This window comes from Metabacillus sp. GQ13 (assembly GCF_059758525.1).
In genome coordinates, this window is sequence record NZ_JCAXET010000024.1 from 1 (window position 1) to 57671 (window position 57671).

The 57671-nt window shown below is 35.0% G+C and carries 52 protein-coding genes, 11 tRNA genes and 1 pseudogene (1 of these 64 running past the window's edge); 54 read left to right on the top strand and 10 right to left on the bottom strand.

Going from position 1 to position 57671, the window contains the following annotated elements; translation table 11 throughout:
• The first annotated feature begins 54 nt into the window (after nt 1-54).
• From AC6CHR_RS22515 to AC6CHR_RS22605, 19 genes are all read left to right on the top strand, one after another.
• Nucleotides 55-127: transfer RNA gene (locus AC6CHR_RS22515), tRNA-Phe, on the top strand.
• Nucleotides 128-162: 35 nt separating this feature from the next.
• Nucleotides 163-235 (top strand) — tRNA-Thr (locus AC6CHR_RS22520).
• A 15-nt stretch (nt 236-250) separates the two neighbouring features.
• Nucleotides 251-334: transfer RNA gene (locus tag AC6CHR_RS22525), tRNA-Tyr, on the top strand.
• An 11-nt stretch (nt 335-345) separates the two neighbouring features.
• A tRNA-Trp gene (locus tag AC6CHR_RS22530) sits at nt 346-419 on the top strand.
• Between the two features lie 15 nt (nt 420-434).
• Nucleotides 435-510, top strand: a tRNA-His gene (locus AC6CHR_RS22535).
• A 27-nt stretch (nt 511-537) separates the two neighbouring features.
• A tRNA-Gln gene (locus tag AC6CHR_RS22540) sits at nt 538-612 on the top strand.
• 64 nt (nt 613-676) lie between these two features.
• Nucleotides 677-751: transfer RNA gene (locus AC6CHR_RS22545), tRNA-Gly, on the top strand.
• A gap of 10 nt (nt 752-761) precedes the next feature.
• Nucleotides 762-835, top strand: a tRNA-Cys gene (locus tag AC6CHR_RS22550).
• Nucleotides 836-850: 15 nt separating this feature from the next.
• Nucleotides 851-939 (top strand) — tRNA-Leu (locus tag AC6CHR_RS22555).
• A gap of 88 nt (nt 940-1027) precedes the next feature.
• Nucleotides 1028-1110 (top strand) — tRNA-Leu (locus AC6CHR_RS22560).
• Nucleotides 1111-1380: 270 nt separating this feature from the next.
• Entirely contained in the window at nt 1381-2604 is a 1224-nt protein-coding gene (locus tag AC6CHR_RS22565; protein ID WP_498251305.1) for an arginine deiminase, read from the top strand.
• 290 nt (nt 2605-2894) lie between these two features.
• Nucleotides 2895-3761 carry a carbohydrate ABC transporter permease gene (locus AC6CHR_RS22570; protein WP_498251359.1) on the top strand — a complete coding sequence of 289 codons (867 nt, stop codon included), beginning with the start codon at nt 2895-2897 and terminating at the stop codon, nt 3759-3761.
• Nucleotides 3761-4588, top strand: a complete 828-nt coding sequence (locus AC6CHR_RS22575) for a carbohydrate ABC transporter permease (protein ID WP_498251306.1) — start codon at nt 3761-3763, stop codon at nt 4586-4588. The genes AC6CHR_RS22570 and AC6CHR_RS22575 overlap by 1 nt, the downstream gene beginning before the upstream one ends.
• A 94-nt stretch (nt 4589-4682) precedes the next feature.
• Nucleotides 4683-5963 (top strand): ABC transporter substrate-binding protein, encoded by a 1281-nt coding sequence (locus tag AC6CHR_RS22580; RefSeq protein ID WP_498251307.1) that lies wholly within the window; start codon nt 4683-4685, stop codon nt 5961-5963.
• Between the two features lie 351 nt (nt 5964-6314).
• Nucleotides 6315-8138, top strand: coding sequence for a sensor histidine kinase (locus AC6CHR_RS22585; RefSeq protein WP_498251308.1), 1824 nt, complete (start codon nt 6315-6317; stop codon nt 8136-8138).
• Complete coding sequence (locus AC6CHR_RS22590; RefSeq protein ID WP_498251309.1) at nt 8119-9696, top strand: response regulator transcription factor; 1578 nt, start codon at nt 8119-8121, stop codon at nt 9694-9696. Before AC6CHR_RS22585 ends, AC6CHR_RS22590 begins: the two co-directional genes overlap by 20 nt.
• Nucleotides 9697-9927: 231 nt before the next feature.
• Entirely contained in the window at nt 9928-10176 is a 249-nt protein-coding gene (locus tag AC6CHR_RS22595) for a hypothetical protein (RefSeq protein WP_498251310.1), read from the top strand.
• Nucleotides 10177-10696: 520 nt separating this feature from the next.
• Nucleotides 10697-11254, top strand: coding sequence for a CBO0543 family protein (locus AC6CHR_RS22600; protein WP_498251311.1), 558 nt, complete (start codon nt 10697-10699; stop codon nt 11252-11254).
• A gap of 170 nt (nt 11255-11424) precedes the next feature.
• Nucleotides 11425-12123, top strand: coding sequence for a YetF domain-containing protein (locus AC6CHR_RS22605; protein WP_498251312.1), 699 nt, complete (start codon nt 11425-11427; stop codon nt 12121-12123).
• 299 nt (nt 12124-12422) lie between these two features.
• On the opposite strand, the gene AC6CHR_RS22610 is transcribed toward AC6CHR_RS22605, so the two are convergent.
• Entirely contained in the window at nt 12423-13313 is an 891-nt protein-coding gene (locus tag AC6CHR_RS22610; RefSeq protein ID WP_498251313.1) for a LysR family transcriptional regulator, read from the bottom strand.
• Between the two features lie 159 nt (nt 13314-13472).
• On the opposite strand from AC6CHR_RS22610, the gene thrC reads away from it, so the two are divergent.
• Entirely contained in the window at nt 13473-14738 is a 1266-nt protein-coding gene (gene thrC, locus AC6CHR_RS22615; RefSeq protein ID WP_498251314.1) for a threonine synthase, read from the top strand.
• 631 nt (nt 14739-15369) lie between these two features.
• Nucleotides 15370-15642 carry a hypothetical protein gene (locus AC6CHR_RS22620; protein ID WP_498251315.1) on the top strand — a complete coding sequence of 91 codons (273 nt, stop codon included), beginning with the start codon at nt 15370-15372 and terminating at the stop codon, nt 15640-15642.
• Nucleotides 15643-15701: 59 nt separating this feature from the next.
• On the opposite strand, the gene manA is transcribed toward AC6CHR_RS22620, so the two are convergent.
• Nucleotides 15702-16649, bottom strand: coding sequence for a mannose-6-phosphate isomerase, class I (gene manA / locus AC6CHR_RS22625; RefSeq protein WP_498251316.1), 948 nt, complete (start codon nt 16647-16649; stop codon nt 15702-15704).
• A 187-nt stretch (nt 16650-16836) separates the two neighbouring features.
• On the opposite strand from manA, the gene AC6CHR_RS22630 reads away from it, so the two are divergent.
• Nucleotides 16837-16910, top strand: a tRNA-Gly gene (locus AC6CHR_RS22630).
• A 100-nt stretch (nt 16911-17010) separates the two neighbouring features.
• Here the strand turns inward: AC6CHR_RS22630 and AC6CHR_RS22635 are convergent.
• The gene (locus AC6CHR_RS22635) at nt 17011-17673 is read right to left on the bottom strand and encodes a B3/B4 domain-containing protein (protein WP_498251317.1); all 663 of its coding nucleotides are present in this window, start codon (nt 17671-17673) and stop codon (nt 17011-17013) included.
• A 103-nt stretch (nt 17674-17776) separates the two neighbouring features.
• Between AC6CHR_RS22635 and queG the strand changes: the two genes are divergently transcribed.
• On the top strand, nt 17777-18913 hold the full coding sequence (queG, locus tag AC6CHR_RS22640) for a tRNA epoxyqueuosine(34) reductase QueG (protein WP_498251318.1): 1137 nt from the start codon (nt 17777-17779) through the stop codon (nt 18911-18913).
• A 351-nt stretch (nt 18914-19264) separates the two neighbouring features.
• A complete protein-coding gene (locus AC6CHR_RS22645; RefSeq protein WP_498251319.1) occupies nt 19265-19741 on the top strand; it encodes a CarD family transcriptional regulator in 477 nt (158 codons plus the stop codon).
• A 471-nt stretch (nt 19742-20212) separates the two neighbouring features.
• Here AC6CHR_RS22645 and mscL read toward each other — a convergent pair whose 3' ends face one another.
• Entirely contained in the window at nt 20213-20581 is a 369-nt protein-coding gene (gene mscL / locus AC6CHR_RS22650; RefSeq protein ID WP_498251320.1) for a large conductance mechanosensitive channel protein MscL, read from the bottom strand.
• A 204-nt stretch (nt 20582-20785) separates the two neighbouring features.
• On the opposite strand from mscL, the gene AC6CHR_RS22655 reads away from it, so the two are divergent.
• The 13 genes from AC6CHR_RS22655 (at nt 20786) to srtD (ending at nt 37995) form a co-directional block, all read left to right on the top strand.
• Nucleotides 20786-21676 (top strand): amidase domain-containing protein, encoded by an 891-nt coding sequence (locus AC6CHR_RS22655; RefSeq protein WP_498251321.1) that lies wholly within the window; start codon nt 20786-20788, stop codon nt 21674-21676.
• Nucleotides 21677-21800: 124 nt separating this feature from the next.
• Complete coding sequence (trmL, locus tag AC6CHR_RS22660) at nt 21801-22274, top strand: tRNA (uridine(34)/cytosine(34)/5-carboxymethylaminomethyluridine(34)-2'-O)-methyltransferase TrmL (protein ID WP_498251322.1); 474 nt, start codon at nt 21801-21803, stop codon at nt 22272-22274.
• 633 nt (nt 22275-22907) lie between these two features.
• Nucleotides 22908-24803 (top strand): PrkA family serine protein kinase, encoded by a 1896-nt coding sequence (locus tag AC6CHR_RS22665; RefSeq protein WP_498251323.1) that lies wholly within the window; start codon nt 22908-22910, stop codon nt 24801-24803.
• Between the two features lie 685 nt (nt 24804-25488).
• Nucleotides 25489-26664, top strand: coding sequence for a sporulation protein YhbH (gene yhbH, locus AC6CHR_RS22670; RefSeq protein ID WP_498251324.1), 1176 nt, complete (start codon nt 25489-25491; stop codon nt 26662-26664).
• Between the two features lie 322 nt (nt 26665-26986).
• On the top strand, nt 26987-28360 hold the full coding sequence (locus AC6CHR_RS22675; RefSeq protein ID WP_498251325.1) for a hemolysin family protein: 1374 nt from the start codon (nt 26987-26989) through the stop codon (nt 28358-28360).
• Between the two features lie 128 nt (nt 28361-28488).
• Entirely contained in the window at nt 28489-29481 is a 993-nt protein-coding gene (gene mgrA, locus AC6CHR_RS22680) for an L-glyceraldehyde 3-phosphate reductase (RefSeq protein ID WP_498251326.1), read from the top strand.
• 648 nt (nt 29482-30129) lie between these two features.
• The gene (locus AC6CHR_RS22685) at nt 30130-31080 is read left to right on the top strand and encodes an ABC transporter permease (RefSeq protein WP_498251327.1); all 951 of its coding nucleotides are present in this window, start codon (nt 30130-30132) and stop codon (nt 31078-31080) included.
• Nucleotides 31073-32014 carry an iron chelate uptake ABC transporter family permease subunit gene (locus AC6CHR_RS22690; RefSeq protein ID WP_498251328.1) on the top strand — a complete coding sequence of 314 codons (942 nt, stop codon included), beginning with the start codon at nt 31073-31075 and terminating at the stop codon, nt 32012-32014. The genes AC6CHR_RS22685 and AC6CHR_RS22690 overlap by 8 nt, the downstream gene beginning before the upstream one ends.
• Nucleotides 32008-32766 carry an iron ABC transporter ATP-binding protein gene (locus AC6CHR_RS22695; protein ID WP_498251329.1) on the top strand — a complete coding sequence of 253 codons (759 nt, stop codon included), beginning with the start codon at nt 32008-32010 and terminating at the stop codon, nt 32764-32766. The genes AC6CHR_RS22690 and AC6CHR_RS22695 overlap by 7 nt, the downstream gene beginning before the upstream one ends.
• A gap of 239 nt (nt 32767-33005) precedes the next feature.
• Nucleotides 33006-33980, top strand: a complete 975-nt coding sequence (locus AC6CHR_RS22700) for a siderophore ABC transporter substrate-binding protein (protein WP_498251330.1) — start codon at nt 33006-33008, stop codon at nt 33978-33980.
• A gap of 425 nt (nt 33981-34405) precedes the next feature.
• Nucleotides 34406-36481, top strand: coding sequence for an ATP-binding protein (locus AC6CHR_RS22705; protein ID WP_498251331.1), 2076 nt, complete (start codon nt 34406-34408; stop codon nt 36479-36481).
• 226 nt (nt 36482-36707) lie between these two features.
• Nucleotides 36708-37289 carry an NAD(P)H-dependent oxidoreductase gene (locus AC6CHR_RS22710; protein WP_498251332.1) on the top strand — a complete coding sequence of 194 codons (582 nt, stop codon included), beginning with the start codon at nt 36708-36710 and terminating at the stop codon, nt 37287-37289.
• A gap of 127 nt (nt 37290-37416) precedes the next feature.
• A complete protein-coding gene (gene srtD, locus AC6CHR_RS22715; protein WP_498251333.1) occupies nt 37417-37995 on the top strand; it encodes a class D sortase, LPxTATN-specific in 579 nt (192 codons plus the stop codon).
• 75 nt (nt 37996-38070) lie between these two features.
• Here srtD and AC6CHR_RS22720 read toward each other — a convergent pair whose 3' ends face one another.
• Nucleotides 38071-38970 carry an RluA family pseudouridine synthase gene (locus AC6CHR_RS22720; RefSeq protein ID WP_498251334.1) on the bottom strand — a complete coding sequence of 300 codons (900 nt, stop codon included), beginning with the start codon at nt 38968-38970 and terminating at the stop codon, nt 38071-38073.
• Between the two features lie 416 nt (nt 38971-39386).
• On the opposite strand from AC6CHR_RS22720, the gene AC6CHR_RS22725 reads away from it, so the two are divergent.
• Entirely contained in the window at nt 39387-39791 is a 405-nt protein-coding gene (locus AC6CHR_RS22725) for a DUF5365 family protein (protein WP_498251335.1), read from the top strand.
• Between the two features lie 105 nt (nt 39792-39896).
• Here AC6CHR_RS22725 and AC6CHR_RS22730 read toward each other — a convergent pair whose 3' ends face one another.
• A complete protein-coding gene (locus tag AC6CHR_RS22730) occupies nt 39897-40367 on the bottom strand; it encodes a thioredoxin family protein (protein WP_498251336.1) in 471 nt (156 codons plus the stop codon).
• A gap of 1 nt (nt 40368) precedes the next feature.
• Nucleotides 40369-40800 (bottom strand): disulfide oxidoreductase, encoded by a 432-nt coding sequence (locus tag AC6CHR_RS22735; protein WP_498251337.1) that lies wholly within the window; start codon nt 40798-40800, stop codon nt 40369-40371.
• Between the two features lie 274 nt (nt 40801-41074).
• On the opposite strand from AC6CHR_RS22735, the gene AC6CHR_RS22740 reads away from it, so the two are divergent.
• The 13 genes and pseudogenes from AC6CHR_RS22740 (at nt 41075) to AC6CHR_RS22800 (ending at nt 53284) form a co-directional block, all read left to right on the top strand.
• Nucleotides 41075-41500 carry a CBS domain-containing protein gene (locus AC6CHR_RS22740; protein WP_498251339.1) on the top strand — a complete coding sequence of 142 codons (426 nt, stop codon included), beginning with the start codon at nt 41075-41077 and terminating at the stop codon, nt 41498-41500.
• 293 nt (nt 41501-41793) lie between these two features.
• Nucleotides 41794-42453 (top strand): HAD family hydrolase, encoded by a 660-nt coding sequence (locus AC6CHR_RS22745; RefSeq protein ID WP_498251340.1) that lies wholly within the window; start codon nt 41794-41796, stop codon nt 42451-42453.
• Nucleotides 42454-42677: 224 nt separating this feature from the next.
• Entirely contained in the window at nt 42678-44222 is a 1545-nt protein-coding gene (locus AC6CHR_RS22750) for a GNAT family N-acetyltransferase (protein ID WP_498251341.1), read from the top strand.
• Between the two features lie 331 nt (nt 44223-44553).
• Nucleotides 44554-46299: a phospho-sugar mutase gene (locus tag AC6CHR_RS22755; protein WP_498251342.1), complete on the top strand. Its 1746-nt coding sequence runs from the start codon at nt 44554-44556 to the stop codon at nt 46297-46299.
• A 250-nt stretch (nt 46300-46549) separates the two neighbouring features.
• Nucleotides 46550-47152, top strand: a complete 603-nt coding sequence (locus AC6CHR_RS22760) for a hypothetical protein (RefSeq protein WP_498251343.1) — start codon at nt 46550-46552, stop codon at nt 47150-47152.
• Between the two features lie 219 nt (nt 47153-47371).
• Nucleotides 47372-47744 (top strand): annotated as a pseudogene (locus AC6CHR_RS22765) (YhfM domain-containing protein).
• Nucleotides 47745-47890: 146 nt separating this feature from the next.
• On the top strand, nt 47891-48898 hold the full coding sequence (locus tag AC6CHR_RS22770; RefSeq protein WP_498251344.1) for a helix-turn-helix domain-containing protein: 1008 nt from the start codon (nt 47891-47893) through the stop codon (nt 48896-48898).
• Between the two features lie 69 nt (nt 48899-48967).
• Nucleotides 48968-49762 (top strand): SDR family NAD(P)-dependent oxidoreductase, encoded by a 795-nt coding sequence (locus AC6CHR_RS22775; protein WP_498251345.1) that lies wholly within the window; start codon nt 48968-48970, stop codon nt 49760-49762.
• A gap of 246 nt (nt 49763-50008) precedes the next feature.
• Nucleotides 50009-50335, top strand: a complete 327-nt coding sequence (locus AC6CHR_RS22780; RefSeq protein ID WP_498251346.1) for an ArsR/SmtB family transcription factor — start codon at nt 50009-50011, stop codon at nt 50333-50335.
• Nucleotides 50336-50418: 83 nt separating this feature from the next.
• On the top strand, nt 50419-50928 hold the full coding sequence (locus AC6CHR_RS22785) for an SRPBCC domain-containing protein (RefSeq protein ID WP_498251347.1): 510 nt from the start codon (nt 50419-50421) through the stop codon (nt 50926-50928).
• Nucleotides 50925-51749, top strand: coding sequence for an alpha/beta fold hydrolase (locus AC6CHR_RS22790; protein ID WP_498251348.1), 825 nt, complete (start codon nt 50925-50927; stop codon nt 51747-51749). Before AC6CHR_RS22785 ends, AC6CHR_RS22790 begins: the two co-directional genes overlap by 4 nt.
• Nucleotides 51750-52353: 604 nt before the next feature.
• On the top strand, nt 52354-52563 hold the full coding sequence (locus AC6CHR_RS22795; protein ID WP_498251349.1) for a hypothetical protein: 210 nt from the start codon (nt 52354-52356) through the stop codon (nt 52561-52563).
• A gap of 139 nt (nt 52564-52702) precedes the next feature.
• Complete coding sequence (locus AC6CHR_RS22800) at nt 52703-53284, top strand: histidine phosphatase family protein (protein ID WP_498251350.1); 582 nt, start codon at nt 52703-52705, stop codon at nt 53282-53284.
• A gap of 152 nt (nt 53285-53436) precedes the next feature.
• Here AC6CHR_RS22800 and AC6CHR_RS22805 read toward each other — a convergent pair whose 3' ends face one another.
• The 3 genes from AC6CHR_RS22805 to AC6CHR_RS22815 are packed head-to-tail and all read right to left on the bottom strand — an operon-like array spanning nt 53437 to nt 55327.
• The gene (locus AC6CHR_RS22805) at nt 53437-54099 is read right to left on the bottom strand and encodes an ABC-2 transporter permease (protein WP_498251351.1); all 663 of its coding nucleotides are present in this window, start codon (nt 54097-54099) and stop codon (nt 53437-53439) included.
• Nucleotides 54083-54949, bottom strand: a complete 867-nt coding sequence (locus AC6CHR_RS22810) for an ABC transporter ATP-binding protein (protein WP_498251352.1) — start codon at nt 54947-54949, stop codon at nt 54083-54085. The genes AC6CHR_RS22805 and AC6CHR_RS22810 overlap by 17 nt, the downstream gene beginning before the upstream one ends.
• A 6-nt stretch (nt 54950-54955) precedes the next feature.
• Nucleotides 54956-55327: a GntR family transcriptional regulator gene (locus AC6CHR_RS22815; protein ID WP_498251353.1), complete on the bottom strand. Its 372-nt coding sequence runs from the start codon at nt 55325-55327 to the stop codon at nt 54956-54958.
• Nucleotides 55328-55539: 212 nt separating this feature from the next.
• Here AC6CHR_RS22815 and AC6CHR_RS22820 point away from each other — a divergent pair, with 212 nt between their 5' ends.
• The 3 genes in view from AC6CHR_RS22820 to AC6CHR_RS22830 are tightly spaced (at most 23 nt apart) and all read left to right on the top strand, a layout consistent with a single transcriptional unit that may run on beyond the window.
• On the top strand, nt 55540-56673 hold the full coding sequence (locus AC6CHR_RS22820; protein ID WP_498251354.1) for a GAF domain-containing sensor histidine kinase: 1134 nt from the start codon (nt 55540-55542) through the stop codon (nt 56671-56673).
• Nucleotides 56674-56675: 2 nt separating this feature from the next.
• Nucleotides 56676-57314, top strand: a complete 639-nt coding sequence (locus tag AC6CHR_RS22825; protein WP_498251355.1) for a response regulator — start codon at nt 56676-56678, stop codon at nt 57312-57314.
• Between the two features lie 23 nt (nt 57315-57337).
• A protein-coding gene (locus AC6CHR_RS22830) for an NADPH-dependent FMN reductase (protein WP_498251356.1) crosses the window boundary here: on the top strand, nt 57338-57671 show its 5' portion. 194 nt of this gene lie beyond the right edge of the window; only the first 334 of its 528 coding nucleotides appear in the window; the start codon lies at nt 57338-57340; its stop codon lies beyond the right edge, outside the window.

Consider the following 57671-nt stretch of genomic DNA (forward strand, 5'->3'; position numbering starts at 1 on the left):
CTACAAATTAATGAATTTTAATTTTCTTATGTGGAAGCCATAAAAAACTTATATGGCTCAGTAGCTCAGTTGGTAGAGCAATGGACTGAAAATCCATGTGTCGGCGGTTCGATTCCGTCCTGAGCCACTTTTTACTATGAAATGAATTTTGAATTTTAGTACGCCGGTGTAGCTCAACTGGTAGAGCAACTGACTTGTAATCAGTAGGTTGGGGGTTCAAGTCCTCTTGCCGGCACTGTTTCACATATATGGAGGGGTAGCGAAGTGGCTAAACGCGGCGGACTGTAAATCCGCTCCTTAGGGTTCGGCAGTTCGAATCTGCCCCCCTCCACCATTCAACTTTATAGGGGCATAGTTTAACGGTAGAATAGAGGTCTCCAAAACCTTTGATGTGGGTTCGATTCCTACTGCCCCTGCCAATTAAAAATATCGTGGCGGTTGTGGCGAAGTGGTTAACGCATCGGATTGTGGTTCCGACATTCGTGGGTTCGATTCCCATCAGTCGCCCCATTTATTTTTAAGGAAATATATTATTATTGGGCTATAGCCAAGCGGTAAGGCAACGGACTTTGACTCCGTCATGCGCCGGTTCGAATCCAGCTAGCCCAGCCATTTTTTTAAACATTACTGCATCTCTTGCATAACATATAAAGAGTTCAGGATATATAGATAGATCGCGGAAGTAGTTCAGTGGTAGAACATCACCTTGCCAAGGTGGGGGTCGCGGGTTCGAATCCCGTCTTCCGCTCCAGTTTTATGATGGCGGCATAGCCAAGTGGTAAGGCAGAGGTCTGCAAAACCTTTATCACCGGTTCAAATCCGGTTGCCGCCTCCATATAACTACATCCTTGCCGGGGTGGCGGAACTGGCAGACGCACAGGACTTAAAATCCTGCGGTAGGTGACTACCGTACCGGTTCGATTCCGGTTCTCGGCACCATTTATACAATGTTTTGTCAGCTTGGCAAACGGATACGACTCAAAAGTGTGGGTTCGTATTTTTTATTTCCATTTTTAAAATTTACTTTGCCTGAGTGGTGGAATGGCAGACACGGTGGACTCAAAATCCACTGCCTTCGCGGGCGTGCCGGTTCAAGTCCGGCCTCAGGTATCAAAGAAGACCTCGTACATGTAAATGTATGAGGTCTTTTTTCTATTTTTAGAAGCTATTTAAAAGAAGTTAGAAGAGTATCTAAGTGAAAAAAGTACGAAGCATAAGCTTATAACGTACATTAATACCATACACAAAACAACAATCCTTGCGAAAACATCCTTCATTTAACTAAATATAATTACAGATTTTTCTTATTAATAAGTGAACTAATTCCTCCTTTTCGTCAATAATAGTTATATTAGGTGAAGAAGGTGGTCGATCATATCAATGGTAGCGCTAAATATAACATCTGAAATTGGATTACTAAAAACTGTTGTCCTTAAAAGACCAGGGAAAGAGTTGGAAAATATCATACCGCAAAATGTCGAGCGATTATTGTTTGATAACATTCCCTATTTACATGGAGTACAAAAGGAACATGACATATTTGCAACCGTTTTAAGAGATCATGGGGTAGAGGTACTTTATTTGGATCAATTAATAGAAGAGACACTAAGTATAAAACATGTAAAAGAGTCTTTCATCAGTCAGTTTTTACTTGAGAGTAAAGCTCCTTTTGATGATAATATGATTGGTCAAAGAATTAATGAATATCTATTATCCTTATCTGTGCATGAGCTAGTGAAAAGTCTGATGTTTGGAATCCGTAAAGAGGAAATTATGAATGAGAAGAAATCACATCTACATGAATATATAGAAGATGCTTTTCCTTTTTACATACCGCCACAACCAAATCTATATTATATGCGTGATCCAGCTTTTGTAATAGGAAATGGTATCACATTACATAATATGAAAGATCAAAATAGACAGAGGGAATCAATGTTTTTTCAAGCTATTCTAAAATTCCATCCTCAATTTAGGAAACAAGAGATATCTGTTTGGCTGGATCGTGATTATCCGTTTTCACTTGAAGGTGGAGATATATTAATTTTAAATAAAGAGACGATTGCGATTGGTATTAGTGAAAGAACTTCAGCTAAAGCAATTGAACAACTTTCAGTTAATTTGTTTAAACAGCGAAGTGGATTTAAACGGATTATTGCAATTAGCGTACCAAAGTCAAGAACATATATGCACCTTGATACGATCTTTACAATGGTTGATCAAAATAAATTTTGCATTGACCCAATTTTATTAACTGAGAAGATTTACACTATGGAGGTGGTAACTGGTTCCACTGAAGTAAAGGTCGCAGAGGAAACTGACCTTGAATCAACGTTAAAAAGAGTTTTGAATATTGACGAAATAGTCTTTATCTATTGCGGTGGTGGTGATAAGATAGCTACCTTGCGAGAACAAGGGAATGATGCAACCAATACGTTAGCTATATCGCCAGGTGTTGTGGTCACATATGATCGAAATGAAATTACTAATCATTTACTTCGTCAAAATGGTGTTAAGGTTCTTGAGATACCAAGTTCAGAACTATCAAGAGGTGGAGGGGGTCCACGGTGTATGTCAATGCCGTTAGTTAGAAGGGACCTATGAAGTTTTTATGTTTACGCATATAGAAGAACCGAAGGTAGACTTTAGATACAGGAGTCGATCTCGGTTTGTTTATTGAAAAGTCTAAGGTCAAAATAGTGTACCTTTTTGGTCAATTCAGTTTATCGTAACAACTCGAATAGAGATTTATAATAGTGATAGAAAGTAAGCGTTTTCAAAAAACATAGACTGTTAGGTGGTGTTAGTCGGTGAGTATGAAAGTAAGTGAAAAAACAATTGGGACAAAACAAGATTATTCGCCTCTAGAAATTCAAGCAAAAAGAAAAGTACGAATGAAAAAGTACCTATCATATGCTGCTTTTGTAGGTCCGGCTCTTTTATTTTTTATTATCATTCAAATAATTCCTTTCTTTATGGGTGTTTATTATTCTTTTACATCATGGAATGGTGTTAGTTCAGCGGTTGAATGGGTCGGTTTTGAAAATTATATAAAAATATTTACAGATGATATGAAGTTTTTCAATTCCTTTTTATTCACAACGAAGTTTATGTTGGCTGCAGTATTTATAAGTAATATTATTGGTTTTGGTTTTGCCTTACTGCTAAATGCTGCATTAAAGACAAAGAATATTCTAAGGACTGTCTTTTTTATTCCTAATGTAATCGGTGGTTTATTACTTGGTTTCATATGGCAGTTTATCTTTGTAAAGGGGTTTGCTTCGATAGGAAATATGACGGATATTGGATTTTTTAAACTACCTTGGTTAGGTGATGAGACAACTGCATTTTGGGGGATTGTCATCGTCTTTGCTTGGCAGATCAGTGGTTACATGATGGTCATCTATATTGCTGCATTGCAAGGAGTAGATACATCTTTGTTAGAGGCTGCAAAAATTGATGGAGCATCAAATTGGGCGATGTTAACTAAAATCATTATTCCGTTAATATTACCGGCATTTACGATTTGTTTCTTCTTAACGATATCAATGGCATTTAAAATATTTGATTTGAACCTGTCACTAACGGGTGGCGGTCCGTTTAATTCTACAGAATCTGTAGCGATTAATATTTATCAAGAAGCTTTTATGAATAATAGATACGGCTTGGGTACAGCAAAATCAATTTTATTCTTTATTGTTGTTGCAGTGTTTACGACAGTACAAGTAACATTTACAAAGAAAAAGGAGGTTGAGGCATAATGAATAAAAAGTATACGAAACGCACATTTCTATTAGAGATTTTTGCGATTATGCTTGCCTTACTCTTCCTTGTTCCGTTTTACTTTGTCTTAATTAACTCAGTCAAAGGCTTTTCTGAAATATTAATAGATGCAGCAGCGTTACCAAAAGTAGTTTTGTTCAGTAACTATGCAAAAGTTTGGGAGATTATTAGTTTTCAAGACGCTTTTCTAAACTCATTAGTCATTACTGTTTTTAGTATCGCAGGAATTGTTGTGATTAGTTCAATGGCTGCTTGGAAAATGGTGAGAACACCCGGAAGGCTCAGTAAGATTTTATTTCTATTCTTTGTATCAGCGATGGTTATTCCTTTTCAAACAGTCATGATACCTCTCATGAAGCTAGGGGGAGCATTAGGGATCATGAATAGCCTACCAGGTATCATCATTATGTATTTTGGATTTGGCGTTTCATTATCACTCTTCTTATACCATGGATTTATAAAGACAATCCCACAAGAAATAGAGGAATCAGCTCAAATAGATGGCTGCAGTCAATTTGGTGTCTTTTGGAGAATCGTGTTCCCATTATTAAAACCAATTACTGTAACAGTAATCATATTAAACACATTATGGATTTGGAATGATTACCTGTTACCACTTCTCGTTTTACAGGACTCTGAATTAAGAACGATTCCATTAGCAACTAGTTCATTCTTTGCTCAATATACGAAACAGTGGGATATGGGACTTGCAGCACTAGTGTTGGGAATTGCACCAATTATTGTATTCTTCCTTTTCTTACAAAAACATATTATTAAAGGAATTGCAGCTGGATCTATTAAGTAACTGCACTGTTACCCTATTATATATTGGGATTACTAAATTCTAGTATGAACATTTATATAAAATAAATAGAAAATATCAAGGAGGTCAATCGATTATGAGAAAATTCTTCCTATTAAGTATTTCAATGTTATTAGTTCTTGGGATTTTGGCTGGATGTAATTCGAACAAAACAGATAAGAGCAGTGGTATTGCAGATTCAAATGAAAATGGTGAAACAGTTACGTTGAACTTCTTCCAATTTAAAGTAGAAATAGCTGATCAGCTCCAAGAAATGATTAATGAATTTGAAAAGGAACATCCAAATATAAAAGTAAAGCTTGAAAGTGTAGGTGGTGGTGCAGATTATGGTGCTGCATTAAAGGCGAAGTTTGCATCAGGTGAAGAACCAGATATCTTTAACAATGGTGGATTTAAAGAGCTTGAACTTTGGAAGGAACATTTAGCAGATCTTTCTGGTGAGCCATGGGTTGAACATGTACTACCTATTGGAAAGGTTCCGATGACAGATACAGATGGAAAGCTCTATGGAATGCCAGTAAATCTTGAAGGATACGGATTTGTCTATAACAAAGATTTATTTGAGAAAGCAGGTATTACAGAAGCACCAAAAACCCTTTCAGAGTTAAAAGAAGCTGCACAAAAGCTAGAGGATAATGGAATAAAAGCATTTTCTGCAGGATACGGTGAATGGTGGGTAATTGGACAACATTTATTAAATATTCCTTTCGCACAACAAGATGATCCAGATGCATTTATTAAAGGCTTATATGATGGAACTGCTTCATTTGTAGATAATGAGCAATTTAAACAATTTAAAGAAGTAATTGATACAGAAATTAAATATGCTAATGGTAATCCATTAACAACAGATTATAATACACAAGTAACATTATTTGCTTCAGGAGAAACGGCAATGCTACAACAAGGAAACTGGACTGAAAATATGATTTATGAAGTTAATCCTGAGTTAAATATGGGCTTCCTACCAATACCACTTAATGATGAAGCAGGTGCTGATGTTTTACCTGTAGGTGTACCGAATAACTGGGTATTAAATAAAAAATCTGAACATCTAGAAGAAGCGAAAACATTCTTAAATTGGATGGTATCTTCAGAAACAGGTCAACGTTTTATAACTGAAGAATTTGCTTTTATCCCAGCATTCGATAATATCGAGGCAGCGGAATTGGGAGGTTTAGGTCAATCAGTATTGGATTATTCAAAAGAGGAAAAAACGATACCATGGACTTGGTTTAAGTGGCCAGATGGATCAAACAAAGAGTTTGCAGCAACAATCCAGGAATATGCCGCTGGGAAAATTGACTATGATCAATTGTTAGAAAAATTTCAAGCAACCTGGGATAATATGAAGTAAACTAAAGTGGGCATGTCTATCATAGGCATGCTCTTTATATTATTAAGTCTTTTTTCTAAAAGTTTATGGCTCTAGTACTAATAAATTGAAGCAACCTTTAGAGGGAAATCAGAGTAATTTAACGAAAAGAGCACGATGATATACTTAAAACGTGTACATGAGTCGTTTGTAAGTAAAACAGCCCATATTAAAAACGAATATCACTTTTTATGAGAGGGCTGTCTATTTTCGGTTTAATTTGGATAGACAATTCATATTGTGCTTCTCTCTTCTGCCTTTAGGATCTTTTCTAAATGAACAAGAAGATAAGGTTAAGTACATAAGGTTTTATAAACAGTGGGGAGGTTCCATATGTTTAAAACGAGTATACGAAACAAGCTAATTGTACTTCTCCTACTAATAACAATTGTTCCATTTGGAACCTCTATTGTGACAACTTATTTATATACAAAAGAGTCATTAAAAGATCAGTTTGTTCAGGAAAATGTCAACCTTTTATATCAAGGTAAAGTAAATCTAGAAGGGTATATGAATGAATTAAATAACCTAACATTATCGTTTTACAACAATCTTGATTTTATGAATTATTTGCAGAACAGTCATTCAGAAAGTGAAGACTATCTTTCAAGAGAGACTGTTAAAAATGTCATTCTTACGATTCTTTATGCCGAAGAGAATATTAATCGAGTTAATATTGTTTTTGAAAAAAGCAATCAAAATGTATCTGTATCGAAAAGATCTAGCGTTGTGTTTTCCCCATTAGTCAAGAATCTTGATAAAAAAAATTATGAACAGGCGAGAAATAATCCGAAATTCATCTATATTGAACCTATGCAAGTTATCAAAGAAGAAAGCGTTAAAAGAGAGAAAGAGAAACGTAGAGATGTCTTTACCTTGCATAGGGCATTACAAGATATACCTTCAAATGAATTATTAGGGTATATATCTTTAGATATTGCCCCTGATAAAATTCTAGACATTAGTGAAAAATTATATGATAAGGATAAAGAAGAATTCTATCTCTTAAGTAGGGATGGGGAATTAATTTATCAATCAAATAACGAAGTATCTGAAGAAGAAGAATGGATATCAAGTATTATACGTACAAAACATTCGAATGGCACCATGGAATGGGAGAAAGATTCATTTAGAGGATTAATGATGTATGATAAGCTAACTGATTCCACAGGTGGTTGGATTTTAGTTAAACGAATACCTTATACATCTGTATTTGAAAGTGCTTTGGGTGTAGCGAAAATCAACATTTTATTTGGTATAGTAGGTCTTTGTCTTGTGATTCTAGCTACTCTTTTTGTATCATTTAAGATTACATCACCCATTAGGGTTTTACTACAAAATATTAAAAAGGTCGAAGATGGTAATATGAATGTCCATTTCAAATCTTTGGGGAATGACGAAATTGGGGTTTTAGGTGATCGGTTTATCCAAATGATTGGTAGGATAAATGAATTAATTAATCGAGAGTATAAGCTAGAGCTTGAAAATAAGACAAACCAATTAAAGGTTTTGCAATCACAGCTAAATCCACATTTTTTATATAATGCTTTACAATCAATTGGTACATTGGCATTAAAGAACAATGTTCCTCAAGTGTATACATTGGTTACACATCTTTCAAAAATAATGAGGTATGGAATGAACATTGATGAGGATTTGGTTCCATTATCAAAGGAAATAGACTTTATTAGTGCATTTCTTTTACTGCAAAAGGAAAGATTCGGTGACCAATTTGAATATTCCTTACAATTTGATCAGAAAGATATGAGAATCATGATTCCAAAGATGATCCTACAGCCTATTATTGAAAATTATTTTAAGCATGGATTTGATAGTGGCAATGATTTGACTGGTCAGTTAAAGATTATTGGAAAAAGGGTAGAAGCAGAAGAACAATTATTGATAAATATTCGTGATAATGGTAGGGGAATCAGTGAAAATCGTCTTAATGAAATAAATCAATCGTTTAGGCAGGCTAAGCAGAAGATGGTAAATGACAGAACAAATATAGGGCTAAATAATGTCTATTTACGTTTAAAATTATATTTTGGCGAGAGCGCTACTTTTCAACTAAACAATCATGCTGATGGTGGATTATCGGTCACGATCAAGCTTCCATTAGATAAAGGGGGTACATATGAAAGCGATCATAATTGATGATGAAAAGCATGTAAGAGAAGGATTACTGCTCTTAGCTGATTGGAAGCGTTTTGGTATTGTCGAAATATTTGAAGCTAGAGATGGTGAGGAAGCTAAAGATATTATTGTAGAGAAGCAACCAGAGATCATTTTTACTGATATGAATATGCCGAAAATTGATGGAATTGATCTACTAAAATGGCTCCATGCTGAAAATTTTGGTTGCAAGACAATTGTCATAAGCGGCTATGATGATTTTCATTATATGAGAAATGCGATATATTATGGGAGCTTTGATTATATATTAAAACCAATCGAACCAGATATTTTAAACGAAACCATTGAAAGAGCTATAAAGGAATGGGAGAGAGAGGAGATTGTACGGAAATCTACATTAGAGAATTCAAAAGTGATGAATGAGGTTAAACCGTTATATTGGGATCATATCTTTTCAAGTATCATAACGAAGCCAAGGGTACCTACCCATGTTATCGATCGAATACAAAAGGAATTCGGGGTAGATATTACTTCTGTTCAAAGTGTCATTGCTATTCTGTCTACTCATTCTATCAATTTAGAGAATTTCAATGGCGATAAAGATCTAGCCCTTTTTTCACTCTTAAATATTTGTAATGAAATCATTTTCACTGATCAAAGTGGTGTTTGTTTTAGAAACGTGAATGAGGAAGATGAAATCATCGTTTTATGTTGGAAGCTAGCGGATCTACCCATAGTCATTGAGCAAATTCAAAGGTGTATTTTTACTTATTATGGGATGAACATTACTGTGGCAATTGGTCAAATATCACAGCATTTTCAGGAATCCTATCAAACAGCTTTTCAAACACTGATAAAACATGATCTCGTAGGAGCAAATGGTATTGTTTCATCTAAGGATATTTCATTTAGCCCATTACTTCATCTATTGGATTATACACAAAATATAATGTGGGCATTGCAAAGTGGAAGCAATGAACAAGTGGATGAGTTGCTATACGGTATCTTTCAAACATTACAAACAGAGCATATTCTATCCTTAGAACAAATAAACGTGTGGGAAGAGCAATTTGAGTTATTAAGAAAAAATTGGGTGAAGGAATATGAGATTAGTGAAGATAATCCTTATTATTCTGGTTTAGATTACTGGAATGCGGATGGCACATTTTCATTCGAGAAATTTAAGGAAGAGAAACAAAAGCAATTTCATGAACTAATTGATCTTCTCTGTAAGATGAAATATCAAAAGGGGAAAAATAGTATCCAAGAAATAGAATCGTATATAAGCAGAAACTATGAAAAGGATATAACCTTGCAGGATATAGCTGAACGCTTTTATTTAAGTCGAGAGTATATCTCAAGAAAGTTTAAGCAGGAATATAAAGAGACGATAACAAATTATATAGCAGCTATCCGAATAGAAAAGGCTAAGGAACTCCTGGAAAATCCACATTTGAAAATCTATGAAATTTCGTTTAAAGTCGGCTATCAAAATGAACGGTATTTTAGCAAGGTATTCAAAAAAAGTGTAGGAATGACACCTAATGAATACCGATTCTCGATAGTTAAAAAGGAATAAATCTAAAAAATTTGAAGAGGTTGACTGAACCCTAGGGAGTCAATCTCTTTTTATGTGGACGTTATGAAAAAATATCGAAATTTGCTTTCATTTTAAGGAAGCTGTTTTAGTAAATATAGTTGTTTTTCGATTTAGTCTTATCTAACAGTATAAAAAGACCTTTTCACTCATTAGAAATCAATATTAAGGTCATATACATACAATATTGAAAACAAATAAAGGGAGAATGTTATGCTTGTTACCCTATTGTTACCAGTTGTTGAGCCATATGGAAGTCCTTGGACATTTTTTGATCCGCGTGCAGGTTATATACGAAAAACAGAATTCTTTAGATGGATAGCATCAGTTGATGAAAGAAGTAGACCTTATCACCATGTTCAATTACTTAAAATTGAAGATATTGAGAAACATCAAGTTACGTTTGTAGAAGGAGAACAACAATCTCAAACCAGTGTTACACCAAGTAATCCGACTGTATAAATAAAAACGGGGTCTAATTTGAGCTACCAATACGGTGGCTCTTTTTGCGAACTGCGACAATACAAAATAATGAAAACTCCAATCACACTTAAATAATTTCATAATTACTTAACTATAAGAAGGAGTGGTTTGGTGGAAAAGGAAATAATATCATAGATGAAATGCTTCCTCTTCTCGATATTATTACAGTATAAAAATTCTGGTGAACCTACTAAAACTAGCTACAGAGGTCCAATTACTTTTTTGATTTACCAATTAATTCATCTTTTCCTAATTCCGTGCGTAATCTGAAATATTCTTCTGTAAAATTATCGAGAGCATTTTAATAAGTTTCCATCAAATAACTTCCAGTGATTCACTGCCTTAGATGGACGCCCGGTCAAAAGATTTAGTCGAGAGAAATCTCATGTATGATCTATCTTTTTCTCTTATTTGGTATTAATCAATTCATCAATTATTTGTATAAAAAAGAGAATAGGTAAAATAATAAACATATTACATAATGAGAAGTAGGGGACACATGAAAACAGTGGAAGTAAATAAAGATATTCTTCAAGTATATTCTAATTTTAATCACGCTTTTAATTCATTTGTTGATAAATGGAAACAGGAAATATTGTTCACTCCTAGATGGTGGTTAGGCTTATTTTTAAGTACTTTACCTTGGGTTCTATGGTGGAAATTACACAACCGAGAATATACAGGTGATCTACTTCGAGCAGGTTTTTTTATGGCTATTATTTCTTTAGTACTTGATTCAATTGGGCTACAATTCAGTCTATGGATCTATCCGTACAACATCTTTCCTTTTATAACCGGATATTGTCCATGGGATCTCACCTTATTACCTGTTTCTACAATGTTCATGATTGAGTTTAAGCCGCAGTGGTCACCATTTTTAAAAGGGGTAATATATGCAATATTTGCCTCATTTGTTGGTGAACCTATAGCTATGTTTCTAGATTTATATAAGCCAATCCATTGGAGTAACTTCTACTCTTTCCCTATCTATATTTTGTTATTTTTACTATCAAACAAAATAGCAAAAAGTAAATTGTTTAATTCTAGATACGAATAAGTACTTAAAATAAGTCCTTTTTTATTCGATTCTTATTCTTTTTGTCTTTTCGTTTGATAATTTCACTGATTTCCTTACCCTTTCTTACTTTACATTTATCTGGAATGCGTATTAGAAATAAGTTTTTGGAAACATTAATTCTAAGTAAATAAACAATAAGGTGGAAAACCATGTCGATCTTAGAATTAATATTTAGGTTGTTTCTTGCGTTTGTTACTCTACTTACGTTAACCAGAATGATGGGTAGAAAAGAACTTTCCCAAATGACTTTTTTTAATTTTATATCTGGCATTTCGATTGGTACAATTGGAGCATCTCTTGCTATTGATTCAAATCTAAGTGTACTTAATGGAGTAATAGCTTTAGTTGGTTGGAGTGCTTTTACTATTGCCCTAGGACTTATAGATATAAAATCGAAAAAAGCTCGTAACGTCATAGAAGGTGTACCAAAAATCCTCATAAAAAAAGGTCAAATCATGGAAGATGAACTTCGAAAAGTACGTTTAGATGTCGATGCATTGAATTCTTTACTGAGAAAGAAAAATATATTTGCTGTTTCTGATGTTGATTATGCAATTTTTGAAACAGACGGAAATCTGACAGTTATGAAAAAAGAAACTCAACAATCTATAACAAAATCAGATATTTATATCCAACAAAATAAACCTACTCTTTTTCCTATTTCTACTGAAGTTATTTCGGACGGTAAAATTGTTACTTCAAACTTAGAAAAATTAAACCTAAACAGACAATGGTTGGAACAGCAATTACAATTAGTCGGAATCAATTCTATTTCTGATGTTTTTTACGCTGAAGTTCAAAAAGATGGATCTTTATATATCGATAATAAAAATGATATGTTACATTAAATTCAAAAATTTTATGATTTTGTCTAGAATAATAATAACTTTCCGTTTGATAATTAATTTGCATGTAATTGACCTACGTTTTCCGAAAGTTCTCTAATTCCTCATATATATACATATAAAGAACAAGCTTCAATTATAATACTCATAGCCTCACGATATGCGGAGGTTGTTTTTCTGACTGCAATTTTAAATATTCCTGTTCTAGATACTTTCTGAAAAATCTATTCATTGTTAAAGTTCATCCTACATGTTATCGAAGGAATACTAAACACTATTTTCACTTCTAATGGAGCAAAACATCAAGTATTATCTTGATTAATAACCACCTCTAACAAGTTATGTGCAGGTTGTAAGAGTTGATCATTGTTTCTTGTACATAAAGAAATCGGATTTCTTAATTCAATCCCATCTATCTTTACTTTTGCTACTTCTCCACGGTCTATATACTCCTTTACTTCTAGAGAGGAAACAAATGTTACTCCGTAACCTTCAATCACCGTTCTAATGGTTTCATTTAATCCATTAATCTGTAATCCAATGACTGGCTCCTGAATGTTGTTCATTTTACAAAGCGACACTAACTGTTCTCTTGAAAAACTGCCTTCTTCTCGAAACACAAAAGGTTCTTTTACAATCTCAGCTAATGTAATGGTTTTGAATGCAAACTTATGATCTTTATGTACTACGAACAACATGTCATCTTCAAATAACTCTGTACTGCTAATGAGTAGATTAAACTCTTTCCTTCCACCAATGAAAGCTATTTCTGCTTCATAATTGATTAGTTGCTCGATTGCTTTTTGGGAATTAGTTGTCGTTAATTCAACTTCAACATCAGGGTGTTTTTGTTTATAACGAGCAATCCATTTTGGCAATAGAAAATTTGCGGGTAGATAAGTTGCGACGATACGTAGTTTACCAACAGAACCATTTTTGTATTGATCAATGTAAGTTGCAACTTCTTTCTCAAGAGAAAAAAGTCTTTTTGCTTGCTTAGAAAGGTGACGACCAGCTTCGGTTAAAAGGATACCCCTCCCTTTGGGGGCTAATAATAATAAACCGATTTCTTGTTCTAATTTTTTTATTTGAGCTGATACAGCAGGCTGACTTATATTAAGTTCTTCAGCAGCACGGGTAACATTTCCTTTTTCAGCAACTATATGAAATAGTCTTAATGCATGAAGATTCATTCTATCATCACTCCTTGATTCATAAATGAAATTTATGAATATATAATAAACATATATTAGATTTATCAAAAACTTTCCTTTATTCTAAAATTATAAAAGATAATTATCAAGGAATTTATTTATAGTGAGGTGAGAGGGGCATAAGAAGCCCTGATAATAATGAAATTAGTATGTGTCGATTGTGGTGAGGCGTTATCTTCAGGTGAGTTTGAATATAATTGTAAGTGTGGCGGGTTATTTGAAGTAGTACATGATTTTAAAAAATATGATACTGAATTATTAAAACGATTATTTAGAGAACGACTTTCTGAACGGATGACTCCTTACGCGAGTGGAGTATGGAGATATAAAGAACTAATTTCCCCTGAGCTATCAGATGACTTTATTGTCACAAAGTATGAAGGAAATACAGGGCTCTACTCTTCTGAATTACTACAAAAGTATACAGGTGTAAGAAAAATTTTTTTAAAAGCACAAAGTGAGAACCCTAGTGGTTCATTTAAAGATAATGGCATGACTGTAGCTGTTTCTCATGGGAAATCTTTAGGATATAAGAAGTTTACATGTACTTCAACTGGAAATACTTCTTCTTCATTGGCTATGTATGCTTCAATTGCTGGTGCAGATTCCTATGTTTTTGTTCCTAATAAAGACATTTCTTTAAATAAAGTATTGCAGACCTTAGCATATGGAGCAAAAGTATTTAGCGTTGAAGGAAATTATGATGATGGAATTCAATTTTTAGAGAAGCACAGCAGTGATCTGGGTCTATATATTTGTAACTCTGTTAATCCATTTCGAATTGAAGGACAAAAAAGTATTATTTATGAAATAGCACAAAATTTAAACTGGAAGTTACCAGAATGGATTATCGTACCTGGAGGAGCTTTAAGTAACGCAACGGCATTAGGGAAAGGATTGCAGGATTTGTTTATGCTGGGGTTTATAGATAAAATGCCGAGAGTTGCAGTTGTACAAGCAGAGGGGGCGAGTCCATTTCATAAGATGGTAGCTCAAAAAAAACAAGAACTTACCCCTGAGCGTTTTCCATACACTCGAGCTTCCGCCTTAAATATTGGTAACCCACCGAGTTGGAAAAAGGCTCTAAAAACGTTAACACAAACAACTGGAGTTACCATATCGGTATCGGATGAAGAAATTCTTGATGCAAAAGCAGTAATTGACAAAAGTGGAATTGGGTGTGAACCCGCATCCGCAGCAACTATTGCTGGCCTTCGTAATTTAATTTCACAAAAAGTAATAGATAAAGACGAGTCTGTATTATGTATCATAACGGGAAATATTTTAAAGGATACTGATACTTTGGATTTCTACCATTCAGGTGAAAGTACTACTTCAACTTTTAGAAACACAATACAGGACGTTGTTTTATCCTTTCATACTATTAAAGGATTAGTTTTATAAGTATTATTTTCTTTTGCAGGTTTGTTCATTAATATAAACGATGTATTTAACAACTACTTTGTTACAGAATTCTGGTTTTGACTAAGAAATGGGATGAAGATTAATATTAAAGTCTTTTAAGATTATCTTGAAATCTAGTCTTCTGTTAAAGGCCGCTTTAATGGAATAAAAAGGAGAATACATATTAGACATGTCTAATATGTATTCTCCTTTTTGGGTTAGGTCCTGATAATATGTTCCATTAGGTATATCAATGCTTGTATATCATTTTACTCTGTCATCAACGCATAAATAATTCAGATCGAAAATGCATCATTAGATTTATGAAGCAACATATGTAGCCTGTCTTCGTGCTTTTTGGTAAAAGACTAAGCAATTTTCTTTTAAAATTACTTAAAATTGTATATAGAATAATCTAGTGACCTTTTTTTAGACTTAATCGCAACAAACTGTTAGAAATAGGCTTTAAAGAAACACTTCTTGCGCTTCTTCTTTTACGAAGGAATCTACGATATTATATTAGGTTACTCTCCTATTTCTAAGATTTAAGTATCCAAAGATAATGATAGAACCCATCCGAAATCAATAGTTAATGAATAAGATATAGAATACCGATATAGGGGGGAGTAGTGTGAAAGATTCAGAATTGAAAATTCAAGAGGTGGCAATCAAATTGAAAGAGATTGGTCATAAGCTAGAACATTTTGAAGACATCCATTCTAGTCATCTTGATGAAAATGATGTTAGAGCGCTTGTTGATCGAATTTTAGTAGAAAAAGAATTCGCAACAAAGATAGAGATAGAGAGCGCGATTAATGAACATCACTTGCAGTTAGTCAAATGGATAATTGTAACGGGAATAAGTGTTATTGCTGTGATTGTTAGCTTCATGCAGTTTATATAATATAAAAAGCATGCAGGTTATCTAGAAATCAGATAGCCTGCATAATATGTGTTATTAAATTACAGATATGATGCAATTAAGTCAGCATGACCGTCAAGGCTGTATTCACCAAATTCATTTGGTAGTAGGAAATGATCGCCCTTCTTAAAGCTGTAGCGATTCCCTTCTTTTATTATTTCGCCTTCACCAGCAATTACACTTACTAATGTAAATGGTTTTTCCTGTAATAGAGTTGCATTGCCAGAAATGCTCCACTTTTGAACAGTAAAATAAGGACACTCTACATAAGTGGTAATCTCCACATCTTCAATTTGCTCCGTACTTGGTGATACTTCTGTATGAGAAGATGGAGTCTCTGTTACCTCAATACTTTTTTCGATATGTAGTTCTCGTAAATTCCCATCTGCATCCTTGCGATTAAAATCAAATACACGGTAGGTTGTATCAGAGTTTTGCTGAGTTTCTAGAATGATCGTACCAGCACCGATTGCATGGATCGTTCCACTTGGTACAAAAAAGAAATCACCTGGTTTAATTTTTACTCTACGTAAGAGTTGATCCCATTTACCAGCTTTAATTAATTGTACTAATTCTTCCTTTGTTTGTGCATGATGACCATAAATAATTTCTGCACCATCTTCACAATCAACTATGTACCAGCACTCTGTTTTACCTAGTTCACCATTTTCATGGACTCTAGCATACTCATCATTAGGATGTACTTGGACAGATAAATCTTGATTTGCATCAAGAATTTTCGTTAATAGAGGAAAACGATCGCCTTCAATATTTCCAAATAATTCACGATGTTTATCCCAAAGATCACCCAAGGTTACCCCTTCATATTCCCCGTTTTTAACGACACTTTGACCATTAGGATGTGCAGAAAAGGCCCAGCACTCCCCAGTTGTGTCTGAAGGGATACTATAATTAAAGGATGTTAATTGTGTACCACCCCATATTCGGTCTTTAAATATTGGATTAAAAAAAAGTGGTTCTCTACTCAAAATTAAAACTACCTCCTTCTATCTTTTACCTATTCTATTTTATGCTAAAAGATAGAAAAGGTAAAAGAAATTATTAGGATACTAAAGCCAGAAACTTTTCTAATGCTACTCGACAAAGTTCGCTCGTTTAATTAAAAAATTTGTTGATTGCTGACGAGACTCTTGTTATAATATTAAACATGGTCTTGCGGGTGTAGTTTAGTGGTAAAACCTCAGCCTTCCAAGCTGATGATGAGGGTTCGATTCCCTTCACCCGCTCCATACATAATAATTGGCTGCAACGCAGTGTTTCGTTTCTTAGATAAACGAGGCATTGCGTTTTTTAATGCGTTTTGCTACTTAGCTAAAGTGATGCACCTATCTAAATAACTTGATAACTTGCATTTCCACCATGTATTTGGGTAAACATGGTTGATAACGCCTGTAATAATTGGGTTGCACGGTCTTTACTTAATGATGGCTGAAAATAGATAAGATGGAGTGCATGTTTTGTGTTCTCAGTAACTGCTGTTCGTTTCGAATCTAGATAAGGACTACCAAATGGCCCTTGAAGATCCGCAGATACTAATTTTTTATTCAAAGATACTTCGCGCTCATTAATCGCAAAATAGGATTCTTGATCATGTCCTATTTTTATCGTAATATCTCCGTTAAACTTGTCTGTATCATAAATTCCCAAGGGAATTTGATATTGTAATGATAAAAAGTTATTCAGGTCTACAGCAGAATTCACATTTTGTAGATATTGTTGTTTTTGGACACGACGATAAAGTGCTTCATTAGATGGCCGATAGCGGCTCGGATCGGTACCAACTAACTTGAAAAGTTTTCTCCACTCGTTTATTGCGGGTATTTCTGTTACACTCTTGTCAGTATAGTCAAAGTAAATAGACTCCTGAAACAAACGCAATCGACCTTTTAGCATTTGCGGAGAATCTGAGATATGAATACCTTCGTAACGGACAACTCCGACCTTAAATTCAGGAATCAACTTTTTTAATTCATCACTAATAATAATTTCCATTATTTTATACCTCCACAATGGTAGTGTTCTTATTCTATCATAATGGAAGCAAGATTCATTATCATCAGCTTAACACCTATACAGAAGAAGGGAGGGAAAAGGTATGAATATAGAGCAATTAAAGCGTGAAGTCATAGAATATAGTAAAGAAATTGGCATAGATAAAATAGGATTTACCAGTGCAAATATGTTTGAAGAATTAAAGCAAAGACTGATTACGCAACAAGAGTTAGGCTACCAATCTGGTTTTGAAGAAAGTGATATTGAGAAACGGGTAACTCCAATAAAACTATTGCCTAAAGCAAGCTCAATTATTTCGATTGCTCTTGCTTATCCTTCGAAGTTGAAAAATGCACCAAAAAGTACGAGAGAAGATAGACGTGGTATTTTTTGTCGTGCTTCATGGGGGCAGGATTATCATACAGTGCTCCGTGACCGCTTAGGGAAATTAGAGGCATTCTTAAAAGAGAGGATACCAGATATTCAAATAAAATCGATGGTTGATACTGGTGAGCTTTCAGATCGGGCAGTAGCTGAACGAGCAGGAATAGGTTGGAGTGGAAAGAACTGTGCGATCATTACTCCTGAATTTGGTTCTTATGTATATTTAGGCGAAATGGTTACCAACTTTCCCTTTCCTCCAGATTCACCAATGGAGGATCAGTGTGGAAGCTGTACAAAGTGTTTAGATGTTTGTCCCACTGGTGCACTTGTTCAAGGTGGTCAACTTGATTCGTCTAAATGTATTGCATTCCTTACTCAAACAAAGGGTTTTTTAGCTGATGAATATCGGACAAAAATTGGCAATCGAATATATGGTTGTGATACATGCCAAACTGTTTGTCCGGTTAATAAAGGGAAGGATTTTCATTTTCATGATGAGATGGAACCTGACCCAGAAATCGCTAAACCTAAATTAAAGCCACTGCTAACGATAAGTAATCGTGAATTCAAAGAGAAATATGGATCAATATCTGGTTCTTGGCGAGGGAAGAAACCTTTGCAACGTAATGCGATATTAGCACTTGCTCATTTTAAGGATACGACGGCATTACCGGATTTAATTGACTTAATGCATCAAGACCCTAGACCTGTGATCCGAGGAACAGCTGCATGGGCAATTGGGAAAATTGGTGGCCCAAGCGTTGCCGAGGAATTGGATAAGGCATACGATATTGAGGAAGATGATGAAGTGAAGGCAGAAATTACAAAAGGTCTAGCTTTTATAAATACGAAATAAATGGTTATCTACTATGAAAAGGTAGATAGCCATTTTATTTTTTAGCCGATTTCTTTTACTAAAAGTTTGTTCTCTCAGACTATTTGAGGCGATTTTCAAAAGAATAAATAAGTAAATAAGCGAAATGAGACGAACTGGTGCTTCTTTCAACTTTTATAAAAAATCTATTATTCGACAAATATCAATGTAAGGCAACCAGGTATTGGAGCGTGGAATGAAAGGGGCGAATTAGCATGAGATATATTTGCACGCGGCTTTTTAAAAATGTATTGACATGAAAAATAAAGGTATGGTATTATAAAACATTTGCTAATAAAATGTATGTGTGTTAAGATAAATAGGTTACCATACATGGAGGTGGATTATTTGTTTCAAATCGGCGATAACATTGTTTATCCAATGCATGGAGTAGGTATAATTCAAGCAATAGAAGAAAAAGAAATATCAGGAACTAAGCGACTGTATTATATTATTAAAATGACAATTAATAATATGGAAGTAATGATCCCGACCGAGAAAATGCTGAATTCAAGTATACGCCCGGTAATTAATATGAATGCTTTAAAGAACATCATTCATATTTTTCAGAATGGGGAATCAGATGGATCACTTATGTGGAAACAACGGTATAAAATAAATTCTGAAAAAGTAAAAACAGGTAAAATGCTAGAAGGTGCTGAAGTTGTACGCGATTTATTGCGGATGGAAAAAGAAAAAGCACTGAATGGTAGCGAAAAAAAAATGCTAAGTAAAGCACATGAATTTTTAATTAGCGAGCTAGAACTAGTTGAAGGAATCACTGAAAATCAAATTAATAGCTTCAGCTAAAAATCAAGCTTTATTAAGAAATCTATCCGAATGACTTAAATACAAAAATTAACTGGCGATAACTCCTTTTGAAAAGTCATTCTAAACTCTCAACATCTCCAACATCATTTTTACAGTAGTAACCTCTTTGTGAATTCTACACGTACATCCCATTTTCACAGACACCAATCCTAAATATGATGATTAAGTTATAAGATCATGACTTAACCTAAAAAGGCTCATTTCACTTAGTAACATACATAGTGAAATGGCCTTTTTAATTATTTCAGATATTATAAAACTAAACGGGTGCTTGCACTTTTATTCTAAAATAAGAAAGTACAATATTTCTGTACTTCGACTAGTGTTTAGCTCCAGAGCCTAGCCCCTCGAGTCATAAGTCACTGATGAATTGAAGGAAAGGACACCTTCATTTCATCAGCGACTTATGCTTGTCGGGTCTGAACAAGGCTCTTCCGCTTTTCAATGAACTTACTTCGCTTCCTTTAACAGATCTCTAATCTCGGCTAACAGTTCTTCTTTTTTATCAATTACTGGTGCTGGAGGAGTCTCTTTCTTTTTGTAACGATTAAAGAAACGGACAACCATAAAGATCGAAAGGGAGATGATGAGAAAGTCGATGATTGATTGGAAAAAGGCTCCATACAATATGACTGCATCGCCAACTTTTAAAGATAATTTACTAACATTAATACCGCCCATAATAAGCCCAATTAATGGTGTGATAATATCTGCTACAAGAGAAGTCACGATTTTACCAAAAGCGGCACCAATGATTACGGCTACAGCTAAATCAAGGACATTACCTTTTAATGCAAACTTTTTGAATTCCTGTATCATATTTTCTTCCTCCTGATTATATAAGATGTACAATCCCTTCATGTTAGAGTAAAACATTATACTAATCAACTCGTAATTAGGGTATATATCGATTACACGCTAATAATCGCTTCATATGTATTAATTTCCTAGGATGAAAATTTCAGCATTTCTATTTTCTATCTACATACCTTGTAGTAATAACTACGTAATGGTGGTGATGTCTTGAAGAAGGTACTTTCCGATTTACATGAAGAAAGACTTGAGTGGCTAATTAATAAAAGGAAGATAAAATATCGACGAAATGATCTGGAGTATCAGGCTTTTGAACGAATGCTTCTGTCAATTGAGCGAAGAAAAATAGAGGTAGTCAAGGGTAGTGCAAAGATTAGTATTACAAATGAGATGGAACAAACGAAGGATTTAAGGGATGCGGAATATACCTGTCACTATAAATGGTTATATAAGCAAGAAGATCTATTTTTTATAGAGGAAAGAATTGAGCATCGCAAGGCTCGTTTATATAAGAATGAGCTTGTTGAAGACATAATGGTGGAAGATTTTAATCAGGAAATTGGGCATGAGATAGAAACGAAAGAACCCCGAGAAAAAGTTAATTTTATCTATGATCGCCTTGCTGCCGTTCAATATGCTGAGAGATGGTGGGATAGTACGAATCCACGCTATAAAAACTTCGAAGTAAATTGTACGAACTTTATCTCTCAATGTTTACATGCAGGTGGGGCTTCAATGAGAGGATATCCAAATCGATCCTCTGGATGGTGGATGCAACAAAACAATTGGAGTTTTAGCTGGACGGTTGCCAATGCGATGAGAAGCTTTTTGACTCATTCAAAGATAGGGTTAAGGGCAAAAGTTGTAACTAGTGCTGATCAATTAAGGCCTGGAGATGTGATTTGTTATGATTTTCAAGGTGATGGACGTTATGATCATACAACCTTTGTAGTTGCTAAGGATCAAGAGAATATGCCCTTAGTAAATGCACAAACTTATAATAGTCGTATGCGTTATTGGTCATATGAAGACTCAACTGCGTATACACCTAATATTCAGTATACATTTTTTCGAATCATCGATGATACCAGTTCGAAATAACAATGGTATACTATTTATACTAGTACAAATTAAAGTATGACGTTAGACTAGCTATGTACCTTGTTAATGGTGTGAGCTAATTGACGGTCATCACTTTTCTGAGAAAATAGATGAGGTGAATTAATTGTCTTTACATGTCGTATTATATCAACCAGAAATCCCAGCAAATACAGGGAATATTGCAAGATCCTGTGCAGCTACTAACACAACGCTCCATTTAATTCGTCCACTTGGATTTTCTACGGATGATAAAATGTTAAAACGAGCAGGACTCGATTATTGGGAATATGTGAATGTTGTATATCATGACTCATTAGATGAGTTATTTGATAAATACAATGAAGCAGAGTTCTTCTATTTAACTAAGTATGGTAAAAAGCCGCACACAACTTTTGACTATAGTAACTTGGATAAAGATTACTTCTTTGTATTTGGTCGTGAAACAACTGGGTTACCTAAGGATTTATTAGACAATAATAGCGATAAATGTTTACGTCTCCCTATGACGGATAATGTTCGTTCGTTGAATTTATCCAATACAGCTGCTATTTTAATTTATGAAGCATTGAGACAACAAAATTATCCTGACTTAACGTAAAAAAATAGCCTTCTTGTACATTTGTACAGGAAGGCTATTTTTATGTAGCTTTTAAAACCACTATCGATCTAATTATTTTTTTACGCCTGGCTTGCTATCATATCCTGCTGTGAAAATAGCCACCATGAACGCTAAGGTTACACCTAGAAGTAATATTAAGTTCATTGTTTAACCTCCTAATAGTTGTTTACTGCTTTAAGTACGGAGTCTTAAGGGTAAATATAGCTTTCCCTACATAGCTAGTTTCATTATAACGTAATCAAAATGTGTTTGGAATGGATAACAACCTTTTTTCATATAAATTAATGTTGCTTCATGGTTGTTGATTTTCGTAATAGAACTTTATTATTTATTTTACCTGGCTTCGTACTCTTTTCGATAAATTAATTAGCCATTTTCTTTTAAAATAGCATCTATTTATACGGAAAAATCCAATGACCGATTATTTTGGTAATATCCCGAAGTCGATATGACTAGGTTTGATACAACAAACCTTTAGAAAAGAGTCTATTTCTTTGAGTGAGTTTGCAGCTTTTTACCATCTTAGAAGAATGTTAAGGGACATCCTCGCATAAAGTGTATTAAACTGCACGAGTTTTTTTACACCTACGAACTATCATGAAGGAGGTCCTTATGGATATTTTAAAGAAGATAGAAAAGTATAGGGAAGATGAGCAACGGTTAAAGTGGGAAGGAACCTTCGTAGAGTATTTGGATATTGTTAAGGAAAAACCTTGGGTTGCACAATCAGCTCATTCTAGGGTTTACAATATGATTAAAGATGCTGGAGTTGAAGAGGTTGAGGGGAAACGAACCTACAAATTTTTCGATCACCAGTTGTATGGCTTAGAAGAGGCACTTGAGCGGTTAGTTGAGGAGTATTTTCATCCTGCTGCCAAGCGGTTAGATGTTAGAAAACGTATTTTATTATTAATGGGACCGGTAAGTGGAGGGAAGTCTACACTTGTTACGATGCTTAAACGCGGCTTAGAAGCTTATTCTTTAACAGAAAGAGGAGCAGTTTACGCTATTAAAGGTTGCCCTATGCACGAGGACCCATTGCATTTAATCCCACATCATTTACGCGGAGACTTTTTTGATGAATATGGAATTCGAATTGAAGGGAACCTCTCACCGTTAAATGTAATGAGATTAGAGGAAGAATATGGTGCTCGCATAGAGGATGTTCGTGTGGAGCGTGTATTCCTTTCTGAGGATAAACGGACTGGAATTGGTACCTTTAGTCCATCAGATCCAAAGTCACAGGATATCGCTGACTTAACTGGTAGTATCGACTTTTCTACGATAGCAGAATACGGGTCGGAGTCAGATCCGCGTGCGTATCGTTTTGATGGTGAATTAAATAAAGCAAACCGTGGGATGATGGAGTTCCAGGAGATGCTAAAATGTGATGAAAAATTCTTATGGCATCTGCTCTCTTTAACACAAGAGGGGAACTTCAAGGCTGGTCGATTTGCGTTAATCTCTGCGGACGAATTAATTGTTGCACATACAAATGAAACCGAGTATCGTTCATTTATTTCCAATAAAAAGAATGAGGCACTTCACTCGCGGATCATAGTGATGCCTGTACCTTATAATTTAAAAGTGTCAGAAGAGGAACGAATCTACGAAAAGATGATTAACGAAAGTGATGTATCTAATGTTCATATTGCCCCACACACGTTAAAGGTAGCGGCGATGTTTAGTATCTTAACTCGTTTAAAAGACCCTAAACGAGGAGATATAGACCTTGTTAAGAAAATGAGATTATATGATGGTGAAAGTGTAGAAGGTTTTAACTCGGTTGATGTAGAAGAACTCCAAAAGGAATACAACGATGAAGGAATGTCTGGGATTGATCCACGTTATGTCATTAACCGTATTTCATCAACAATTATCCGTAAGGAAATTCCATCAATTAATGCGCTTGATGTATTACGCGCACTAAAAGAGGGGCTTGCTCAACATGCATCAATTTCTAATGAGGATCGTGAAAAGTACTTAAACTTTATCTCGATAGCCCGTAAGCTATATGATGATATGGCGAAAAAAGAAGTTCAAAAAGCGTTCGTATACTCGTATGAGGAATCGGCTAAAACGCTTATGGATAACTACTTAGACAATGTTGAAGCCTATTGTAATAAAAATAAACTTCGTGATCCATTAACTGGAGAAGAAATGAATCCAGACGAAAAATTAATGCGATCCATTGAAGAACAGATTGGTATTTCTGAGAATGCGAAGAAAGCATTCCGTGAAGAAATTCTGATCAGGATTTCTGCTTATGCCCGTAAAGGGAAACGCTTTGATTACAATTCACATGAGCGTTTACGCGAGGCCATCCAGAAGAAGCTGTTTGCAGATCTAAAAGATGTTGTTAAAATAACAACATCCTCGAAGACACCAGATGAGCAGCATCTTAAGAAAATCAATGAAGTTGTCGCACGCCTAATAGATGAGCATGGCTATAACTCGACATCGGCAAATGATTTACTTCGTTATGTAGGAAGTTTATTGAATAGATAAGTATAATTAGTAGTGAGGCTGACAATTTAGTTATTGTCAGCCTTTTTGATCATTGTAGTTAATCGTGATCGACTTATCGATAGTAGATAAAAAACATCTACCTGTCCAAAATAAACAGGACAAAAAAAGTATACAAATACTATATGATGACTATTAATTAACACTGGATTTAGCCTAGGGAATTTTTAGTCCATTTTATTCAATAGAGGGTTGTTTTCGCAATGATTGTTGTTTTTTTGTAATAAGTAAATCTTTACGAATTCAGCCTATCTTCGTGCTCTTTTCGTTTAATTACTCTGTTATCCCAATGGAGATCGCTTCGTTTTAGATCATAAAAATCCAAAAGCCGATTTTTATTCGTACTAGAGCAACAAACTTTTAGAAAAGAGCCAAATAGAATAATAAAAGAATAAATAGAGGGCTATCTTAGTTTACTAACACGTAAGAAGATCCCTTATCATGTAAGGTTTAGTCAGGAACATGGGGACTTGTCTTATAATCATTGAGACACTTATATTTTCTAAATTATTTGTCAATAAAACGAATTCTTCGCATAGGATAGAGTAATCCACAGTTTTACAAGACTTAGTTGAATTGATAAATATTCATTCAAGTTAATGTATGCGAAATTTCATGTTTTGTGACACTTTTTTATAAAAAAATTTCCGGAGGGGGAATAGATTATATGTCAGGTCCAGAAGAACAGAATTTTGTCATCTCACAAGAAGATTGGACCCTCCATCGAAAAGGCCAGGATGATCAAACGCGTCATCAAGAAAAAGTACAAGAGGCAATTCGTAATAACCTTCCCGATCTCATTACAGAAGAAAGTATTATTATGTCAAAAGGGAAAGATGTTGTGAAGATTCCAATTCGTTCACTTGATGAATACAAAATTCGTTATAACTATGATAAAAATAAGCATGTTGGCCAGGGTGATGGAGAGAGTAAGGTTGGTGATGTTGTTGCAAGAGATGGCTCACAAGCAGATGCTAATGGGTCAGGTAAAGGGCAAGGTGCAGGAGATCAAGCCGGAGAAGACTATTATGAAGCAGAGGTTTCAATTCTAGAGCTTGAAACAGCACTCTTTAAGGAGTTAGAGCTTCCGAATCTTAAACAAAAAGAACGTGATAATATTGTCATTGAGAATATTGAGTTCAATGATATACGTCGAACAGGATTAATGGGAAATGTTGATAAGAAACGGACGATGTTATCAGCTTACAAGCGTAATGCCTTGGCTGGAGTCTCGAAGTTTCATCCAATATACCCTGAAGATTTAAAATATAAAACCTGGAACGAAGTTGTAAAACCAGAATCAAAAGCTGTTGTTATAGCTATGATGGATACCAGTGGTTCAATGGGGTTATGGGAAAAATATATGGCACGCAGCTTTTTCTTCTGGATGACTAGATTCTTAAGAACCAAGTATGAGAAGGTTGATATTGAATTTATTGCCCACCATACAGAGGCAAAAGTTGTCACAGAGGAGGACTTCTTCTCAAAAGGAGAAAGTGGTGGTACGATTTGTTCCTCAGCTTATCGAAAGGCACTTGAAGTCATTGAAGAAAAGTATAATCCATCGCGCTACAATATTTATCCTTTCCACTTTTCAGATGGTGATAATCTAACCTCAGATAATGCAAGATGTGTAAAGCTTGTTAATGAACTTGTGAAAGTATCGAGTATGTTTGGTTATGGTGAAGTAAATCAGTACAATCGCCACTCGACCCTTATGTCCGCATATAAAAATATCAATGATGAGAAGTTCCGCTACTATATCCTCAAGCAAAAAGCAGATGTATTCCAAGCAATGAAGAGTTTCTTTAGGAAAGATGAAGAGAATAAGTTGTATGCCTGATAGAAGGCCCTAACTCAGTTAATGAGGGGGCCTTTTGGTTTGGCGTACCTTCACATAATTTGTTCTTGAGAATCTAGTTGGCTCTTTGTGTTTCTTTTGTCTTATTGCAGAGTGCTCCAGTTTATACATCGATAAACGGGCGCATTGCGCTTATCGAAAGTGTCTAGCTTCAGGCGCCATCGGCTCGAGGCATAAGCCAATCCATCCAGAAGGTTAAAGAACAACCTTCCAGCTGGCTTGTCTTATGCTTTTCGCCGATAAACGGGCGCCTTGCGCTTTTCTTAGTTAATATCTTCCTAAAAAAGATGCCTTGATTTGGGGCATGCTAATAAAAATAGCAAGTACATCACGGAGGTTGGTGTTATTGGTGGAATTATTAATACTAGGAGTTCTTATCATTATAAATGCTTTTTTTTCTGCGTCTGAGACCGCTTTGGTTTCTTTAAATGATAGCAAAATAAAACTGATGGCTGATGGTGGAGATGAAAAGGCTAAAAAGGTACAGAGGCTTTTGTCTGAGCCGAGTGGATTTCTGGATACCATTCAAATTGGAATGACCTTTGCTGGATTATTAGCAAGTGCTTTTTCAGCTGTAAGGTTTACTGACCAATTAACTGAAGCGCTGTATGAAATAGATTTCTCTATTCCTAAGGAGATCTTGGGAATTGTTGCAGTCTTTTTTATTACTCTTTTCTTGTCTTATTTTACCTTAGTATTAGGACAACTTGTACCAAAACGTCTAGCCTTAAATAAGGCAGAATCTATTGCTATGTTAGTGGTTTCTCCTCTAACAATGCTTTCTAAACTAGCATTTCCTTTTGTCAAAATACTAACGCTATCATCCAATTTTATTGTGCGCCTTTTTGGTGTGGACCCTAATGCTGGTGGTGAATATGTTACAGAAGAAGAGATTCGAATGATGATTGATGTCGGCAAAGAACGAGGTACAATTCAAGAGGCAGAAAAAGTAATGATCAATAATATCTTTGAACTTGATAAGAAAACAGTGTCTGAAATAATGACACATCGCACAAATATTGTTGCTATTCCAATAAGCTATAGTTTAATTGAGACAGTACGATTAGTAAATATCGAGAAATATACAAGATTTCCTGTATATATAGAAGGTATTGATCGTATTGTTGGCATTCTACATGCGAAAGATTTAATACAATTTATTGAAGATTGTGATGAAAGCTCTTTTAACTTAAAAGAATTGCTAAGAGATCCATATTTTGTATTAGAGTCTAAACAAATTGATGAATTATTTAAAGAAATGCAAATGTACAATATACATATGGCCATTGCGATAGATGAGTATGGTGGTACAGATGGTGTCATTACAATAGAAGATATTATCGAAGAGATTGTCGGAAATATATTTGATGAATATGATGATCGTGAAATAGATGATGAAATCATTGTAGAAGTAGATTCTAATACCTATCTTATTCCTGGTACGACTAATCTTTTTGTTGTTGAAGATCTTTTAAATATTAGGATTCCAACTGAAGATTATGATACTTTAAGCGGTTTTGTCATCGAACAACTCGGATATATACCAAGTGAAGCGGAAAAGCCAGAAATTCTATTTGAAAATATTCTGTTTAAAGTCGAAGAAATGGACGACAAACGGATTTTGCAATTGAGAGTAACTGTATTAGATAGGGAAGAGATCGAGGTAATTGATGAGTAAGTAATATATATGTCTGTAACAATAATGGATGCATCTGATTAAATAGAATAGAACCTGAGCATTTTAGTAGTGATAATTTGAAGTACACGGTAAAATAAACAAAGGTGTTAAAATGAAAGGGGATACATATGGTATATACAGCTAATAATGATCGCTACAGTGAGATGAAATATAATCGAGTTGGAAATTCTGGACTACTATTACCAGCTATATCATTAGGGTTATGGCACAACTTTGGTGGAGTGGATCATTATGAGAATGGTCGAGCAATGGTACGTAGAGCATTTGATTTAGGTATTACCCATTTTGATTTAGCCAATAACTATGGACCGCCTCCAGGTAGTGCGGAGGAAATGTTTGGGAAAGTGCTAAAAACTGATTTTGCTCCTTATCGAGATGAAATGGTTATCTCCACAAAAGCTGGCTACCATATGTGGGATGGACCATATGGAGATTGGGGTTCAAAAAAATACTTAGTTTCAAGTCTAGACCAAAGTTTGAAGCGAATGGGACTTGATTATGTAGATGTGTTTTATTCCCATCGTCCTGACCCGAATACCCCTTTGGAAGAAACAATGGGTGCTTTGGATCAAATTGTACGACAAGGTAAGGCGTTATATGTTGGAATTTCCAGTTATGATGCTGAACAAACAGCTGAAGCGGTTAGCATCTTAAACGACCTAGGCACACCATTACTTATTCATCAACCAAGCTATTCAATGTTCAACCGTTGGATTGAGAATGGTCTCCAGGATGTATTGTCTGAAAATGGAGTAGGTTCTATTGCGTTTTGTCCACTAGATCAAGGTCTATTAACCAATAAGTACATTTCAGGTATACCTTCTGGCTCAAGAGCAGCTAAGGCAAATACATTTTTAGATGAAAAGCGGGTAACTGAAGAGGTTCTAAACCGTGTTACACAACTAAATGAATTAGCAGGAGAACGTGGTCAAAATCTAGCCCAAATGGCATTGGCATGGGTGCTACGCGAAGGGCGAGTTACTTCAGCTTTGATTGGGGCGAGTAAAGTTAGCCAAATAGAAGAGAATGTCGCAGCTCTTAATAACCTTTCGTTTACGACTGAAGAACTTGTGAAAATAGAAGATATTCTGAAAAATTAACTATATTAATAGGACCTGGTAAGACACAGAGTAGTCATTGTGTTTTTATCAGTCCTATTTTTTGTTTTTTGTAAGGCGATGTGAAAGCTTATGGTTGATGTATCAAATTATGTTTGTTGAAGTGGAAGACGGGAGTCAATGAGAGACCCCCAGGTGCAAGCGCCTGGGAGGCTACCTGACCGCAAACGTCTGGAACGGAAATCAACCTTAAATTTTAACAGAGCCTTTTGTAAATGAAAGTTTATTTTTAGGAGTAACATCACATTTCACTTAGAAATAATGAATATGTGAATAAATCGTGAACGAGAAGTAACTTATGAAAATATTTAGAAAATAAACCTTTTCACTAATTATTATTTATGATAAATTAAATAAGGTAGTTGATAATCAATCTCATTGAAAAAGGTTTTGCATAATGGAAAATGATAGTTATATCCTTTTTTATAGTAACGCCATTTCATGTCTAACAATATTCACTTACTTAATGATCTATTTGCATGTTCCAAATGGGCACTATTTCTCCTTACTAAGATGTTGATAGATTAGTATATACTTGCAAATAACAGGTGATTTTTTTTGATGAGTAGTGATAATGATTATCATAATTAACGAGTTCGTAACCATTTACCAAGGGATGTTAGAATAGAAATGACAAAATTATACTTAAGTATTGCACTTATTCTATTATCGTGCTGCTCTATTTTTATCGGTGTCATCGATTTAAATCCTAAGGATTTATTTAACTTAACAGATGAAAATACAAAAGTTCTTCTGTTGAGTCGTTTACCAAGATTGATCAGCTTGATTATTGCTGGAATCAGCATGAGTATATGTGGTCTGATCATGCAGCAGCTAACTAGAAATAAGTTTGTTTCACCTACAACAGCAGGGACAATGGATTCTGCTAGATTAGGTATATTAGTTTCCATGCTATTGTTTACTTCAGCTAGTCCAATTCAGAAGATGATTGTTGCATTCCTATTTGCTCTTGTCGGTACGTTTCTCTTCATGAAAATCTTGGATAAGATTAAGTTTAAAGATACGATCTTCATACCTCTAGTTGGATTAATGTTCGGAAACATAATTGGATCAATTACAACCTTCTTTGCTTACAAGCATGATCTGATCCAAAACATTGGATCTTGGTTACATGGAGACTTTTCATTAATTATGAAAGGAAGATATGAGCTTTTATACATAACAATTCCATTCGTAATCTTGGCTTATTTCTTTGCTAATAAATTTACTGTAGCGGGGATGGGTGAGGACTTTGCAAAAAACCTCGGTTTACATTATCGGAAAATTGTTAATATAGGGCTTGTTATCGTTGCATTAATTACAACAAGTGTTGTCTTAACAGTAGGTGTCATCCCTTACCTTGGACTTATTATCCCAAATATTGTTAGTATTTACCGAGGGGACCACTTAAGAAAAAGCTTACCAGAGACAGCATTACTAGGGGCAGTCTTTGTGTTAGCATGTGATATCATCGGCCGAATTATTATCTTCCCATACGAAATATCAGTCAGTGTCATTATTGGTGTAATTGGAAGTGTGATATTTGTGTACTTGTTAATGAGGAGAAGGGCGTATGCGTAGGAAATCATTAATACTATTAGGAATGGTCATTATCGCGGTATCCTGCTTTATCTTTTACGATATTGGACCCAATATAGATTATGTCCTACCGAGAAGAGTTACTAAGGTTGCTGCGATTATCCTTACAGGTGCCGCAATTGCATTTTCAACAGTAATCTTTCAAACCATAACAAATAACAGAATTTTAACACCTAGTATTATAGGGCTGGATGCATTATATATCCTGCTTCAAACAATCATTATCTTTGTTTCAGGTTCAATGTCATTTTTAATCTTAAATGACTACGTTAATTTTTTATTAGGCGTCGGGTTAATGGTTTTCTTTTCAACATTGTTATTCGGGTTCCTATTCAAAAGAGAACGGAATATCTACTTCCTATTACTAATAGGAATTATCATTGGGACATTATTTGGTAGCATATCTGAATTTATGCAAATATTGATTGATCCAAATGAATTTCTGATGGTGCAATCAAGAATGTTCGCGAGCTTTAATAATGTTCAAACTGATTTGTTATTGCTGGGCTTTCTGTTAATGATTATTGCTCTCATCTTTTATTGGCCAAATCACAAATATTTAGATGTACTGTCATTAGGAAGAGAGCATGCGATAAATCTAGGGATTGACTATGATTTAATTGTTAGAAGGTTACTTATTGTTGTCGCAATATTAATAGCAATATCAACTGCATTAGTTGGTCCAATTACATTTTTAGGACTGCTTGTTGTCAATGTTACACATGAATTCTATAAGACATATAAGCATAAACACTTAATTATTGGTTCCATCTTGATTAGCGTTTTAGCATTGGTAGGTGGTCAATTCATAGTAGAAAAGATATTCACGTTCCAAACAACGGTTAGTGTAATCGTGAACTTTATCGGAGGCGTTTACTTCATCTATCTACTATTAAAGGAGAATCGCTCATGGTAGAAGTCAGAAAAGTAACAAAGAGATATGGTCAGAAAACAGTTGTAGATGATGTCTCTGTAAAAATTGCAAAAGGAAAGATCACTTCATTCATAGGACCAAATGGTGCTGGGAAAAGTACTTTGTTATCTGGAGTTAGTCGGCTTATATCGATGGATGAAGGTGAAATATATATTGGTGATCAAAATATCCAAAAGGTAAAAACGAATGATCTTGCTAAGCAAATATCTATATTAAAGCAGACAAACTCGATTAATATTCGTTTAACTGTAAAGGAGCTTGTTGCCTTTGGTAGATTTCCCTATTCACAGGGTCGCCTGACGGATGAAGACTGGAAGGCTGTCGATGAAGCCATTGCTTATATGGGTATGAACGATTTACAGGACCGTTTTTTAGACCATTTAAGTGGAGGGCAGAGGCAAAGAGCTTATATCTCTATGGTCATTGCTCAGAATACAGATTATGTGTTACTAGATGAACCACTAAATAATTTAGATATGAAGCATTCTGTGCAGATTATGAAGAACCTGAGAAGACTAGTTGATGAGCTTGGAAAGACCGTAGTTATTGTCCTTCATGATATTAATTTTGCTTCTTGCTATTCAGACTATATTGTCGGCTTAAAGGATGGCAGGGTTGTAAGAGAAGGTACTAAGGATGAAATCATGAATTCTGATGTTCTTAGGGATATCTATGATATGGATATTCCAGTCCAAACAATTGATGGGCAAAAGATTTGTGTGTATTTTTCTTAAGTTATAATTTATCAAACAATTTGTTATACGGGAGGAAACTCCCTTTATTTTAACAACTGCATTGATAATGATTATTATTGTTAATAAAGTTCTTTCTAAAAAGTCTTAATGCACTAAGCCTGAGCAGGAGCACGCGTATCAGGCTAAATGAGTAAAGAATTATCTATTACTTAAACAACAATCTTTGCAGAACAGCCTTATTGTATTTCAGTTTAAATAAAAAATAGGAGTGATTTTTGATGAAGAAATTATATTCATTTTTAACAGTTGCATTATTTATTTTTGTATTAGCTGCATGTGGAGCAGATACAAGTAGTACCGATGAACCAAAAGCAAAAGAAACAGCAAACGAAGAAACAACTGAAGGTGCTGAAGCTAAAAGTGAAGAAATTACCGTTAAGCATGAATTAGGAGAAACACCTTTAAAGACAAACCCTGAAAAGGTTGTTGTATTTGACTTTGGAGTACTTGATACATTAGATAAATTAGGAGTAGAAGTTACTGGTTTACCGCAAGATAATGTTCCTGATTACCTATCAAAATACGCAGGCGAAGAGTATCAAAGTGTTGGTAGCTTGAAAGAAATTGATTATGAAAAGCTATCTGAAATCGGACCAGACCTCATTATTATCTCTGGAAGACAAGGTGATTTTTATAAAGAATTATCAGAGATTGCTCCAACGATTTTCCTAGGAGTAGATACAACAAAATATATGGAATCATTTGAAGAAAACATGAACACAATAGGTCAAATTTTTAATAAACAAGAAGAAGTTGAGAAAGAAGTTGCAGCCATTAAAGAAACACTTACTTCAGTAGATGAGGCAGCAGCAGATACGAATGCACTTGTTGTTCTATTAAATGATGGTGCAATCAGTGCATATGGTTCAGGGTCACGTTTTGGTATTATTCATGATGTTATGGGTGTTCCAGCCGTTGATGAAAATATTGAAGCATCTACACACGGACAAAAAGTTACATTTGAATATATTGTCGAAAAGGACCCTGAATATTTATTTGTTATCGATCGTACAGCAGTAGTTGGTGGTGAAACATCAGCAGATGAAGCGTTAGAAAATGAATTAATTAAAGGTACGAAAGCATATAAAAATGACAATATTGTCTACTTAGATCCTGCAATATGGTATTTATCAGGTGGCGGATTAGTATCAGTTAGCGAGATGGTAAAAGAGGTTGAAGCAGGACTAGAATAATTATTTGAAAGTAAAGGCAATGTTAACGTTTAGGATTTTTCACACTATGTTGATTGAAGTGGAAGACGTGAGACTCCTGCTGGAGAAGCGAGGACACGCAGGAGCATTCGCAGAAGAGGCTCCCGGACCGCAGCGGAAAGCGAACGTCTGGATGGAAATCAACTTTCAATTTTAACAAAGTCTAAGTTAATAGCTTCACTTCAGTTAGGCAGTGGACTTCTTTTAAAGTCATCCACTGCTTTTTATTATGAAAACGAAATGGGAAATGTAAATTGAGTAGGCAGATAGTTAAAACGTTTGATGGAACCTACGTATGAGAACAAAAAACATCCATTAAATAATATGGATTAAAACCCCAATTAGTAACGAACTATCGTTCTATACTGGGCTTTTCTCCCATGTTATAATGGGAATAAAACCTTGGAGTGATTTCTATTTTTAAGTTAGGGGAAATATACAAACGAAATAACTCCTCTTTTTTAGAAAGAGAACAGAGGAGATTATCAGAATTATATAATCTTAATCTCGATCATACTCCAGATGATGAATCATTTAATCCAATAACCAAGTTGGCAAGTAGAATCTTTCGAGTGCCAATTTCTCTAATAACATTAATTACAGAGGATCAACACTGGTTTAATTCCTGTGTTGATCTAACTGGAAATTTGCTTGAGGAAGGTTCTTTTGAAGGATTTTCTGCATTTTGCCATTATGTTGTTGCTGATGGTTTACCATTTGTTGTAGAGGACACTTTAGCTGATGGTAGGTTTACAGATAATGAGCTATTAAATAAACTTAATATTCGCTTTTATGCAGGTATTCCGATTGTTACAAAAAATAATCATGTGCTTGGTTCAATATGTATAATTGATACGAATCCACGTTCATTTAGTGAAGAAGAGTTAGAAATATTGTTAGGTCTAAGTTATTGGGTGAAGTCTGAAGCTGATTCCAAAGTAGATTTAATTGAGAAAATCTTACATGAGCATTCGATAAAGTCCCTATATGAAGTAATTAGTAATAACGAGATATTTATGAAAGAGAAAGTAAGAAAGCTTTTACAAATTAGTTGTGAGCGCTTTCGCTTAGCTAATGGAATGATTTCTTTGGTTAATGGAGAGCACTATAAGGTTTTAGAAGTAATCGGGGAATTAGAAGAATTCATAAAAATAGGAAATGCCATTCCGATAGCAGATTCATGTTTGTCTATAATGACTGAAATAATAGAACCAGTACATGGTAAAGTGGACGATCAATATAATATTGTTAGCAGTCTAGATATAGATGAGTACATAGGAGCGCCGGTATTTGTAAATAAAAAGCTACATGCTTCACTTTTCCTCTTCCCAAATCGAAAAACAGTAAGAAGGATGTCATGCTTAGATTTAGAATTTTTACAATTACTGACGCAAATGATTGGAACTGAAATTGAACGTAGTCAATCAGAAACCAAATTGTTACAAAGTCAGAGGCTTTTTCAACAAATCTCAAATAATATAAAAGAAGCATTCTGGATGTATGATAGGAATGAAGGGAAACTCTTGTTTACAAGCTCTGCATGTAAGGATATATACGGAATGGATTCTGAAGAGTATAACAAAAACCCAACAAAATGGTTTGATATCGTTCATCCCGAAGATCTAGACAGATTAACAAAGAGTATGGAAACACTACAAGAAAGTGAAGAATACGATATTCGGATAATAAATCAAGATAAGTCTGTCCGGTGGATCCGTCAACGAATTGTGCCAATAACAAATAAAAGCAAAAAAATTTATCGAATAGCTGGAGTTGCTGAGAATATCACAGAGCAAAAAATAAATGAAGCATTAGTTAGGAGATCTGATAAATTAGCAGCGGTTGGTCAATTAGCTGCCAGTATTGCTCATGAAATTAGAAACCCTTTAACAAGTATTAAAGGGTTTATCAAACTAATAAACAATATTCAGTTTCCGTATCATGAGGTACTACTTTCAGAAATAGGCCAAATTGAAGACTTTATTAAAGAAATTCTTATGCTTGCAAATCCTCATCATGAAATCAAACAGGTACAGAGCGATTTGTTTGATCTTTTGTTTAATGTTGTAAAAGGGATCGAAGGACAGGGAAGTCTTTCCACTACCAAGTTTAGATTTAAACAATGTGAAGAAGTATTGTCTATTATTTGTGATGAAAATCAAATGCAACAGGTATTCCTAAATATAATTGATAATGCAGTTGAAGCAATGCCCAACGGTGGGACAATAACAATTGAAACGGGGAAAGAAAATGAGCAGTTTGCCTATGCTATGATTGAAGATCAAGGAATCGGAATGACTGAGGAAAGACTAGCACAGTTAGGAGAACCCTTCTATTCCAACAAAGAAAAGGGTTGTGGTTTAGGTTTAATGATCAGTTGTAAAATAATCCAAAATCATGAGGGGAAAGTTGAGTTTAAAAGTCAGCTAGATAAAGGGACTAAGGTGAAGGTCTTATTACCAATAAGTATTTGCGAGAAATAAACCAAATGTTTGTAACCGATACATCTGCCAATTTCTCATAAGTAGGTGTATCTAATGAAATGTTACTAGATAAGAAATAAATATGAGAACTAGGAATGTAATGAACCCTAGTTCTTTTTTGCTCTTAAATTCACATTCTTACTATTATGACAACTTAATTATCAGATCAAACGTATAGTAGTCAAAATAAGGCGAATACTAGGAAAAAATGCTAATGGAGGAAAGTATGAAAACACTTATCATCCTGGCGCATCCGTCTGAGAACAGTTTTAATGCTGCCATTTGTCATAAGGCCAAAGATCATATGGAATCAAATAAAGAATATAAAGTGAAAATACGTGACCTGTACAAGCTTTCATTTAATCCAATTTTAACTGAGGACAATCATACCGCTTTTTTTCAGGATAAACTGTCTGAAGAAATCCAATTAGAGCAAAGTGAAATATCTTGGGCTGACAACCTAATTTTTGTATTCCCAACTTGGTGGTGTGGGATGCCGGCTATCTTAAAGGGGTATTTTGATCGCGTGTTTACGAATGGTTTTGCTTTTAGATATACAGATGGTGAAGCAGATGGATTACTTAAAGGAAAGAAAGCCGTTGTTTTCCAGACTACAAGTCAAACAGAAGAGTTTATGAAACCTAGTCAACTTGTTTCATCAATGGAAACGGTCATGGATCTTGGTATTTTAGATTACTGTGGGATTAATGTTATTAATCATAAATTCTTCTATTCCGTTCCACATATTGATAATGAAATGAGAGAAAAGATGTTAAAAGAGGTGATTAGAGTAGTAGATATTTTATAACGCTATTACGTGTAAAATTGTTTACAAAAAATTTACACGAATTAGTCCCATTCTATAAGCATAGTTAATAATATCAGTTTTTTCTGTGATATAATCAAACTATTAACTGAGAAAGAGTGGACAATATATGAAGAAGCTATCATATTTATTGATTATTATTGGTCTTTGTATTGTTGGTTATGCTGTTTGGGAAATTGCTGATACAAAAATACAAACATCAAGGTCATTAGATGAAGCCAAAGCAATAGTTGAATCTCCACCTAATAAAGAAGTATTTAAAGTAGAAGATGGATCTTTTAAGCCACCAATGGGTGAGGCTGTAGGTATTTTGCAAATTCCTAAGTTGAATGCTGATTTGCCGATTGTTGAAGGAACAGATCCCGACGATTTAGAAAAAGGTGTAGGCCACTATAAGGGTAGTTATTATCCTGAAGAAAATGGTCAAATTGTTTTATCAGGTCACCGAGACACTGTGTTTAGAAAGGCTGGAGAACTCGAGATTGGTGATGCACTCGAAGTTGTACTTCCGTACGGGAATTTTGAATACGAAATTACCAGTACAAAAATTGTAGAAGCAGATGATCTTAGTATCATTACTTTGCAAAATGACAGTGAAGAATTACTATTAACAACTTGTTACCCATTCAGTTATGTTGGAAATGCTCCGCAACGTTATATTATTTACGCTAAAAAGAAGGTAGTATAAAAAAGGCTGATGCGAAAGAATTTATCTTTTGTTGTCAGCTCTTTTTAATTAGCTTTAAGTAATACCCTATATTTATTAATCGACAATGGCTGCAATATCTTTAGGATAATTTGCACGTACTGAAATGGTTTCAGCAGTTAGTGGGTGCATAAACGAAATACTAATAGCATGTAAAGCCTGTCTATCAATCATCCCTTTTTTTCCCCCATACAATGTATCACCTATTATCGGATAGCCAATTGAACTTAAGTGTACACGAATCTGATGAGTTCTACCTGTATCGAGATTAAGTGACAAAAGAGAAATATTTTTAGTAGCTAGATAATTTTCAACTTGATAATTTGTTTTAGCCGTTTGTCCATTTGGAGAAACCCTTCTTCGTGTAGCGTGATGACGATCTCTTCCAATTGATTGATTAATTTGCCCCTTACTAGTTGCCAACTCCCCTTCTACAATTGCAAGGTAAGTCCGTTTTATTTTTCTTAATTCTAGTTCCTGATCTAATAAAGAATGTGCTAAATCATGTTTAGCAAAAATGATTGCACCGGATGTATCTTTATCAAGACGGTGGATATGCCTAACTCTAGTTTTTAAACCGTTCTGTTGAAAGTGATAAGCAACTCTATTTGCTAATGTTCCTTTTTGATCTGGTTTATTTGGATGCGTGTCTATTCCAGCCTCTTTATTTACGATTATTAGATGTTCATCTTCATATAGAATCTCAATTGATTTATTTTCGGGGAGTACGCCATATTCCTCGTCTCCAAATATATGCAAAAGTAATAGATCTCCACGTTCAAGTTTATGATTAACGTCAGCAACGTGGTTATTTTTTTTTATAGCTGACACTGAGTTCCATTTTTGAATCAAAGCTTTAGAAGCACCAAGTTCCTTTGATAATACATGAAATACTGTGTTATTCGCCCATTCTACTGGAATAGTAAATCCCAACCATTCACCAAAACGCTTCAACAAGATCACCAATCCTTATATTTCAATTGTTTATTCCCAAGGCTCTTTTCTAAAAGTTTGATGCTCTAGTACGAATAAAAATCGGCTTTTGGATTTTTATCGTATTCCATTAAAGCAATTTCAAGAGAAAATCACTAAGTAAATATCCGAAAAGAGCACGAAGATAGACTAAATCCGTAAAGTAGAGCTATTTACGTAAAATAACTATCTTTGCGAAAACTGCTATTCCAAATTATACAGATTAAAGATTGGATGTACAATCTAGTTACGGTAACACTTACCTCTGCAATCTCGAAATATACTATGTTATGCTAACTGTAGCGACAAAAGCGTAAACTAGAAGTCAAAATGCTTAGCACTGTACAAGAAACGAACAGTGAAAAAAGAAGAGAATGAAAGAAAGAAAAAGGGTGGTTTAAATGAAGGTTGTTGTTGCCTCTACAGAAGAACAAGAGAGCCATATTGCCGAGCTTGTAGAACATATATTTACGGAAATCTTACCGAAATTCTTTCCAGATGGTGAAATTAAAGTCTTAAAAGAGCAAAAAGTATTGCAGCCTCAGGCTTCTGATCAACTGTATAACTCAACATTGAAGGATGCCTTTAAGATCATTTCAAGCCTACAAGCACTAATCGCAGTACTTGCCCATATTAATGATTGTGAACATGGGCAAGAATATCAAGAGATGTTTGAACGTAATAGTCTAAATTTAAATGAATATGGATACTTTTTTCCACTTTCATTTTCACAATTCAAAGAAGCTGAAAGCCAAGAGGGCATATTCAGTCAATTCATTAAACCTGCTAATGATTGGATTGTTTAATGTTTTTGTAAGGTTGAGAGACCAATAAAACATAAAATATATGCTTGAATTATTCTAAATGCAATAAAAGGACGAAACCATGTATGGTTTCGTCCTTTTACTTTCTTACTCAGATTTCCATTCTGTTAATAGTGATTCGAAGACTTCTTCACTACTTGAACCTTCTTGGCGAGCAACTTCTTTTCCATCTTTGTAATGAACAAGAGTTGGTGTCTGAGTAATATTATATTGTCCCCAAGCATCTTCATATTCAAGTATGTTAAATTGCCCAATTTCAACACCAAGATCATCTGCAACAGGCATTAAAACGGGAGTAGTAGCTTTGCAATGTTCACATTCAGGGCTAAAGAAATAAACAATTGTATCTTCTTTATTATCAAGTTTTTCTTCTAATTCATTAGGTAAAATGATGTCTTGATAGTTAGGATCATCTAAAAGGGAAATAGTTGATGGGCGTAAATCATCTTTTCCATATACGTTTCCTTCTGCTTTTTCATTTTTTTGATAAGTTGTTACGAATATTAGTGCCCCGAATAGGACAATAATAATTGAACCAAATAGTAGGATTTTTTTCATGTTAACGACCTGCCTTTTTTAAAATTAATAAACTTGTAAGGAAAATTGTGATGAATGCTAATAGTGCCAAGAAAGGGATTGTAATAAATCCTAGCCAATTAATATATTCTCCCGTACATGGGACAATACCACATGATAGTGAATTATCCCCTAGAAAGTCAACCTTTTGAATACTGTAATGGTAGATCGAAATACACCCACCAATAGCAGATAGAATTAAAGAATAAAGGGCAACGCTGGCATCCTTTTTAAAAACAGCAATTCCTAGAATAATAACTAATGGATACATAAAGATTCTCTGATACCAACAAAGGTTACAAGGGGTATATTTCATTATTTCTGAAAAATATAGACTTCCTAATGTAGCAATAAAAGAAGCTACCCATCCAATCGATAATAAATTTTCAATACGCTTTTCATTTGAATTTGACATAGCATCTCCTCGCAAAAACTCTATTTACTTAAATTATAGTCGTAACTAAGAGTACTGTAAAATAGATAGATTGTGAACTTTCGTTTAAGGGCAGAAATTATATGTCATGGAAGATATTTTTTAGGAATAAATTAGGAAATGTACAAAGGCTCATTTGAAATATAGTTTGTTTAAATGTAGCTTTGGCTTATTTAGTAGAGATTATGTTTGTAAATACATTTTTTAATAAAGCAGAAATATTTGTTCATACTAAGTACGAAAGGGGTGAATAATCTTGAATACTATTCAAGAATGTATGACAACTAACGTGGAGACAGTATCCTCAAATCAAACAATTAAAGAAGCTGCAGCAATTATGAGTCGAAATAATGTTGGTTCTATACCTGTAGTCGATAATGGTGAGCTTAAAGGGATCATCACTGATCGAGATATCACAACGAGATCAACAGCGCAAGGTGGAGATAGTACGACACCTATTTCACAGGTTATGTCAACAAATCTTGTCTCTGGGCATACAGCTATGTCTACGCAAGAGGCTGCAAACGTTATGGCACAACATCAAATTCGTCGATTACCAATTGTCGAGAACAACCAGTTAGTTGGCATTGTGGCACTAGGTGATTTAGCTACAAATGAAATGTCAGACCAAGCTGCCGGAGTAGCATTAACAAATATTTCAGTACCAAATCAAACAACCTAATTAATAGTACCTAAAGAAGGGGACAAGTTACATTGTCTCCTTTTTTGGTTTTTTCGTATATAGAATTTGGACTATATATAGCGAGTGGTTCAATTATTGGGGAAAGTGGCTCAATAAACCGGAAAAGCGGTTCAATAATCGGCAATTGCGGTTCATAAAAAGACAAAACGGTCTCAATAATCACAGAAAGTGGTTTAATTAACCAATAAATTCAAACAAGGAGCGAACTCCACATAGCTCGAAAAGTGAAAGCATAACCTAATAGTTGTATACTATAATAGAGGTGATGAGAAATGATAAAAGCAATTATATTCGATTTTGATGGACTAATTTTGGATACCGAAACACATGAATACGAGGTTTTATCTGAATTATTTGCAGAATATCAATGTGAATTGCCATTAAGTATATGGGGGAAATTAATTGGTACCAAATCTGATTTTCACCCTTTTACATACCTTGAGGAACAATCTAAGAGAAAGCTGGATTATGAACTCCTTTCAAAAATGCAAAAAGAAAGATTTGCTAAAAGGATTGAAGTAGAACAGGCTAGACCAGGTGTTGTTGAGTACTTAGAAGCAGCTAAAACACTTAATCTTAAAATAGGACTTGCTTCAAGTTCAAATTTTCAATGGGTTTCATCTCATTTAAAAAGGCTTAATCTTTTAGATCATTTTGAATGTATTCGTACCTCCGATCATGTGGAAATCGTGAAACCTGATCCAGCCCTATATCTTGAGGCTGCTAAATGTCTTGGTGTACGACCAGAGGAGTGTATTGCATTTGAGGATTCTGCAAACGGGGCATTGGCTGCCAAGCGTGCTGGAATGAGTTGTGTAACTGTTCCTAATGCGGTAACTAAGGATTTAGACTTTTGTGAAGTGGATCATACTCTTGAATCGATGGCACAAATGAAATTGAAGGATCTAATCTCGTTTTTAAATAAAAAATAAAGGGTAATATAGTCAGAGTGATCAAAATTTTAGTTTGTTTTCGCAATATGTAAATCTTTACGAATTTAGCCTATTTTCGTGCTCTTTTCATAAATTACTCTGATATCTCTCTGGAGATAGCTTCAATTTACATTATTAAAATCCAACAGCCGATTTTTATTCGTACTAGCAACAAATTTCTAGAAGAGAGCCTCTAGAAATAGCCTATTAAAGGAGCCACCATTATGTCAGAAGAACTAGATTTATCTAAATTTGAAAAGAAGATGATCATTCGTAATATTGAAGAAGGTGATATTGAAGCGCTTTTGAAACTACAAGGAAAATGTTTTCCTGGTATGACACCATGGAAACGAGACCATCTTGAAAGTCATCTTGAACATTTTCAAGAGGGACAGTTTTGTGCTGAACTTGAAGGGAAAATTATCGGATCATGCTCAAGTCTTTTACTTAATTTTGATGAGTATGATGATCGTCATACATGGGACGATATAACAGATAACGGCTATATTACCAACCATGATCCTGAAGGCTATAATATGTATGGAATTGAAGTAATGGTTCACCCTAGCTATCGACGCATGAAAATTGGTCATCGTTTATATGAAGCAAGAAAAGATTTAGCTAGAAGGCTTAATTTGAAAAGTATTATTATTGGTGGTCGGATTCCCAACTATTATCGTTATTCTGATGAGCTTACAGCTAGGGAATATGTTCAGCAAGTGACATTACATAAGATTTACGATCCAGTTTTATCTTTTCAGTTATTAAATGAATTTACGTTAATGCGAATAAATCCAAATTATTTATCAGATGATTTAGCTTCAAATAAGTACGCAACATTAATGGAATGGAATAATGTTGATTATCAACCAAATGCAAAGAGGTTTTATAAAACATCGAATCCGGTTCGTATTTGTGTTGTTCAATATATGATGAAGCAAATTAATTCATTTGAAGAATTTGCAAAACAGGTAGAATATTATACAGATGTAGCTTCAGATGCAAATTCAGATTTTGCGGTGTTTCCCGAAATTTTCACAACGCAACTTATGTCCTTCCTTGATGAAAAGTCACCAAGTAGAGCGATTCAAAGGTTAACGGAATTCACCGAGGAATACATTGAACTTTTCACTGAGTTAGCAGTTCGCTATAACGTGAACATTATTGGTGGTTCACATGTAGTTGAGGAAGAAGGGAAAATTTACAATATTGCTTATTTATTCAGACGTGATGGAACAATCGAAAAGCAATATAAATTGCATATTACGCCAAACGAAAGAAAATGGTGGGGGATTAGTCGCGGAGATGAAGTGAAGGTATTTGATACAGATTGTGGTAAAATAGCCATTCAAATTTGCTATGATATTGAATTTCCAGAACTTGCCCGAATTGCAACAGATCGTGGGGCTAAAATCATTTTCACACCTTTCTGTACGGAAGATCGTCAAGGCTACTTAAGAGTTCGTTATTGTTCTCAAGCACGTGCTGTGGAAAATCAAATATATACAGTTATTGCCGGAACGGTGGGTAACCTACCACAAGCGGAAAATATGGATATCCAATATGCTCAATCAGCTATTTTTGCACCTTCTGATTTTGAATTTGCACGAGATGGGATTGTTGTTGAAAGTAACCCCAATATTGAAATGGTTGCGATAGGTGATGTCGACTTGGAAATTCTAAGACGTCAACGCCAATCTGGAACTGTAAATCAGTTGAAGGATCGTAGAAAAGATATTTATTCGATTAATTATAATGAGAAACACTAAATAGAATGTGGCTGACTCTATATAAAGGGGTCAGCCTTTAGCATTCCAATTATTAAAATTGCAAGGGTTATAGTTTACATAAATATTTAAGTCATGGTCGATTCATGTCGAGATAATGATATTTTGAAATAATAAAATATAAGGAATAACTCGAATATAGATTGGTAAATAGTAGACTTCATTTTAGCGAAATAACATTACATCCAATTTTTATCTATGTTTTATTGAATTTATCGGAATTTGTAGAAATCCAATTGTGTGGATAGACCTAGAATATGCTAAAATAGGGATGTTATTTGGAGAGAATATGATAGATATCCAGGAGGTCAAGATGAGCTGGGAGCAAAGCTATTTACGTTGGAAAAATAAGCATGATTTAGATAAGGAATTACAAACATTATTAAATGAACTAGAAGGTAATGAAAAGACTTTAGAGGATTGCTTTTATAAGGATTTAGAATTTGGTACAGGTGGTATGCGTGGTGAAATTGGACCAGGTACAAACCGAATGAATTTGTACACGGTTCGTAAGGCATCCGAAGGTTTGGCAACATACATAGATTCATTTGGAGACGATGCGAAAAAGCGTGGCGTTGCAATTGCTTATGATTCTCGTCATAAGTCACCTGAGTTTGCAATGGAGGCTGCTAAAACATTAGCTAGTCATGGTATCCAAACGTACGTTTTTGAAGAATTACGTCCTACACCAGAATTATCATTTGCCGTCCGTTATTTAAATGCATTCTCTGGTATCGTGGTTACGGCTAGCCATAATCCACCAGAGTATAATGGTTATAAAGTTTATGGCAATGATGGTGGTCAGTTACCGCCAGCAGCTGCAGATTTAGTCATAACATATGTCAACAAGGTTGAAGATGAATTACTAATAGAAGTAAAAGACGAGACAGAGTTAAAAGCTCAAGGTCTTATTAAAATGATAGGTGAAGAAATTGATCTAGCTTACACTGAGAAGCTAACAACAATCTCTGTTAATCCTACTTTATCAAAAGAAGTAGATGTAAAAGTAGTATTCACTCCATTACATGGGACTGCTAATAAACCAGTTCGTAGAGGTTTACAGGCATTAGGCTATAAAAATGTAACGGTTGTGAAGGAGCAAGAACTACCTGATCCTAATTTTTCAACTGTTAAATCTCCTAATCCAGAGGAGCATGATGCGTTTACATTGGCGATACGTGATGGTCAAGCAATCGATGCAGATCTCCTTATTGGTACGGATCCAGATGCAGACAGACTAGGGATTGCAGTGAAAAATAACGAAGGACAATATGTTGTGCTTACTGGAAATCAAACGGGAGCCCTTCTCCTTCATTACATACTGTCTGAGAAGAAGGTAGCAGGAACACTTCCTACTAATGGCGTTGTTTTAAAAACAATTGTAACTTCTGAGATTGGTCGAGATATTGCCAAGTCTTTTGGCTTAGACACAATTGATACATTAACTGGCTTTAAATTTATCGGTGAGAAAATTAATGAATATGAACGCTCTGGACAATATCAATTCCAATTTGGCTATGAGGAAAGCTACGGCTATTTAATTGGTGACTTTGCTCGTGATAAAGATGCAGTACAAGCAGCATTGTTAGCTGTTGAAGTTAGTGCATATTATAAAAAGAAAGGACTGACTTTGTATCAAGGCTTACTTGAGATTTTTAATGAGTATGGCTATTACAAAGAAGGTTTACAATCCCTTACCTTAAAAGGAAAAGAAGGTGCTGAACAAATTCAAAGCATTCTCCATTCCTTTAGAACAAATCCTCCTACTGAAATAGCTGGAAAACGAATTTCTGTAATTGAGGATTATAAAACAAGTGAACGTCAGGATGTAGTGGCTGGCACCAATGAGAAAATTGAATTGCCAGGCTCGAACGTATTAAAATACATCCTAGAAGATAACTCTTGGTTCTGTGTTCGACCATCTGGAACTGAGCCAAAAGCTAAGTTTTACTTTGGTGTAAAGAGTGAAACACTTGAACAAAGTGAGCAAAAACTTAATGCTTTGGAAGCTGGAGTTATGGAAAAGGTAAATGAATTAATTGCAGCTTTAAGTAAATAAGTTGAAGAAAGCGGACAAATGGATGTAACGGGTTCGTTAACTATCGGGAACATTAAAAAATGTAAAGGTAAACACCTATCAAATTGTATGTAAATTTGATAGGTGTTTTTTGTTAAGTTCTAAAAAAGGAGGTTAAAAAATAATTATATAAAACTCTTAGCAGTAGCTTCTGATTTTCTTTATTTATTCGATGTATTGTATGAATAAGATTGTTTTTTGGTAGCCTTTTTAGAGAAAGAGGGGATAGTAGATGAAGGGTTTTGTCATGTATGCTGTGGCTGTTTTAGGTAATGTTCTACTGATTAATTTGTCAGAGCGATGGTATGGTGCAGAATGGTTTACTGAATGGTTATTTGGTTTATTAACTGTAGGTTTATTTTTATTATTTTTACAAGGTTGGAAGCGATATAGTCCCAATGGTGGAGGGCTTATCTTCATAACTGCCTTTGGATTACTAACGATTAATTCTATATTTTTTGTACAAAATTTGCCTTCTAGCATATGTAGTTTATTGTTAGGATTATTACTCATACCAATTTATATAAAACATCGAGACTCGGTATTAGCATCATGGGGCCTTGTGTTGTTAAACATACTAATTAGTATAGAAGTACAAAGCGAAGTAACGATATGGTTGGTATTTTTAACGACAGGAATATGGGCCTTAGTTGGTTTTCGCTTAAAATTCATACTGTTAAAACGATGCTTTACAGTGTTTTTTTCACTAACGGCTTTGGTCATGCTGTTCATGAACATTATCACTGAAGACTATATTATTAGTCTTGTAGCAGTATTATTTGTAGTACTATTTGCTGTTGGTGCCTATAAATTTTCGAAAAACTCAATATCATAAAAGTAAAGTCGCTGTTTTATAAGATTGTGAAAAAATGTACTAAAACGATTGAGTAGCTTTACTTCAACAAGTGGTAAGGATTTTTTAAACGGAAGTCGCAAGTTCATTCGATAATAGCTCGAAAAATAAAAGTAAAACAAATGCCTAATAGGATAAGGGTGAAAGTAACTAAGAGAATTCAAAAGTTTTATCTATTATTATTGTATTGATTTTTTTATAATGACAGGTTGTTCTACAGGAGTAGAAAACGAAGAACAAAAAATTGAAGTTCAAAGAGGTATTGGGGGTAAGAGTGAATAAGAGGACTTTAGGGAAGTTACTGATAATAATGAAGTCTCGAAGGTAAAAAAAGTATTAGATGATACTGATTGGGAAAGTGTCAATGTCGATTTGTCTCCTTAGTAAGACTACCAATTTGTTTTTCAGTTTAAAAATCCTGAAATAAGAAGCGAAAGCAGTAGTCTGGATAAGTCCTAATAAAGATAAATTAGAGATTGTCCAAGGAGATAATCGGTATGCTCAATTAACAAAAGAAAATTCGGCAATTTTATTCGAAATCATTACGGGAGATAAATTGGTTAATTTACAATAATGCATAATCTGCAAGTGAAATGTCGCTCTTTGCTAGTTACAGAGCGACATTAAGTATGTAATATAATGACTATCTCGCCAACAAGGCAGTACCCAATCTCATCCAAAACTAGTGAATATGTAGATAGCTAAAGGAGGGCCATATGTATGTCATCTCATACACGTATTAAATTCCCTGCAGGTTTTTGGGAAGGATTACGTCAATTAGGAATTGCTGCCCACGACGTGGTTCGAAAAGCAGGACTGCCACTCACCATTATTACTGAACCGGTTGTCACCCAAGCCCAATATTTCGCGATTTGGCAGGCTTATTCCGATCTTATTGAAGACACTGCCAAAGGAATTATCAAGCTTACGACCGTCATTGAAGCAGCGCAGTACCCCCCGACCGTCTTAGCGACTTATCATGCTCGCGACTATCGCGATGCACTATACCGAATGGTCCGGTACAAACAAATGTGTCCCCCCGAGAGCTTACGTATCACTGAAGGAGACGAACTGTGTACAATCGAACTGGAATGGTTGGATACCGAGCAACCCGGTCCGCAGATGATGGTTGGTATTACACTGGCATTTCTTCTGGAGCTTGGGCGACGGGGCACAGGTCAACCATTGAGGGCGAAGTTCGTTGAATTTTCGCACCCGATGGGCGACGTACAGGCACTTGAAGCTTTCTTCGGCTGTCGCATCATGATTGGTGGGAATTGTAACCGGTTGACACTACATCGAAGCGATTTGGACCGCTCCTTTGTCTCGTACAACGCAGAGTTGCTAGAGATTCTGACTCCCGTACTGGACCGCTCGCTGGATGAACAGCAACATAGCTGCTCAATCACCGAGATGGTCAAGTGGATCACAAAACGAAGCCTGACAGGAGGGCGGCCCAACATTCAGACTGTTGCGAGCGAATTGGGGATGAGCAATCGTACTTTGCAGCGCCGACTTACTGATGAAGGCACGAGCTTCAAGCATCTGTTAGCACTTGCCCGATATGAGCAAGCACGAGAGTACTTGGCAGACCCCTCGCTTGATATAAAAGAAGTGGCCTTCCTGATTGGATATGAAGACCAAAACTCGTTCTATCGCGCCTTTCGCCTTTGGGAAGGTGATACTCCTTCAAATTGGCGTAGTGAACATTTTAGTAAAACGCGATAAATTGATTTGTTTTAAAATAGGTATGTTTTTTTAAAATCATTATAAGTAAATTAAAAGGAGAGATGTATTATGGATATGGGATTAAACAATAAAACAGCTTTAGTTACTGGATCAACGAAAGGTATAGGGAAAGCAATTGCCATTGAACTCGCCAAAGAAGGAGTTAATGTACTAATTAATGGACGAAACTATGAAGAGGTAGAACGAACTGTAAATGAAATTAAGTCAGATTACCCGGCTTCACTTCCTCAAAATGCTACAGCCGATATTGTGGATATTCAACAACGAGAAGCATTATTTGATAAATACCCCCAAATTGATATTTTAGTTAACAATATGGGGATTTATGAAATTATGCAATATGATGACGTTGATGATGAAGTATGGGAAAAATACTTTCGTACTAATGTTCTTGCTGCAAATGGATTATCTAAATTTTATTTACCTAAAATGTTGAAAAATGATGATGGTCGCATTATCTTTATTGCAAGTGAAGAAGCAATTATGCCTTCAGGACAAATGCCTCAGTATTGTATGACAAAATCTATGCTGTTATCTTTGTCAAAAAGCTTATCTAAATTAACAATAGGAACAGAAGTTACAATCAATACAATCATGCCAGGACCAACACTCTCTGAAAATGTGCATCAAATCATTGAGGAGATATACTCTAATGAAGATATGGATTTTTCAGAAAAAGAGAAAGAATTTATGGCTACAAACCTACCTCAATCTGAAATACAACGATTTATCAAGCCAATTGAAATAGGTAGACTAACTACATTTGTATGTAGTCCATATGCATCTGCATTTAAGGGTTCTCCGATCCGTATGGATGGGGGAATGGTACCGACTATTTTTTAAGGATTTCATTTTTGACGATGAGGACCAACCAATTGCAGATACCTAACAATAAAAAACAGTGCAAAGATTAATTTTGTCTCCTAGAAAGGTTATCTTTATGATGATTTTGGTGTTAATAAAGGCAAATTTACTAATTAGATGTAAAAAAGATGATCTTGAATGGAAAATATATTCAAACACACACAACTATATATATTGACATGTATATACGTTTAAATGTATATTTGTGACATGGATATAACTACGATGCAACTAACATTACAAACAATCGCAGAACCGAATCGTTTCAACATTGTGGAGCTTTTGAAAAAGGGACCACACTCTGTAAGTGAAATTGTTCAGAGACTCAACATTGGCCAACCACAGGTTTCTCGCCATTTGCGCATCTTAGGCGAGGCTGGATTAGTACGATCTCGTACTAAGGGACAGCTACGTATATATAGCCTTCAAGCACAAACGTTTCAGGAGTTAGATGCTTGGTTCGACTCATTTAGCATCCTGTGGGAAGAACGTCTAGATAGCTTTGAGGACTATATGCTCGACATTAAACGAAAGGAGAATAAATCGCCTTAACATCTGCTACATGTGGAACTGCAAACAATCAAACTTGGAGCAATTTAACGGGGTAGAATATTAACCAACAAGGATGAATCGAAATGAGAAGAAAAACAAAAATCTACAAAGATAGGGTACGACGAGAGCTCACAATTGAACGTACCGTAGCTATTCCTCCTAGGCTTGCATGGGAAGGATGGACTAAACAGGAACATATCGCTCGTTGGTGGGGCCCTAAATATTGGACCTCCACCGTATACGAGATGGACGTTAGACCCGGTGGTGTTTGGCGCTATAGTTTAAGGCCGAATAATGGGGATGAAGAAGAGGCATATTGCAGAGCGGTATATCAAGAAATTATTGAACCGATTAGACTTGTCTACATAGACTCATTTACTGATAAGAATTGGAATGTTTCAGAAAATAGTACTATGTATACCATTGTAACTTTCGATGAGGTAAAGAAAGGCTCTAAACTAAGAATTATTACTCGTTTCAGCAGTGTCGAAGACCTTAATAATGCCGAAGATATGGGGATGGTCAAGGGCTTTACTGATGCCTTTGATCGACTCGAAGACTATCTACTAACTAAAAATGGAGGGGAATTATGAACACAATCTTTTCAAAAGATGGAACGAAAATTGCTTATGAAAAACAGGGAAATGGACCGGCAGTAATTCTAGTAGCACCTGCCGCGGCTGATCACAAAGATGCTCAACAATTCGCAGAAAAGCTAGCCAAACATTTTACTGTTTACAACTATGATCGTCGCGGTAGAGGTCAAAGCACCGATACTTACCCATATGCAGTTGAAAGAGAAGTGGAAGACATCGAGGTCCTTGTAGATGAAGCAGGGGGCAAAAGCTTTTTGTTCGGTAGCTCTTCCGGTGCCGTGTTAGCACTTGAAGCTGCAACCAAACTGAGAGTAAAAATAACAAAGCTATTTTTGTATGAGCCGCCGTTTATAATTGATGATAGTCGTCCACGTGTACCAATAAATTATGTTCAGCAATTGAATGATTTGATTGAGGAAAACAGACGTAGTGATGCTGTAGAATATTTCATGAGTGCAGCACTCGGAATACCTTCTGAATATCTAGGTTATATGAAAGCTGATCCTTCATGGAAGGTAATGGAAAGTATGGCACATACTCTTGCTTATGATGGCTTGGTTATGGAAGAAACTCAATCTGGTAAACCTTTACCAATCGACCGATGGGATGTGGATGTTCCAACATCAATTATGATTGGAGATAATAGTGAATCGTACTTTCATAATGCAGCTAAATCACTTGCTGATCTGTTACCGAAAGCTGAATATCAAACGCTTTTAGGGCAAGACCATTCTGCGGTTATGATGGCTCCGGATCTATTGGCACATGCAGTCGTAAAACTTCACCTAAACAATGATAAAAATCCAAGTGGAGTGTAGTTATAATCTCATTGTAGTATTGGTACTAATCAACAAGCAAGGTGCATTTCTTAATAAGAGATGTGCCTTTTAAATTTATTTAACGTAAATTAAAGGAACAGAAAGCAGTTCTTTGGTGGAATAATAACAAACTTTAATGAAGTCTTTGCTATTATTCTTTGGTGGGGTATAGTTATATTAGGACTCGTAGTCGGAGTTAGACAAATTAAAAGGAATATATTTATATCTCTTTTGAGTATTTTCTTGAGCATATTGTTAACAATTCTTATGTTTCTAATGCTACTAATAGCTCCAATGTAGTATGCAATGTTGATTAACTGTTCAAGTGTGATATCTTCAATAAAAATGAGATTTTTCCCCACAGAGGTAGAATAACTTCCTATCGTCATTATTTAAGAGAGTTTTTAATATTCTAGGGTTAATTATACGAAATATATTCGTGTTGTTGAGAAAGAAATTAGATAAAAGATTTGAGTTACAAAGCTGTGAGGAAAACGTTTCAAACACAGATTATTTAATAATATAAAACTTCTAAATGGTATAATTAATTAATCTTAATTATGGAAAGGGATCGTTCTATGTTTTGTATATCGGGTGATTATATATGACATTTAAAAAGTTAACAACAAAACAAAGAGTAGCGATTATCATCTCTACTGTAATGGTTTCAGTAGGAGTTTTAATTATTGCTCAACTATTCTTTAGTTACATAGAAGTCAGAGAAATAGCTAATGGTTGTTATAATAATGGTGGACGTCCTATTATAGAAAAATCAGGACTAAGTATAGATTATTTCTATTGTGAGTTGGACTAATTGTCCAACTACTAGGTGCTATAATTAAATCAGTCGAAAAGGGGGATCTTCAAAAGTGGAAGATCCCCTTTTCATTTTCGATCATATTTGATGGTGTTAACTAGTTTTGCATAGAGTATACATCAACAATTTTGGGAGGTTGAGAGGTATAGATATTTATTTCTTTCGTCACGCACAGGGACACCATGTTATGAGTCCGCCACAAAGTTTACAAATGAAAGACCCTTCATTAACTGAAGTTGGAGAATCTCAAGCAAATACACTTAAAGAAACCTTTCCTGTTTCATCTAATGATTTATTTATTATTAGTCCCCTAAGACGTACGATTCAAACAGCTTTAATATGGACAGTTGATGTGGATTGTCAAAAAATAGTTCATCCACTAATTGGTCCACGAATGTTTCCGTTATTATCACCAGATATGGCTTATGATTGTGATCAAACATTAGCAAAAGAAGTGATTGAAGAGGAATTTCCCCAGCTAGAAATTACAAATAGCGAAGGAATCCACTGGAGAAATGGTATAAATACAATTTCTGATAATCAGTTTAATGATTTAGCTAAACAGTTTATAGCTTGGTGCAGAAGCTTCCATAAAGATAGGATTTTCATTGTAACCCACTATGGAACAATTACTTCTTATCGTCAATTTTTAGGAGAATCTGTTAGCCGAGAACATTTTCTAGGAGATACAGGTTGGCATAAACTAGTGATAATGTAGAAAATTGTCGATCGGTCAATATATCTCTCGTTTTGGTTGATCAGACGTTGATTAGGACAATTAAGATGAAAAGATCGACAATAACGAGAGTACCCCGGACAATAAAACATGATATATGGACAATACCTCATTGATAAGCGCGCTAGATACTTTTACAAATCCTTTTTGGAGTAGATTTTAACGGAAACTTGGTAGCTTATGACTGAAATAATTAGAGTTGCTAGTGTAAGAAATCCTGCTATCATCCACTGTTTTTCAGCTAACGATGCAACAAGCTCTTTAACATTTGGGAATTTTGGATTTTCAGTTAAATTCACAATAATTTGATTGCCAATTAAAAGGGTAACCGGAATGATTACTCCAACTAATACTGATGCTACTTTATAGCCAACTGTATATAGAAGGGGATAGAAGATAGAAAGTAATAAATACATGATGGTTAAGGCAATAATGTATTCCGGTAAATGAATCAGCCTAGACGGAAACGGAGCAAATAGGTTAAATAGCACAACGTAAATGGTCACGAGTAACGCCATTGGTAGATACCAAATAATTCCGGTCACATATTTTCCTAAAACAACCTGTTTACGAGTAACAGGTAGGCTATTAATTAATCTAGATTGCATTTCTTCTGATGTTATTGTGTTAAAGTTTGAATAAAGCACTAAAGTAAATGAAGTGAAGGCAATTAATAAAACATGTCTAATTGGTGACCCATCCGTAAAAAAACCTGTAATTGTAATAAACCAAAAAAGACTAAAAAGATAAACCACTTTCTGTTGTGTATATAGATCCTTTTTAATGAGTGCTTGCATGTTTGTTCCCCCTCACTGTGAAGTACATAATGTCTTCTAATGTTGGCTTTTCATAAACGAATGAATCATGAGAAGTTATTTCATCACGTAAGATCAGACTTGTAAATCCAACCGATGATTTCTGTAAGCCGATCATGTTTGATGAGTCGATCTCGCTTAATTCATTTGTATGGCCTTTTACGAGAAGATATCGTTCTAAAATCGATTCCTTTTCATCATGGAATACAAGCTCACCGTTATTTAGAAAGGCGATATAGTCGGCTATCTGCTCTAAATCGTTGGTCATATGTGTGGAGAAGAAGATCGCTTTGTTTTCGTCTTGGACAATATCCAATAATAGATCAAGAAATTCCCTCCTGAAAACAGGATCAAGACCTGATGTTGGCTCATCCATAATGATAAGCTCAGGATGATGTGATAAGGCGATTGCAAGTGAAAACTTCATTTTCATTCCCTTTGATAAGTGTTTGATTTTCTCCCTTTTTGGTAGCTGAAATTGTTTTAAGTAGGAATAAAATAAACGGTCATCCCATTGGTCATAAAATAAACTCACAATTTTCTTGTTTTGTTCGATTGTTAAGTCCTCGTAAAAATAGTTTTCATCATAAACAAATCCAATTCTTTGCTTTATCTCCTTTGTCGCTTCAGAGTGCTTTAACCCAAATAATTCAATTTCCCCTGAGTCAATGTGCACAAGGTCCATGATACAGCGAATTAACGATGTCTTTCCAGCGCCGTTCGGGCCAATTAAACCTGTAATAAATCCACTCTTAATCTCAAAATTTATATCGTTTAACTGAAAGTTTTTTCTGTTTTTTGTTACATGTTTGATTTCAATAAGATTTTCCATTTATATTCACTCCTCGTAAAGCAATGTTAGGATATGTTTCAGTTCTTCTAAATCGATGTTAAAAGCTTTGCTATCGATAATGACTTTTTCAAGCTGGTCTTCAATTAACTTCATTTGTTTTTCCTTTAATAGCTCTTTGTTTTGTGCTGCTACAAATGATCCTTTGCCAGGATAGGTTTCGATAAATCCTTCTTTTTCAAGCTCCTCATAAGCCTTTTTCGTTGTAATAACACTTATTTGTAAATCCTTTGCAAGTTTCCTTATCGATGGTAAATTTTCTTTTTCAATAAGTTCTCCATGTAAGATTTGTTCTTTAATTTGTGTTTTGATCTGAGAATAAATTGGGTGGTCACTGGAATTCCTAATGATTATATTCAAATGTTCGCCTCCTTTGTTCATACTGTTTATATATAATATATACAGTATGAACAGTTGTGTCAAACAATATTTCAGTTTTTTTAAATGTGAAAAAAATTCATCCCTTTTCTACGCCAAAAGTAGCAGAAAATTCATACAGATAGAGAAGGTGCTTACTGACAATAAGTTGTTATAATAGTAGTATGAAAACATGGGGACTAGGGAGAGACATGATGAGCGGAAGAGATGATTATATACATGAACTAAATACGCTAAAGACGATTGCGGAAAAATTAAATGCTGCAACTGATGTACGGACTATGCTGAACGACGTGCTAAAAGAGTTGCTTCATGTCATTGAACTCGATAGCGGGTGGATCTTCTTAATTAATTCAGAGGGAGAATATGAGTTAGCAGCAGATCATGCTTTACCAAATGGTTTAGCATGGGAACGAAGAAAACCATTATGTGAAGGAAGCTGTTGGTGTGTATGTCAGTATAATAAGGGGAAATTAAGGAAAGCAGCAAATATCATCTCTTGTCAGAGAATTGAAAATGCCATTTCAAATGAGTGGGGAGATACAAACGGAATTACTCATCATGCAACAATACCTTTAGTTGCAGGAGACGAAAAATTTGGACTTTTAAATGTAGCATCCCCTAATAGGTTGCATTTTTCAGATGGTGAGCTCGCTTTATTAGAATCAGTTGCCCTTCAAGTTGGAACAGCGATTAAACGAATTCAACTTACTGAAAAAGAGACAAGACATGCGCTGATTGAAGAAAGAAACAGGTTGGCACAGGATTTACATGATTCGGTTAACCAGTTATTATTTTCAATTATGTTGACTGCACGAGGAACAAAGGAAATGACAGAACAACTAGATGTAAAAGAAATGCTCACGTACATGCAGGAGCTGTCACAAGAAGCATTAACTGAAATGAGAGCTTTGATCTGGCAGCTTAGGCCACAGGGATTAGAAAATGGCATTGCTGCAGCACTACTGAATTATGCAAATGTGTTAGGTTTATGTTTGGAATCAACAATCTCAGGGGTCAATACATTACCTTGTCATATCGAGGAAGAGCTTTGGCGAATCGGTCAAGAGGCATTAAATAATTGTAAAAAACATGCAGGTACTAACAAGGTTTCTTTGTCAATTATACGATCTAGAGAAATGGTAAAAATGACCGTTAATGATAAGGGTATAGGCTTCTTTTATGATGAAAATGTAATTATCCCATCTTTAGGACTTAAGGGAATGAAGGAACGTGTGATGAAATTAAGAGGCCATTTCAAATTGACTAGTGCACCTGGTTTAGGGACACAGATAGATCTCATGATTCCACTGAATAAAGGGGTTTAACCATGTCGAAAATTAAAGTAATCATAGCTGATGATCATCACGTAGTTCGTAGGGGATTGTTATTCTTTTTAAAAACACAAAAGGATATTGAGGTTGTTGGTGAAGCAGCAAATGGTAAAGAAGCGGTCAAATTAGTTAAAGAGCTAGAACCTGATGTTGTATTAATGGATTTATCTATGCCTGAAATGGACGGCGTTATGGCAACAAAGGCAATCCGAGAGATGAATGAATTAGTGAAAATTATTATATTAACCAGTTATGCGGACCAAGACCATGTTATACCAGCGATTCGAGCTGGGGCTTCAGGGTATCAGCTTAAAGACATTGAGCCTGATGAGTTAGTTGAAACAATCCATGATGTTTTAAAAGGGGAAAGTAAATTACATGCAAAGGTCACTTCTCACGTTATGACACATTTAACGATGGGAGCTACTCAAGAATCGTCAAAACTCAGTGATTTAACAAAGCGAGAAAAGGACGTTTTGACGGAGCTTTCCAAAGGGAAAAGCAATAAGGAAATTGCATCAGCCTTATTTATAACTGAGAAAACAGTCAAAACCCATGTCTCGAATATTCTTGCAAAGCTTCAGCTTGCTGATCGTACTCAAGCGGCTTTATATGCAGTTAAAAATGGTTATTAAAACAAGAGGGAGAAGATGTAGATATGAAAATGTTAGTTATAGGTGGAGGTCCAAGGAAAACAGGAAGAACAAAGATTGCGGCCTCATTTATTGCGGCCTCAAACCAAGCAGATTATATTGATTTAAGTGAACAGATCCTACCGTTATTTAATGGGCAAGCAGATCAACAAGAGTTACAAGTAGTGAAAGATCTTAAACAAGCAGTAAATAATGCTGATGCTATTATCTTACTATCTCCTGAATACCATAGTGGTATGAGTGGAGCTTTAAAAAATGCATTAGACTTTTTAAGTAGTGAACAATTCAAACATAAGGCTGTCGGATTAATTGCAATCGCAGGTGGAGGAAAAGGGGGAA

Bases quoted from the DNA above. Each gene is read 5' to 3' on its own strand.
- AC6CHR_RS22565 (WP_498251305.1), top strand. From the start codon at position 1,381: ATGGTAGCGCTAAATATAACATCTGAAATTGGATTACTAAAAACTGTT.
- AC6CHR_RS22570 (WP_498251359.1), top strand. From the start codon at position 2,895: ATGAAAAAGTACCTATCATATGCTGCTTTTGTAGGTCCGGCTCTTTTA.
- AC6CHR_RS22575 (WP_498251306.1), top strand. From the start codon at position 3,761: ATGAATAAAAAGTATACGAAACGCACATTTCTATTAGAGATTTTTGCG.
- AC6CHR_RS22580 (WP_498251307.1), top strand. From the start codon at position 4,683: ATGAGAAAATTCTTCCTATTAAGTATTTCAATGTTATTAGTTCTTGGG.
- AC6CHR_RS22585 (WP_498251308.1), top strand. From the start codon at position 6,315: ATGTTTAAAACGAGTATACGAAACAAGCTAATTGTACTTCTCCTACTA.
- AC6CHR_RS22590 (WP_498251309.1), top strand. From the start codon at position 8,119: ATGAAAGCGATCATAATTGATGATGAAAAGCATGTAAGAGAAGGATTA.
- AC6CHR_RS22595 (WP_498251310.1), top strand. From the start codon at position 9,928: ATGCTTGTTACCCTATTGTTACCAGTTGTTGAGCCATATGGAAGTCCT.
- AC6CHR_RS22600 (WP_498251311.1), top strand. From the start codon at position 10,697: ATGAAAACAGTGGAAGTAAATAAAGATATTCTTCAAGTATATTCTAAT.
- AC6CHR_RS22605 (WP_498251312.1), top strand. From the start codon at position 11,425: ATGTCGATCTTAGAATTAATATTTAGGTTGTTTCTTGCGTTTGTTACT.
- AC6CHR_RS22610 (WP_498251313.1), bottom strand. From the start codon at position 13,313: ATGAATCTTCATGCATTAAGACTATTTCATATAGTTGCTGAAAAAGGA.
- thrC (WP_498251314.1), top strand. From the start codon at position 13,473: ATGAAATTAGTATGTGTCGATTGTGGTGAGGCGTTATCTTCAGGTGAG.
- AC6CHR_RS22635 (WP_498251317.1), bottom strand. From the start codon at position 17,673: ATGGAAATTATTATTAGTGATGAATTAAAAAAGTTGATTCCTGAATTT.
- queG (WP_498251318.1), top strand. From the start codon at position 17,777: ATGAATATAGAGCAATTAAAGCGTGAAGTCATAGAATATAGTAAAGAA.
- AC6CHR_RS22645 (WP_498251319.1), top strand. From the start codon at position 19,265: ATGGAGGTGGATTATTTGTTTCAAATCGGCGATAACATTGTTTATCCA.
- mscL (WP_498251320.1), bottom strand. From the start codon at position 20,581: ATGATACAGGAATTCAAAAAGTTTGCATTAAAAGGTAATGTCCTTGAT.
- AC6CHR_RS22665 (WP_498251323.1), top strand. From the start codon at position 22,908: ATGGATATTTTAAAGAAGATAGAAAAGTATAGGGAAGATGAGCAACGG.
- yhbH (WP_498251324.1), top strand. From the start codon at position 25,489: ATGTCAGGTCCAGAAGAACAGAATTTTGTCATCTCACAAGAAGATTGG.
- AC6CHR_RS22675 (WP_498251325.1), top strand. From the start codon at position 26,987: ATGCTAATAAAAATAGCAAGTACATCACGGAGGTTGGTGTTATTGGTG.
- mgrA (WP_498251326.1), top strand. From the start codon at position 28,489: ATGGTATATACAGCTAATAATGATCGCTACAGTGAGATGAAATATAAT.
- AC6CHR_RS22685 (WP_498251327.1), top strand. From the start codon at position 30,130: ATGACAAAATTATACTTAAGTATTGCACTTATTCTATTATCGTGCTGC.
- AC6CHR_RS22690 (WP_498251328.1), top strand. From the start codon at position 31,073: ATGCGTAGGAAATCATTAATACTATTAGGAATGGTCATTATCGCGGTA.
- AC6CHR_RS22695 (WP_498251329.1), top strand. From the start codon at position 32,008: ATGGTAGAAGTCAGAAAAGTAACAAAGAGATATGGTCAGAAAACAGTT.
- AC6CHR_RS22700 (WP_498251330.1), top strand. From the start codon at position 33,006: ATGAAGAAATTATATTCATTTTTAACAGTTGCATTATTTATTTTTGTA.
- AC6CHR_RS22710 (WP_498251332.1), top strand. From the start codon at position 36,708: ATGAAAACACTTATCATCCTGGCGCATCCGTCTGAGAACAGTTTTAAT.
- srtD (WP_498251333.1), top strand. From the start codon at position 37,417: ATGAAGAAGCTATCATATTTATTGATTATTATTGGTCTTTGTATTGTT.
- AC6CHR_RS22725 (WP_498251335.1), top strand. From the start codon at position 39,387: ATGAAGGTTGTTGTTGCCTCTACAGAAGAACAAGAGAGCCATATTGCC.
- AC6CHR_RS22730 (WP_498251336.1), bottom strand. From the start codon at position 40,367: ATGAAAAAAATCCTACTATTTGGTTCAATTATTATTGTCCTATTCGGG.
- AC6CHR_RS22735 (WP_498251337.1), bottom strand. From the start codon at position 40,800: ATGTCAAATTCAAATGAAAAGCGTATTGAAAATTTATTATCGATTGGA.
- AC6CHR_RS22745 (WP_498251340.1), top strand. From the start codon at position 41,794: ATGATAAAAGCAATTATATTCGATTTTGATGGACTAATTTTGGATACC.
- AC6CHR_RS22750 (WP_498251341.1), top strand. From the start codon at position 42,678: ATGTCAGAAGAACTAGATTTATCTAAATTTGAAAAGAAGATGATCATT.
- AC6CHR_RS22755 (WP_498251342.1), top strand. From the start codon at position 44,554: ATGAGCTGGGAGCAAAGCTATTTACGTTGGAAAAATAAGCATGATTTA.
- AC6CHR_RS22760 (WP_498251343.1), top strand. From the start codon at position 46,550: ATGAAGGGTTTTGTCATGTATGCTGTGGCTGTTTTAGGTAATGTTCTA.
- AC6CHR_RS22770 (WP_498251344.1), top strand. From the start codon at position 47,891: ATGTCATCTCATACACGTATTAAATTCCCTGCAGGTTTTTGGGAAGGA.
- AC6CHR_RS22775 (WP_498251345.1), top strand. From the start codon at position 48,968: ATGGATATGGGATTAAACAATAAAACAGCTTTAGTTACTGGATCAACG.
- AC6CHR_RS22780 (WP_498251346.1), top strand. From the start codon at position 50,009: ATGCAACTAACATTACAAACAATCGCAGAACCGAATCGTTTCAACATT.
- AC6CHR_RS22785 (WP_498251347.1), top strand. From the start codon at position 50,419: ATGAGAAGAAAAACAAAAATCTACAAAGATAGGGTACGACGAGAGCTC.
- AC6CHR_RS22790 (WP_498251348.1), top strand. From the start codon at position 50,925: ATGAACACAATCTTTTCAAAAGATGGAACGAAAATTGCTTATGAAAAA.
- AC6CHR_RS22795 (WP_498251349.1), top strand. From the start codon at position 52,354: ATGACATTTAAAAAGTTAACAACAAAACAAAGAGTAGCGATTATCATC.
- AC6CHR_RS22805 (WP_498251351.1), bottom strand. From the start codon at position 54,099: ATGCAAGCACTCATTAAAAAGGATCTATATACACAACAGAAAGTGGTT.
- AC6CHR_RS22810 (WP_498251352.1), bottom strand. From the start codon at position 54,949: ATGGAAAATCTTATTGAAATCAAACATGTAACAAAAAACAGAAAAAAC.
- AC6CHR_RS22820 (WP_498251354.1), top strand. From the start codon at position 55,540: ATGAGCGGAAGAGATGATTATATACATGAACTAAATACGCTAAAGACG.
- AC6CHR_RS22825 (WP_498251355.1), top strand. From the start codon at position 56,676: ATGTCGAAAATTAAAGTAATCATAGCTGATGATCATCACGTAGTTCGT.